The following is a 45,554-nucleotide window of genomic DNA, read 5'->3' as shown; positions in this document are numbered from 1 at the left end:
GGGTTACCACCTGACTAATCCATTATAAAGGACTTTTTCTTTGCACAAAATAATAATATTGAACATTTTGAGTATTTTTAATAGTGAATTTAAATTAATGCAACACTAGTGAGATATTATATAAATAATTAAAACACCACTCAAAAATTTTTGAGTGGTGTTTCGTATATTTTTCTAAATGAAATGGTCCACTATTATCTCATGGCGTTTATCAAAAACATAAGGGCAGATAAGCACATTTTTTTAAGTCGAAAGATAAAGTAAGTTACATAACAGTGAAGACATGTAGTCAAAGCAAAGGAAGCAATTTCAATGTAAATTCTACACTTTACTATTGATAAAAGGCAACACCGAGTCGTGAAGATATTGATGTAACGAAGCGATTAGTAGAATGCGGAAAAATAATCGGAATTGAAGTATTAGATCATATTATCATAGGTGAACATAAATATATTAGCTTAAAAGAAAAAGGGTATGTATAACCCCTATTTTTTTTCAGATGGTTACGATATAATAATGGTTATGAGTTTTTGAGATCAAGACATGTATGAAAAATCACTTTTAGGATTTTCGTATCAGAAAGGAAGATACATTTATGTTTGGAATTGGTACAAGAGACCTTGGAATAGATTTAGGAACAGCAAATACGTTAGTTTTTGTTAAAGGAAGAGGTATTGTTGTAAGAGAGCCTTCAGTTGTTGCTCTACAAACAGATACAAAAAATATTGTTGCTGTTGGAAATGATGCAAAAAATATGATCGGGCGTACTCCAGGAAACGTGGTTGCACTTCGTCCTATGAAGGATGGCGTTATTGCTGATTATGAAACAACGGCAACAATGATGAAATATTACATAAGACAAGCTGTGAAAAAAGGGTACTTTGCTCGTAAGCCATATGTCATGGTGTGTGTTCCATCTGGAATTACCGCTGTTGAAGAAAGAGCAGTAATTGATGCAACAAGACAAGCCGGTGCAAGAGATGCTTATACGATTGAAGAACCATTTGCTGCAGCGATTGGTGCCAATCTACCAGTATGGGAGCCAACAGGAAGCATGGTTGTTGATATAGGTGGAGGGACGACTGAAGTTGCCATTATTTCTCTTGGAGGAATCGTTACAAGTCAATCGATCCGTGTGGCTGGTGATGAAATGGACGATGCGATCGTTCAGTACATTCGTAAGACATATAATTTAATGATTGGAGACCGTACTTCAGAGGCAATCAAGGTTGAAATTGGTTCTGCTGGTTCTCCTGAAGGTGTCGACAATATGGAGATTCGTGGACGTGATCTTCTGACAGGACTTCCGAAAACAATTGAAATTACTGCAGAAGAGATTTCTGGTGCATTACATGATACAGTCTACGCGATTGTTGATTCAGTGAAGAACACACTAGAAAAAACGCCTCCTGAGCTTGCTGCTGACATTATGGACCGCGGGATTGTGTTAACAGGTGGTGGAGCATTGTTACGTAATCTTGATAAAGTAATAAGTGAAGAAACTAGCATGCCTGTATTAATTGCTGAGGATCCGCTTGATTGTGTAGCAATTGGAACAGGTAAAGCACTGGATCATATTCATTTATTTAAAAATAAATCTAAGGATCATCGTTAATAAAGGTATTAAGGAAATAAGGGAATAAGAGGTGTAGGTCGCGTGCCACAATTTTTTCTAAATAAAAGACTTATCTTGTTGCTTGTTAGTATAATTATTTTAGTGGCATTGATTGGCTTTTCATTACAAGACCGAGACAAATTAACATGGCCAGAACAATTTGTTAAGGATTCAGTTGGGTGGGTTCAATCAGTGTTCCATAAGCCCGCCCAATCCTTAGCAGGTTTTTTTAACAATATAAATGACATTCAACATACATATGAAGAAAACAAGCTATTGAAAGAAAAGCTTGATCGTCATGTGTTACTTGAAAAAGAAGCTCAAATTCTAAAAAAAGAAAATCAAGAGTTAAAAGACGTATTGGATAAAACCGAAAGCTTAGACGAGTACGATAGTATTCAAGCGACTGTTATAAACAGAGATCCTACTCTTTGGTACGATCTCCTTACAGTTAATCGAGGTAGCCAGCATGGGGTTGAAGCGAATATGGCAGTCATTACTGCTCAAGGGTTAATTGGTAAGGTGAAAAATGTATCTGCTTATCATTCGACAGTCCAGCTGCTAAGTTCACCTGATCGAAAAAATAGAATTTCAGCCAAAGTCCAAGGTGAAAAAGATCGTTATTTTGTGATTGAAGGTTATGACGAAGAGAAAGCTTCTCTTTTATTAAAGGAAATTCCTTTTGAAGTAGAGGTTGAGGAAGGACAAGCGGTGCTTACCTCAGGACTTGGTGGAGTTTTTCCAAGCGATTTATTAGTTGGAGAAGTAACCGAGGTTGTTGCGGATAATTATGGTCTAACGAAGACTGCTTATGTCAAACCCGCAGCTGATTTTTATGAGATCAAAAACGTTATTATTGTTGAACGAAAGATGGATTCTGGAGTGAGTGAAGAAGGAGAGGAAGAGTAATGAGACGATTAATTCTTCCTAGTATCCTATTATTTCTATTTATCTTAGAAAGTATCTTCGTTGATGTGTTGCCAGCTTCGTTTATTATGAATAACTATTTGCTCGTCCCTCATTTTCTGTTCGTAACGATTGTATTTGTTGCCATGATCGGCAATCGAAATGAAGTGATGCTGCAAGGGGCCATCTTTGGATTATTGTTTGATATTGTTTACACAGGAATCCTCGGGATTTACTTATTTAGTTTTCCACTGATTGCCTACATAATTTCGAAGCTAGCAGGCATTCTTCAAAACCATATTGTGATCGTTTCACTGTTATCAATCATTAGTGTTGTTTTACTAGAGTTGTTTACCTATGGTGTTAATCTATTAATTGGTATTACAACAATGTCAATGGATATTTTTATCGAGCAAAGACTGATTTCTACAACCATTTTAAATGGTTTATTTATCGTAATAATGGCTTATCCGTTATTAAAGTTAGTAGATAAGCTATCAGTTGTAGAATAACATGTGTCAAAACCAAAAAGTTTTCCTTGAATAGAGGAAATTCTAGGTCTTTTGTTGAAATATAAAGCATTGAGGTGAACATCGTGAAGGGACAAAAACAACAATTTGTTACAATTAAAGGTACAAAAGATGGCTTAACATTACATCTCGATGATCAATGTTCATTTCGAGAGCTTGTAGCAGAATTAACGGATAAGTTAGCATTAAATCATAGCCAAGGTGAAGATAGTCCATTATTAGCAGTACGATTGAAAATAGGAAATCGTTATTTAACCAAAGTACAAGAAGAAGAGCTACGAACAATCATTAGAAGTAAGAAGCATTTAATCGTTGATTCGATTGAAGGTAATGTCATTACAAAAGCGGAAGCACTTGCATTAAAACAAAAAAATGAAATTGTTTCTGTAGCTAAGATTATTCGTTCAGGTCAAGTACTTAAGGTAGAAGGGGATCTCTTATTAATTGGGGATGTGAACCCTGGTGGTACCGTGATTGCTGAAGGGAATATCTTTGTTCTTGGGGCACTTCGGGGCATCGCTCATGCCGGATATGATGGAAATAATGAAGCCGTGATTGCTGCATCTATGATGAAGCCTTCACAATTAAGAATAAGTAATATAATGAATAGAGCTCCTGACTCCAGCCAAAAGGAAGTCGAGCAAAATGAAATGGAATGTGCTTATATTGATGAGAATGAAACGATTGTAATTGAGAGATTACAACAGTTAATTCATTTAAGGCCGAATTTGACGAGGTTAGAAGGGGGAATCTAGCTGTGGGAGAGGCAATTGTTATAACATCAGGAAAAGGTGGCGTTGGAAAAACGACCACATCTGCCAATGTAGGAACTGCTCTTGCGCTAGCAGGTAAACGAGTCTGCTTAGTAGATACTGATATTGGATTACGAAATCTAGATGTTGTGATGGGTCTTGAGAACCGCATTATCTATGATTTAGTAGATGTCGTTCAAAAACGCTGTAAGCTACATCAAGCACTTGTAAAGGACAAGCGCTTTGATGATCATTTATATTTATTGCCTGCCGCTCAAACGAGTGATAAAACGGCTGTTAAGCCAGACGAAATGAAGAAGCTTATTGAAGAGTTAAAGCAAGACTTTGATTATATTGTCATCGACTGCCCTGCTGGAATTGAGCAAGGCTTTCAAAATGCGGTTGCAGGTGCAGATCGCGCATTAGTCGTTACGACACCCGAAATTTCTGCAGTTCGTGACGCAGATCGAATTATTGGTTTACTAGAAAAAGAGGATATTGAGCCTCCTCGATTAATCATCAATCGTATTCGAAATCATATGGTGAAAACCGGTGATATGTTAGATGTTGATGAAATTGTATCACACTTGTCGATCGATCTAATTGGAATTGTTGCTGATGATGATCATGTCATTAAGGCATCAAACAATGGTGAGCCAATTGCCTTAGATGGTAATAGTAAATCAGGAATTGCATACCGAAATATTGCAAGAAGAATCTTAGGTGAAAGCATCCCACTTCAATCTTTAGAAGACGATAACAAAGGCGTCTTTACAAAATTGAAAAAATTCTTCGGAGTTCGTTAACAAAAGTTTTTTAAAGTTTGTTCTGTTCAAATAAAAAACTATAGTTTAATAAGGTTCTAGCAGATTGATTATACGGAGACTCCAGCGGGATTAGTGGCCAAAGTGAGACCCCACAGGAGGAGCATCGCGACGAGGTGGCTCACCAGTCACCCCGCAGGACGCGGAGTATATTCAGGCTGCGGGAATATAAGCAACAATATATACGGAAACAGTAACAAAAAAAGAGTTGATCTTTGTCAAAACAAAGATCAACTCTTTTTTTGTTCGTTAATTCTGAACCAATCTACTAATAGTAGTCATAACCTGCGCGGACAAGTCATAAAATTGTACAAACTTCGTTAAAGGGAATGGTGTAGCTATGAGTCATCGAGCTGATGAAATAAGAAGAAGAATTGCTAAAAGAAAACGTGAACGACTCCCTAGTAATCTACCTGAAAAGAAACGAGAACCATCCTCCTTTCTCGTAAAAGATGAAGAAAAATTTGGACATGATCATTTTCCTAGCTTTGAAGGAGGATCTGGCAATGACGCTCATCCACTGTTTAGCAAGGAAGTCTTTATGTTTAAGATTCTTGCATCGGTTTGTATCGTCTTAATTGTTGCGATTTTATTCAAAAATGGCTCAGCAAATTTAGATCCTGCTAGAAATTTTGTCTCAAAGACAATGGAGAATGATTTTCAGTTTGCAGCGATTTCAACCTGGTATCAGGAACAGTTCGGAAATCCACTAGCATTTTTCCCAACACCAGAGGAAAAGGATGCTGAAACGGAGACTGCTGAAGGAGAGAAGACTCCACAATTTGCGGTTCCCGCAACCGGGAGGGTAACCGAGAGCTTTCAAGATAATGGCCAAGGTGTCATGGTCGAAACGGGCAGTAATTCAGCTGTCGAAGCTATGAATAGTGGTACTGTTACATTTGCAGGTACAAAAGATAATCTTGGGAAGACGATCATTATTCAGCATGCTGACGGCAGTCAATCCTGGTATGGAAACCTAGAATCAATCAAGGTTCCTCTCTATACGTATGTGAAAGCAGGGGATGAGGTTGGGAAGGTGACTGATACGGAAAACGAGAAAGGGATGTTTTATTTTGCTATCAAGCAAGGTGAAACATTTATTGATCCAATACAGGTGATTAAGTTTGATTAAGATATTATCAAAAATTCATATACATCCATTATTATGGGTATTAATTGGACTAGCAATTATTACTGCTCATTTTAGAGAACTACTCATGTTATTTTTGATTGTTTTTGTCCATGAAATGGGTCACGCCTTATGTGCCCATTTTTTTTCATGGAGAATAAGGAGAATTCTTCTTCTCCCCTTTGGTGGTGTAGCAGAAATGGAGGAGCATGGTAATCGCCCATTAAAGGAAGAAGTGCTTGTCATAATGGCAGGTCCTCTGCAACATGTATGGCTGATTGCTGCTGGATACGGGCTCTTTCATTTATCAATTATTTCTCAAGAAACGCTAGAGCTATTTATCTTTCAAAATATCATGATTTGTTGCTTTAATTTATTGCCTATTTGGCCATTAGATGGTGGTAAGCTCTTATTTGCTCTCATTTCGTGGCGATATTCATTCTTTAAATCACATCAAATCATGTTACTCGTTTCTATAATGTCACTCCTGCTATTTATCGGGGGTATTATCTTAATTAATCCAACCCAATTAAATCTATGGATTATAGTGATTTTCCTAGTTTATTCTATAGGAATGGAATTTAAAAATCGTCATTTTGTCCTCATGCGCTTTCTATTAGAACGTTATTATGGTAAGCATCGAACTATTTCCATGCTTAAGCCATTACATGTAGATGAGAAGGAGCCTATCCAAAAGGTGCTATGGATGTTTCAAAGGGGATATAAGCACCCGATTATCATTCAACGGAATGGGCAATTACAACCTCAAATTGATGAGAATGAGCTATTGCACGCTTATTTCTCTGAAAAAAAGACGACCCAGTCAATTGGAGAAGTGTTTTACTCTATTCCATAGGGTATAATTGTTAGCAAATGAAGCAAAGTGGGGCTGTAATCAATTGAGGAAATTGGTATTAAATGTACAAACTAGTGAAAAAAGAATGGCATTGATTGAGGATGGAAGAGTAGTTGAATTTAGAATTGAACAGCCATCTACAAGGGAGAGCGTGGGGGATATTTTCGTAGGACGGATTACTGATGTGTTACCGGGGATTCAAGCAGCTTTTGTAGATATCGGTACTGGAAAAAGTGGTTATCTTCATCGTGACCAGCTCTTATCATATAAACGTAATCATCAAAATCAGAAACAATCTAAAAGTATCTCAAGCTTCGCTCATCAAGGGCAGGAGGTATTGGTCCAGGTTGTGAAAGAAGGGGTCGGTGACAAAGGCCCGAAGCTAACAGAAGTGATCGAAATACCTGGGGCAATGCTTGTCTATTTGCCACTTGATCGATCAATTTCTGTTAGTCGGAAACTGAAGGATGAGGCTGAAAGAGAGAAGTGGAAGCAATTTGGAGAGCAAGAATGTCAGCAAGAAGATGGGGTAATCTTTCGAACCGCATGTGAGGGCAAAACGCAAGAGATAGTACTTGCAGAACTGAATAAGCAAAGAGATATCTACAAAACGATATTGAAGCAACAAAAATTAACAAATAAACCAGCTCTTCTATATCAGGCTGAGACCTTTGTTCAAAAGCTTCTTCAAGAAATTTCAGTGGATTCAATAGATGAAATCATCGTAGATGACTTTGAGATGTATCAGTATTTGCGTAAGACAATAGGTGGGAAAGTGGAACGATACTCTGGTAAAGAAAATGTATTTCAAAGTCATCAGCTGGAAATTGAACTGGAAAAGGCGCTAAATAAGGTCGTAACTCTTGCAAATGGAGCATATATTGTCATTGAGAAAACAGAAGCATGTACGATCATTGATGTTAATTCAGGGAAATTCCAAGGGAAGGCTAGTCAAAAAGAAACAGCCTTTATCACAAATATCGAAGCTGCAAAGGAAATTGCAAGACAATTGAGGCTTCGGGATATCGGCGGAATGATCCTGATTGATTTTATTGACATGAAGAATCCAAGTGAGCGAGAAAAGGTGATTAGTGCTTTTAAAACAATCGCAAAATTGGATCAGAACCAGACAACGGTGTATGGATTTACAAGACTGGGAATTGTAGAAGTTACACGAAAAAGAACAAGGCATAGTCTACAAGAAATCTTGCTTTCTGACTGTTCACCCTGTGAATCGACTGGGCGGGTTCTGAGTGCCAGTAGCTATTTCTATCGATTAGAAAGAGAACTAATTGAATTTCTGAGATCAGATGCTGAGGCTGTATGGGTTGAAGTGAGTTCTGAATTGAAGAAGTTTATTGATGAAGAGAATAAACATGTATTGCTTGAAGAAATTAGTCAGCTATCAGTTCATGTAACTGAAGGAATTAATCTTGAACAAGGATATCTAATTCGACACATTGGTTCAAAGGCTGAAGTGAAGAGTCGTTTATTATAGTTGTCTAACATAATTTTATATTGACACTCTAGTAGTCGTATGATAATATTTGTAATGTTATTGTTTGTAGCACCCATGCTACAACCGCACAGACCAGGTATTAAGTTTTTAGAGGACTATTGTAATCTGAAGCACCTGACGATGGCGAGTCTTAGAAATATAGGAGGTGCAATTATGTACGCAATTATTGAAACTGGTGGTAAGCAAATCAAAGTTGAAGAAGGCCAAGCAATCTACGTTGAGAAATTAAACGGAGAGCAAGGTGAAACAGTTACTTTTGACAAAGTATTATTCGTTGGTGGCGAAAACGTTAAAGTTGGAAGCCCTGTTGTTGAAGGTGCAACTGTAACAGCTAAAGTTGAAAAACAAGGTCGCGCTAAGAAGATCGTTGTTTTCAAATATAAAGCGAAAAAGAACTACCGTAAAAAGCAAGGTCACCGTCAACCTTACACTAAAGTTGTGATCGAAAAGATCAACGCTTAAGGGTTAATGGATGATTAAAGTAACGATTACACGATCACCAAATGGATTGATTGAGTCGTTTACGATGAGTGGACATGCCAACTTTGCAAAGCGTGGACAGGATATTGTTTGTGCAGGTGCATCAGCTGTTTCATTTGGAACAGTCAATGCTATTGAAGCTCTAACAGGTGTTGTTCCAGGCATTGAGCAAGGTGGTAAAGGCGGCTTTCTCCGCTGCGAAATTCCTGCTGATTTAAAGCAAGAAATCGCAGAGAAGGTACAATTGCTTCTTGAAGGTATGCTCATATCATTAGAGACAATTGAAAGAGATTATGGACAATATATAAAAATTACAAACTAACAGGAGGTGCATATCATGTTAAGATTAGATCTTCAGTTCTTCGCTTCTAAAAAAGGGGTAGGTAGTACTAAAAACGGTCGTGATTCAATCTCGAAACGTCTTGGTGCAAAACGTGCTGATGGTCAATTCGTTACAGGTGGATCAATTCTTTACCGTCAACGCGGTACAAAGATTTATCCAGGTGAGAACGTTGGCCGTGGTGGTGACGATACTCTATTCGCTAAAGTTGACGGTGTTGTTAAGTTTGAGCGTCTAGGTCGTGACCGTAAGCAAGTGAGTGTATATCCAGTAGCTCAAGAAGCTTAATTCATTGAAAACTCTAACCGCTAGGTTAGAGTTTTCTTTTTGCCTAAATGTATACAGACATCCAATTGTTCTTCCTTGAGGTATCCTAATGCTTTCTTTAATAGTAATTTCACATAAGGTCTGTTATAATTTTAGAGAAAAACGTGGGCTAACTTACTGTGTTTTGCTTGGCCACTGGTGTGTTAATACATAAAAAGATTATGGATTATTAGGGGAATCGTGATGAAGGATTGGAGTATTGTAGAAGTTCTTAAGCATTCTAGGCATGATTGGTTGAATAAAATACAATTAATTAAAGGGAATCTAGCTCTTTCTAAATATGATCGTGTTAAAGAAATTATTGATGAAATTGTGATTGAAACTCAAAATGAGGCTAGACTTACGAACCTTCAGCTTGAAACCTTAGCCGCTTTTTTGATGACGTATAATTGGGAAACTCACAAATTTCCAATCGAATTTGAAGTGATTGGAGATGCACGTGATTTATCAAGCTATGATGTAAGCATGACAGCTTGGTGTGAGCAATTCTTTCAATTAATTGAAGGCTGTACGGAGGTAAATGGAGAAAATCAATTATTGATTACGATTGAATTGTTCGAAGAAGAAGTTCGTTTTCTTTTTGATTTTAGTGGAATAATAAACAATATAGAAGTGATTACTGATTCACTCGAAAAAACGAAAGAGTTAGATCAAATTCAATTAATGGAATATGAGGTGCATCCTCATGAATTACTAGTAACGATTGCTTTAATTTAATGTGGATGCTGATTAGACCGGAGGGAAATTATGTTTGTCGATCAAGTCAAAGTGTATGTAAAAGGTGGCGATGGAGGGAACGGAATTGTTGCCTATCGTCGTGAGAAATATGTGCCAATGGGTGGACCCGCTGGTGGAGACGGAGGAAAAGGTGCCGACGTCATTTTTGAAGTAGAAGAAGGACTCCGTACATTAATGGATTTCCGCTATCAACGCCATTTCAAGGCAAAGCGCGGAGAGCATGGAATGTCAAAAAATCAACACGGTAAAAATGCTGAACCTATGGTTGTTAAGGTTCCACCTGGTACCGTTGTTACAGATATAAATACTGGGGAAGTTATTGCTGATTTAACTCAGCATGGGCAACGCAAAGTTATTGCTCGAGGTGGACGTGGTGGTAGAGGAAACTCACGTTTTGCTACTCCTGCAAATCCAGCTCCAGAAATATCAGAGAATGGTGAACCAGGCCAAGAACGTGAAATTCAACTTGAGCTTAAGGTGTTAGCAGATGTTGGACTTGTAGGATTTCCGAGCGTAGGTAAATCAACGCTTCTTTCAGTTGTATCGGCAGCTAAGCCTAAAATAGGGGAGTATCACTTCACAACGATTGTTCCTAACCTTGGAGTTGTTGAAACTGAGGATGGCCGAAGCTTTGTCATGGCCGATCTTCCAGGATTAATCGAAGGTGCACATGAAGGGATAGGGTTAGGACATCAGTTTCTACGCCATATTGAAAGAACGCGTGTTATTGTTCACGTAATTGATATGTCTGCATTAGAAGGTCGTGATCCATATGAGGATTACTTAACAATCAATGCAGAATTGAAGGAATATAATCTTCGTTTAACGGAAAGACCGCAGATTATTGTTGCAAATAAGATGGATATTCCTGAAGCAGAGGACAACCTTAAAGCATTCAAAGAGAAATTAGGGGATGAAGAGGTTCAGATTTTCCCAATCTCTGCAATCACTCGCCAAGGGTTAAGAGATCTATTATTTACAATTGCTAACTTGATTGAAACAACACCAGAGTTTCCACTTGAAATTGTTGAGGAAGATGAAGCTTCTAAACGTGTTATGTATCGTCATGAAAAAGAAGAAAGTGATTTCAAAATTACAAGAGATGATGAAGGTGCTTTTGTTATTTCTGGTGATAAGATTGAGAAGCTATTCAAGATGACGAATTTAGAACGTGATGAATCGATTAAACGTTTTTCAAGACAGATGCGTGGGATGGGTATTGATGATGCACTTCGTGAGCTAGGTGCAAAGCATGGCGATACGGTTAAGTTATTAGAATTTGAATTTGAATTTGTAGAATAAAGCGTCAGAGGGGAACTGACGTGTTATCAATTGTTACGTGTGGTTTGGTTATTGTCGTCCTAAAGGGGTGGGGAGAAGCATGACAACTAAAAATAATTTAGATGAGAAGTTTTATCTTGTTAGAGAAGATGTATTGCCAGAAGCGATTAGAAAAACACTTGAAGCCAAAGAGCTGTTAGAACGTGGCAAAGCAGATTCAATCGCGATTGCCGCGCAGCAGGTAGATTTAAGCCGAAGTGCATTTTATAAATATCGTGATACCGTCTTTCCTTTTCATGCGATGGTAAAGGAGCAAATTATCTCGTTATTCTTCCATTTAGAGGATCGCTCTGGCACCTTATCAGAATTGTTATCTATTGTGGCGCAGGCGGGATGTAATGTGCTCACCATCCACCAAACCATACCACTAAGAGGGAAAGCAAATGTTACATTATCACTAAATACTTCGGGAATGTCTATGGAAATTACAGATTTGATTTCCAAACTGAAACGTCTAGAATTTGTGGACAAGGTAGACATCCTTGGTACAGGCGCATAGGGGAGGAAGGGTTGGTTTGAAAGAATTAGAATTAATCGGATATCTTGGTCCAAGTGCAACATTTACTGAGCAAGCGGTAAAAACATTTTTTCCAAATAGTCTTCGTAAATCGTATGATACGATTCCATCATGTATAGATGCAACTGAATTGGGTGAGGTAGATGCAACGGTTGTACCTTTAGAGAATACGATTGAAGGCTCAGTTAATTTAACATTAGATTACTTAATTCATGAACAACCACTTAGAATTGTCGGGGAAATTGTCATACCGATTCGTCAGCACTTGATGGTGCACCCTACATATCATAACAACCTAGAAGCGATTGAGCGTGTATATTCACATCCACATGCGATTGCTCAATGTCATAAATTCCTACATAAGACATGTCCTCAAGCAAAAATTGAGTATATGACTAGTACTGGAGCAGCGGCTGAATACGTGAGTAAACATCCAGATCAACCGATTGCAGCCATTGCTAATGAGCTTGCAGCACCTGAATATGGGCTAAATATTGCGCGACATAATATTCATGACTTTGATAACAATCACACTCGATTTGTTGTTCTACATAAATCAACATTAGCTCTTGAGGTTGAAGGTCTCCATACATTGGGATATAAGACAACCTTAATGATTACTTTGCCTTCTGATCAAGCGGGGGCTCTACATCAAGTATTATCGGCATTTGCTTGGCGTAAGTTAAATCTATCAAAAATTGAGTCAAGACCGATGAAAACAGGGCTAGGTAATTATTTCTTCATTATTGATATAGAACAACAAATAGATGATGTATTAATTCCAGGAGCCATAGCAGAATTAGAGGCACTAGGCTGCTCTGTGAAGGTGCTAGGTAGTTATCCATATTTCTGAAGTAACCAAAAAGAAGCTGTTCCCATTTAACAAGGGAATCGCTTCTTTTTTTGTTTTAGGCTGCCTTGTTTTATGATTCGATGAGGTAGCCTGCTTTACTAAGGGCTTTGCATGCCGCTTCTAGCTTACCTTGTGAATCAGCTTCTAAAGTATGTAAATGAGTCCCATCCGTTAGCTGCGATAGATAAGATGCATTTGTTTTGTTGATTTTTTCGAGAAATTGTTCAACTTCCTTCCGGTTGCTTACCATAATCGAAGCAGTTAAATCACCGTACACAGGATGTTCAATAATTACGTCTTTGACGGTTACCCCATTATCAACAATCAGGTTCAGCTCCTCGGCAGTTTGATCTGGCTGATGAAAGCAAGCTACTACTCGTTGATGTAGCTGCTCTTGACCTTGTGAGAGGTAAAGGTAACCTTGACTCGTTGCAATAATTGGCTCATTTCGAGCCTTTAACAATGAAATATCTTGGACAATGATTTGCCGACTTACATTTGTTTTGGAAGAAAGCTCACCACCAGTAATTGGTTCTCTTCGTTCTTTTAATAGATTTAACAGGAAATCTCTACGTTCCTCACCTAATATTTTTTTATCCTTCATAGATTGTCACCTACTTTCATTTCACTATTACACTGTTTTTGAAGATTGTAATCACTTGATCAATGATTTCAAATGTCGTTGATTTTCCAAAGGATAATCGGATAAATTGTTTTGCTTCCTCTCTTGTTTTGCCCATGGCTAGCATCGTTTTGGAAGGGGATTGTTGTCCTACCGCGCATGCACTACCAGTAGAAATCGCAAGGCCATATCGGTTACATTCTAACATCATATATTGACCTTCTATGCCTTTGATACACAATCCAACAATATGTGGCAGTTGATGAGTAGAATTTTCAATGATATCGATATTGTCTTCTAAAGAGGTTAGGCCTTGTTTTAGATGCTCACGTAATTCTTTATAGTTGTTCTGAGTAAATTCCATCTGTTCACATATCTGCTGGGCTGCAGTAACGAAAGCTGCAATTCCAGGTAAATTGATTGTACCAGGTCGAAAGCCATTCTCGTGAGTCGTATTTGGATAAATCGGTTTCCAATGAACAGCAGGATGTAGAAAAGCTGCACCTACTCCTTTGGGACCATAGATTTTATGACTTGAGATAGAAATAGCATCTAGATTCAGTTGTACCACATCAATTGGATGTTTACCAAATGTTTGCACACAATCACTATGAAAGATAATCGAATGTTCTTTTAGAAGCTTACCGATAGCTTCGAGATCCTGGATTACTCCGATTTCTGAATTACCATGGTGAATCGAAGCTAGAATCGTTGTTGGTTTAATTGCTTGTTCAAGGTCTGCTATATTTACTTTTCCATTGGTATCAACGGGAAGATAAGTAATCTCATATCCAACTTGTTCTAGCTTGTTAAAGAAATTAATGATAGAGGAATGTTCGATCTTAGTTGTAATAATATGGTTTCCTTTCCCTTGATAGGATCTGATAATGGTTTCAAGAATTAAATGATTCGATTCCGTTCCTCCACTGGTGAAATAAACCCCATCCTTCATTCCATTTATACATGAAGCTAACTCAGCTCTTGCATGTTCTAACAGTGAATTAGCCTTTGTGCCTATGTCATGTAAACTACTTGTATTTCCGAAAACATTTTTTGCGACTTCACTATACACTTCAATAGCTTGCTCACTCATAGGAGTTGTAGCTGCATAATCTAAATAAATCATCATAGACCTCCATTCGACAAAAAACGGGTGGTGACAGGCACCAATACATAAATTCTAGCAGATTATTGAAATAAAAAAAGTCTTGTCATTTAGGTTGATATGTGTAAATATAGGTGTCAAGACACTTAATGAGTATAGGGGGCTTACATGATGCCTTTTACTGATGTAGTAATTATCGGAAGTGGGATTGCTGCCTTATCAGCTGCAAAGCAGCTTTGTAAACATAAGAATGTGATGATTATCACAAAATCAAGGCTAGAAGATAGTAATTCAATGCTCGCTCAAGGTGGAGTAGCTGCAGTCATTGATCAACATGACGATTGGCAGGATCATTATCACGATACGATTGTGGCAGGTTGTTTCCATAACAAAGACAGTGCTGTTAAGCAACTTGTGAAGGATGGAACAATCAGAATTCAGAACCTAATTGAAGAGGGAATGATCTTTGATCAAAAAGAAGACGGTACGATTGATTTAGGCAAAGAGGGTGCTCATAATCGCAATCGCATCTTACATGCAGGAGGAGATGCCACTGGTAAATTACTTGTGGAATTTATGCTTCATCAGCTTAAAGAAAAGGTTACATTTGTTGAACAAGAAATGGCCATTGACCTCATTCTAGAGAATGGACAATGTTCAGGTATTACCACAATAGACTTACACGGTATAGTTAAGAACTATATTGCAAGACATGTCATATTAGCAACAGGCGGTTGTGGTGGATTATATGAGGTGACTTCTAATGCAGAAGGAATGACAGGTGACGGATTAAGTATTGCTTTTAGAGCTGGGGCTGAGCTTTCTGATCTTGAATTCATTCAATTCCATCCAACACTGCTATATACAGCTAATGGAAATAAAGGTCTCATTTCAGAAGCAGTAAGAGGCGAAGGGGCCACTTTAATAAATGATCAAGGATACAGATTTATGGAAGGCGTTCATCAACAATTTGAACTGGCACCAAGGGATGTTGTCGCACGTGCGATTCAATACGAACGAAGTCAAGGGAGAAATGTATACCTAGATATATCTATGATCCCTCACTTTGATAAACGATTTCCGACGATTACCTCAATATGTGAAGAGGCGGGGATTGATTTAAGTAAAGGGCTAATTCCAGTTGCACCTGGTGCTCATTTCATGATGGGTGGAATTAAGACCAATACAAAAGGTGAGACCTCAATTCCTGGTTTATATGCGGTTGGTGAAGTTGCGTGTACTGGTGTTCATGGTGCTAACCGTTTAGCTAGTAATTCATTACTTGAGGGAATAGTCTTTGGTCATAACCTCGCACAAGTAATTCTTGAACAACACAATCAAACGATCTCATCCCATTTAAATACCGTGAGGGACATTAAACCTTTTAAAGCAGATTTACCAGAAAAAAATGAAATCCAAAAGATGATGACAACTTATGTTGGAATTGAACGTGATTTGAACGGCCTCACTTTTGTGAAAAATTGGGTAGAGCAATATCTTTCACCTCATTGGTTGAAGGGACCGTTGATTAAAGGGACAAAAGAAGAAGTGGCGGTCATTAATATGTTAACTACAAGCTGGTTAATCATTACATCAGCCATAGTAAGAACAGAAAGTAGAGGAGGTCATTTTCGAAGTGACTATCCAATGTCATTAGACAAATGGCAAAACAATGAAATTATTAGACATAACAACCAAGTTATGTTCACGGTTGATCAATCCTTAGTTAGGAGTGAAATAAATGAATCGAATCAAATTAACTCAAATGCTGCAACAGTTTTTTATTGAAGATATAGGGGAAGGTGATTTAACAAGTGAAGCTATCTTTCCACGGACCATGATAGGCGAAGGAAAAATGATTGTAAAAGAAAACGGAATTCTAGCAGGGATTGAGCTTATTCCAGCTGGTTATGCTCTCTTAGATTCTTCAATTGATGTTCAATTATTCAAAAAAGATGGGGAATTTGTTGAAAAAGGCGAGGTCATTGCAATTGTAAAAGGACCAATGGGGCAGCTATTGACAGGAGAACGTGTGATTTTAAATTTGCTACAGCGAATGAGTGGAATTGCAACACTCACTCACCGTGCAGTAAATTCACTAAATAGTACTCATACAAGGATATGTGATACGCGAAAAACGACACCTGGCTTACGGATGCTAGAAAAATATGCTGTAACCTGTGGTGGTGGGTATAACCATCGGTTTGGCCTCTATGATGGTGTCATGATTAAAGACAATCATATCGCGTTTGCTGGGTCAATCATGAACGCAGTAAACGCTACGAAAGAGAAACTAGGTCATATGGTCAAAATCGAAGTTGAAACAGAAACGAAAGAACAAGTCCTTGAAGCAATTGAAGCAAAGGTTGACGTCATTATGTTTGATAATCGTACACCAGACGAAGTGAAGGAATTTGTTCAGCTCGTTCCAGAAGGAATTAAGACAGAAGCATCAGGCGGAATCACAATCGATATGCTATCTGCTTATCAAAACACTGGGGTAGATTATATCTCTTTAGGGGCATTAACACATTCAGTTAAATCATTAGATATAAGCTTCAATGTAGGGAACAAGGGGGAGTAATAATGAATTTATTAGATGTATTGAAAAATGAACAGAATCAAATGATGCCTGAGTCTTATAAGTATTTGTCGATGGAAGAAATGGAGGCACGTGTAGTAGAAATTAAAGAAAAGATGGGGAAATCTTTGTTTATTCCAGGGCATCATTATCAAAAGGATGAAGTAATAAAATTTGCTGATTCAACAGGGGATTCCTTACAATTAGCCCAAGTATCAGCTAAGAATAAGGAAGCAAAATATATTGTTTTTTGTGGTGTTCATTTTATGGCTGAGACTGCAGACATTTTGACAACAGAAGACCAAATTGTCATTTTACCTGATATGCGTGCAGGCTGTTCGATGGCAGATATGGCAAACATGGAGCAAACAGAAAAGTGCTGGGACGTGTTAATGGAGAGGTTTGGAGACACCATTCTACCATTAACATATGTAAATTCTACTGCTGCAATTAAAGCGTTTGTTGGCAAAAATGGTGGTGCTACTGTGACATCATCTAATGCGAAAGAAATGGTAGAATGGGCATTTACACAGAAGAAAAGAATCCTCTTCTTACCTGATCAGCACTTAGGAAGAAATACGGCGTTTGACCTTGGGGTTCCACTAGATCAAATGGCTGTATGGAATCCGATTACAAACCAATTTGAGTTTGAAGGAAATCTTGATGATGTGAAAGTGATCCTATGGAAAGGTCATTGTTCAGTACATGAGAATTTCACTGTAAATAATATTAAAGAAGTAAGAGCAGCAAAACCAGATATGAGAATTATAGTTCATCCTGAATGTTCGAGAGAGGTTGTTGCCCTTTCAGATGATGCTGGATCTACAAAATATATTATTGATACAATCAATAATGCACCAACAGGCAGCAAATGGGCAATTGGCACAGAAATGAATCTTGTAAAACGGATTATTGATCAACATCCTGACAAGGAAATCATCTCTCTTAATCAAAATATGTGTCCTTGTCTAACAATGAATCGAATTGACCTCCCACATCTACTATGGACATTAGAGAATGTAGAAAAAGGATTAACTACAAACCAAATAAAAGTTGATGAGCAAACCTCTAAGGATGCTATCCTTGCATTAGAACGAATGCTTCAACATTAAAGGTAAAGGCTGAATGATTTCTTAATGGACTCATTTAGCCTTTTTTATTTGTCACTGTTTCATTCGAAGTTAATCATAATCTTTCCCGTTTTAGCATAAGTTTTGTTGAAGATTAGTGGCATTTTGCCTAACGTCACATAGTATGTATAGACTTATGTACAGGAGGGGAAAATCACGTGAAAATCCATATAGTGCAAAAAGGAGATACTCTTTGGAAAATATCTCAAAAATATGGCGTAGATTTCGAAGAATTAAAAAAGCTGAATTCCCAACTGAGCAATCCTGATATGATTATGCCTGGGATGAAAATAAAAATCCCGAGTGGGAATGTTCATGTGAAGAAGGAAGCAAAGGCCAATGCAAATGCGAATATTAGCCCTATTAAAGAAACAGTGATTAAAGAAGCTCAAGTAAAGAAAGAGGAAGTAAAAGCGGAGCATCCGTACAAGGATCTCTCCCCACAGCCTTTACCAGTAATGGATGTAGAAGAAACTCTACCTAAAAAAGATCTCGATAATAATCTACCACCTAAAGCACCTTATGTTCCAAAGATGCCAACACAGGTTGATGTTGATATCCATAATTGGAATTTCGCTCCAGAAATTAATATGCCACCAGCTCCAGCAAACATTTTACCAGGAATGATGAAACCAGAAGTAGACGAGGTCGAATCCGTTGAGGATGTTGCACCTCCAAAAATGCCTGAAATGCCAAAATTCCCAGAAGCAGCACCTCAGATGCCTGTTGCACCAGCAACTGATGTGAACGATCCTTATTGTCAGCCAATTACACCTGTCATGCCTGGAGCAGGATTTGACTGCTATCCACCACAAGGAGCACCATTCCCAGCACCACCAGTAGGGGAAGGATATGCGCCAGTAGCACCAGCTCAAGGTTTCCAACCAAATATTCCTGTTGAGTATGATGAAGATGATATTGATTTACCACCAGCACCACCGTGGAATCCGGGGATGCCAGCTAATGGAGCACCATTTATTCCAGCACCATATGGTGGATATGCACCTTCACAAGTTGCGGGAGCGCAATACCAAGGTTACCCAGAACCTAGTCCTGCTGATGAAATGGGCTTTGATGGTGACGATTATCCATATGCACCACAAGGAGCATCTGTAGGGTATCAACCTGCTCCGTTTCCACAAGGAGCACCGATAGGTTATCAACCATTACCAGCTCCAGCACCTTACCCAATTCAAGGGATGGGACCCGGAATTCCAACAACAGCAGGTGGCAAAGATTGCGGTTGTGGTGGTCCAAAACCAGTAAGTACTCCGCAAACATTGCCTGCTCAAGTTCCTGGTTTCGGTGCACCAGTTCATGGTTATCCAGGAGCAATGCCAGGAATGGGAATGCCACAAGCACCAGGTTATCCAGGAGCAATGCCAGGAATGGGAATGCCACAAGCACCAGGTTATCCAGGAGCAATGCCGGGAATGGGAATGCCACAAGCACCAGGTTATCCAGGAGCAATGCCGGGAATGGGAATGCCACAAGCACCAGGTTATCAAGGGGCAATGCCAGGAATGGGAACGCCACAAGCACCAGGTTACCCAGGAGCAATGCCGGGAATGGGAATGCCACAAGCACCAGGCTATCCAGGAGCAATGCCAGGATATGGAATGCCTGCAAACGGAGTAAATCCTTTTGATCCAACACGAGGAATGTTTGAATACCCTGATTTTGACGATGAAGATGATGATTAAATCGTTCATCCAAAGCTAAGCTGAGCACTCAGTTTAGCTTTTTTCTGTTTGTGGCTTCAAATAACTAACAGCTATAAATAATGGTTTTTCAAGACACTCTATATATGAGCGTCAAAAAAGGGATTTGTTTCTTGCTTCTTTTTTTGATGCGAAGCCTATAGAGGGGGTATTTGCGCTTGAGAAAAACATTAGTTACTTTGTCTGCAACAGCAATGATGATGGGTGGTTTAGTAGGTTGTGCTGGCAATAACAACAGTGCAATGGATACTAATTACAAAACAGAGGCGACAAGACCTATTGGTTATTACTCAAACGAAAACACGAACCGAAATGGCAATGCGAGGACAATGACAGACAATGATGGTCCTATTACTGAACTGTTAGATCGTGCGGGTGATGATAATAATCGTGGTGGTGCACGCACAAACAGAAATAACACAACTAACAGAAACGGTAACTTTGGCACGTTAGGAAACAATCGTGATTCACAAGCACGAATCAATAACAATGATGAAGGGCGTTTAAATAATAATTTTTTTAGTGGATTACGATATAACCCTAATCGTAACCAAAATACTGGGAATACAGTAGAGCGAGACCGTCATTCAACATTTGGGACACGTAATGTTGATCCATATCCAACACCAGGGAATCCTTATTCACAGCAAGGAAACCGTACATTAACTCACAATGGTCACGGATATGCTGATACGAATTATCATGGTCACATTAATAATACAACGGACCGTCCGAGATCGTCTGCATACTACAACACTTATAACGGCAATCTAACAGATCGAATTGTTGAACGTGTAGAAAAAATTAATCATGTTGAAGATGCTCATGCGGTTATTATGGGCAATAATGTGTTAGTTGCAATTGACACAAATGATGATAATGATAAGAATGTAACGAATGAGGTCGAGAAGACAGTTAAGTCATTAGCTAAAGGAAAAGATATCCATGTTGTAACTGATGAAGCGACATATACTCGTGTTCGTGACATCAATAACGATATGAGAAATGGTGAAACAACAAGAGACACAATTGATAATGATCTTGGCGATTTATTTGAAAATATTGGACAAACTGTACGTCGTCCATTTGAAACAACAAACAATCGCTAAATGTAGGCCAAAGTAGTCAGCCTAGTGCTGACTGCTTTTTATTATGATCTAAAAATGAAATTGATAAATTTTGGATAAAACGAATAGAAGTGGTCAAACTAGTCATATCAGATGATTTAGTAAGATTTATCCAAGTGTGAGGTGATAGTATGTTACGTATGCTTATATATTCAATAATGGTCGGAGTTCTTTTCTTATTATCTGCATTTACTGGTCAACCAGAGATGGATGTGCCTAATGATATCAACGATCCATTAACGTTAACTGTTATTTTGGAACGCGTGTATTTAGATGGTGAGGTCAGCGAGGAAATCCTTGAGGAAACCATATGGGCGATGGAGGATTTTTGGGCACAATATGAAGATTGGCAGTTGATTCATCACGATGAAGAGCAGGTCGTGTTTCAACAGCATGTTGATGATATTTCTCCTCTTCTGAAATCGAATGGATATTTTGGAATTAGTGATGAAGGTGTATTAACCATTTTTGATGGAAAACCAAACTCATCTAATAAAGTCATTCAATCCTTCTTCCAGATTGATGTGGAAAAACTGGAGAGCAGACAGCATAATTTATTGAAAAAAGGAATTAAGGTCGGAAATAAAGCAGAATACATTAATGTGCTCGAAACATATCGTACATACACCTCATCTCCATGAAATTTAAGTACTTAGTAGACTAGTGAGTCCATCTCCTAGTCTTTTTTATTGTTGATTGCTGTGTCTTTTTCTAATGAATATGATAAAATGGGGTACAGCAAAGAAGAGGAGAGATTATTGTAAGTGATAGAGTTTATTAAAGGATACATTGATTATGTAAATCCAGAATATATTGTTATTGAGAGTAATCAAATTGGTTATTTAGTCTACACGCCTAATCCATTTGTGTTCCGTAAAAATGCGAAGGAGCTTGTGACTGTTTATACATATCAACATGTACGAGAAGATGTACTCGCATTATACGGATTCAAGACTCGTGAAGAGAGAGCTTTATTTGTTAAGCTGTTAAATGTATCGGGAATTGGTCCAAAGGGTGGTTTAGCAATATTAGCTTCAGGACAAGTTCAACAGGTTGTTTCTGCGATTGAGAATGAAGATGAGAAATATCTTGTGAAGTTTCCGGGTGTAGGAAAGAAAACCGCACGTCAGATGATTTTAGACTTAAAAGGGAAGCTAACAGACTTAATTTCACATCCAGAGATTGATTTGTTTGCTGAAGATTATGAAGCAGAAGTGAATCCACAGACTCCATCAACTGCACTAGAAGAAGCAGTTGAGGCTCTGAAGGTTCTAGGCTTTGCCGAACGTGAAATTAATAAAGTCGTACCACAGCTGATTTCTGAAGTGATGACAACCGATCAATATATTAAAAAGGCATTACAAAAGCTTTTAAAGTAGGGGGAGAACAGGATGGAGGATCGTCTAGTTTCTGGTGAAACCGACTACGAAGAATCGTCATTTGAACAAAGTCTAAGACCCCAGACACTTGATCAATATATTGGTCAAACAAAGGTGAAGGAAAACCTTGCAATCTTTATTAAAGCGGCAAAAATGCGGCAAGAAACCTTAGATCATGTCTTATTATATGGTCCACCAGGTCTTGGAAAGACGACGCTTGCTACGATTATCGCTGGTGAGATGGGTGTTAATATTCGAACCACTTCAGGTCCAGCGATTGAGAGGCCTGGAGATCTTGCTGCGATTTTAACTGCTCTTGAACCAGGAGATGTGCTATTTATTGATGAAATTCATCGCCTGCAACGTTCAGTTGAGGAAGTCCTGTACCCAGCGATGGAGGATTTCTGTTTGGATATCGTGATTGGGAAGGGGCCAAGTGCTCGTTCAGTCCGACTGGATCTACCGCCCTTCACATTAGTAGGAGCAACTACGCGAGCAGGGATGTTGTCAGCACCACTTCGAGATCGATTTGGAGTGTTAAGCAGACTTGAGTACTATAATGAGGAACAGCTTGCAGATATAGTTGAGCGAACCGCATTGATCCTTGATGTTGAAATTGATCCAATAGCGGCAATCGAAGTAGCAAGGCGTTCAAGAGGGACACCGCGTATTGCGAATCGCTTACTAAGGCGAGTGCGAGATTATGCGCAAGTAAGTGGGAATGGTATTATTACTGAAGAATTAGCCCATTCCTCGTTAGAATTACTCCAGGTAGACCGTTTAGGATTAGATCATATTGACCATAAATTACTTAAAGGAATCATTGAGAAATTTCGTGGGGGGCCAGTTGGCTTAGATACGATTGCAGCGACGATTGGCGAAGAATCACATACAATTGAAGATGTATATGAGCCATACTTATTGCAAATTGGTTTTCTACAGCGAACTCCACGCGGACGAATTGTGACTGATCAGGTATACAAGCATTTTCAAATGGACTTCCCAAAGGAGTGAGAAGATGGGGAAAATGTTTATTATTATCGGGATTGTTTTTGTCATCATCGGATTGATATGGCAATTTATTGGTAAACTACCAGGTGATATCGTCTTCAAAAAAGGGAACACGACTGTGTATTTTCCAATTGTGACTTCGATTGTTGTAAGCATCATCTTATCGCTCGTCTTTTATGTCATTGGACGTTTTCGATAAAATTAAAGGTGGGACTGATTGTGTCCTACTAGGATAACTTGTGAAATAGGTGAACATGATGAAAGTAGATTTGTTTGATTTTGATTTGCCAGAGGAGTTAATTGCACAGACACCTTTAGAGGATCGTGAAGCTTCTCGATTAATGATATTAAATAAGGAGAATGGTGATATCAATCATTCTCATTTTAGAAGTGTATTACAGTATTTAAATGAGGGAGATTGCCTTGTATTAAATGATACACGTGTACTACCTGCTAGACTTTTTGGGGTGAAAGAAGAAACCGGGGCGAAAGTAGAAGTCTTACTGCTTAAGCAAACTGAAGGCGAAACGTGGGAAACGTTAGTCAAACCAGCGAAGCGGGTTAAAGTAGGTACGGTTCTTTCATTTGGTGATGGTTTGTTAAAAGCAGTATGTACTGGTGAGAGTGATCATGGTGGAAGATTATTAACCTTCCAATACGAAGGAATCTTTTATGAAGTGCTGGATCAATTAGGTGAAATGCCATTGCCACCTTATATTAAGGAGCAGTTGGACGATCGGGAAAGGTATCAGACAGTATTTGCGCGTGAGCGTGGTTCTGCCGCGGCACCAACAGCAGGATTGCATTTTACCGAACAATTACTTGAAGATATAAAAGTGAAGGGTGTTCATATTGCGTTTATTACATTGCATGTAGGTCTTGGAACCTTTAGACCAATGAGTGTGGATGACATTGATGAGCATGAAATGCATGCCGAATTCTATCAAATGACGGATGGAACGGCGAGATTATTAAATCAAGTAAAGCAAAGTGGTGGGAAAATCATTTCTGTAGGGACAACCTCTACACGAACACTTGAAACTATTGCTTCAGCAAATAATGGACAATTTGTAGAATCTAGTGGCTGGACAGATATTTTTATTTTTCCAGGGTACACATTTAAAGCGATTGATGGATTAATAACGAATTTTCACTTACCGAAATCAACCTTGATTATGTTAGTAAGTGCACTCGCTGGAAGAGAGCATGTACTTCATGCCTACGAAGAAGCTGTGAGACAACGGTATAGATTCTTTAGCTTTGGAGATGCGATGCTCATTATATAAACCATTTGTAAGAACAAAATCTGCCACATCACAAATTCGGCAACTAGAGCTTGAAGGGAGTAATAATAAATTGACAGCAGCAGTTACATACGAGCTTATTAAGACATGTAAGCAAACAGGAGCAAGATTAGGAAGGGTACATACCCCACACGGTTCATTTGATACACCTGCATTTATGCCAGTAGGGACAATGGCAACAGTGAAAACAATGGCGCCTGAAGAGCTTAAGGAAATGGGTTCAAATATCATCTTAAGTAATACTTATCATCTTTGGTTAAGACCAGGCCACGAAATTATCAAAAAAGCAGGTGGCTTACACAAATTTATGAACTGGGATCGTGCTATTCTTACTGATTCAGGTGGCTTCCAAGTATTCTCTTTAAGTGAATTTAGAAAGATTGAAGAAGAAGGCGTTCATTTCAGAAATCATTTAAATGGGGATAAGCTATTTTTATCACCTGAAAAAGCGATGGAAATACAAAATGCACTAGGTTCAGATATTATGATGGCATTTGATGAATGTCCACCATATCCAGCTGAATACGATTATATGAAGAAATCTGTTGAGCGTACAAGTAGATGGGCAGAGCGTTGTCTACAGGCGCATCAACGACCACATGATCAAGGGTTATTCGGAATTATTCAAGGTGGAGAATATGAAGAGCTTCGTAAGCAGAGTGCAAGAGACTTAGTAGCGATGGATTTCCCTGGTTATGCTGTTGGTGGCTTATCTGTAGGAGAGCCAAAGGATGTTATGAACCGAGTGCTTGAATTTACGACACCGCTTATGCCATCGAATAAACCAAGATATTTAATGGGTGTAGGTTCACCAGACTCATTAATTGATGGAGCGATTCGTGGAATAGATATGTTTGACTGTGTGCTACCAACTCGAATTGCACGAAATGGTACACTTATGACAAGCGAGGGTCGCCTTGTTGTGAAAAATGCCAAGTACGCAGAAGATTATGGTCCAATTGATCCGAATTGTGATTGCTATACGTGTAAAAATTATAGCAGAGCCTATATCCGTCACTTAATAAAATGTGAAGAAACATTTGGAATAAGACTTACTACTTATCATAATCTTCATTTTCTGTTAAAATTAATGGAACAGGTTAGACAAGCAATTATGGAGGACCGTCTTGGTGACTTCCGTGAAGAGTTTTTTGAGCAATATGGTTTTAATAAACCAAATGCGAAAAACTTCTAACTTGTGACGGTAGTGGAGCTAACGTTAGTCAAATTCAGTTATACGTAAATTCCGTTATCATTCGTTTTTGACTATTCATTTTGTATAGGGTGAAAGTTGAAAGTCAAATTCAACATGAAAGGAGTGAAACATAAATGGAAGGTATCTTAGGAACAGTTGGTCCATTAATCTTAATGTTTGCGATTTTTTACTTCCTATTAATTCGTCCACAACAAAAACGTCAAAAGGCTGTTGCACAAATGCAATCAGATCTTAAAAAAGGCGATAAGGTCGTGACGATTGGTGGTATGCATGGAATCGTTGATGGTATTGATGAAGATAAGGTTATCATTAAAGCTGGTGATAGTACTCGTCTTACATACGATCGTCAAGCAATTCGTGATGTGAAAAACGACTAACATAATCAAAGAAAAAGGGTAGTTTCCTAAATGGAACTACCCTTTATCCTAATTACATCGTGCGGGAAGGAGTTGTCATGTTAACTCCAAAGATCCCACCAATCATTGCCGTTGCTAGGAATCCGATATGGTAGACGCTTTGCTCTGTTGAGAAAACCGCATCATGTCCCAAATACTGAAAAAGAAAAACGATTAAGCTAAATAAAAGTCCAGTAGCTCCTCCCATTAACCAACCCTTTTCCTTTCCTTTTCCACCAGAAACAAATCCACCAATAAATAACGCTAAAAATGAGATTGCAAGTATTAACCAAGTCAATGAGCCTTCTTGAAGCGAAGTGAATCTTAGTAAGAGTGAAAAAATGACACTTGCTACTAATATAATGATAAAAACCGCTGCAACCCCGTACACTGTAGCTAATCCAATTTTCTTCATTTTTTATCCTCCTCCCGGAAAAATGAGTCTATAGACAACAGAACTGTCCTAGTACGAGCATATTCATGTCCAAAAATAAATAGAACTGGAAAATCCTTCTGATTATGTTTTCACAACTTATGTGGAAACTAAAGTAGGAATGGTTTGTGATTATAACGTAAGGGGTGCATTCGATTGGAAGATTATCTCGCGATTGTCGCTCGAACACTATTCTTGTATGTATTAATTGTTATTATCTTTCGGTTAATGGGTAAACGAGAAATCGGTGAACTTAGCATCCTTGATTTGGTGGTATTTATTATGATTGCTGAAATGGCAGTTCAAGCTATTGAATCAACAGATTCACCTCTCCTCCATACTGTTCTTCCAATGGTATTATTAATGACGATCCAAATCACCCTTGCCTTTGTCTCTCTAAAGAGCCAAAAATTTAGAGAGTTAATGGATGGAAAGCCCTCACTCATTATCAATAAGGGGAAAATTGATGAAGAAGCCATGAGGAAACAGAGATATAATTTTGATGACTTATTAATTCAATTACGTGATAAAAATGTAAAGAGTGTATCAGATGTTGAATTTGCCATCTTAGAACCTTCTGGGAAGCTGTCGGTATTAGAAAAAAATAATAAATCAACCGAATGGCCACTTATTTTAGATGGGAAAATTCAAGAGGATAGTCTCAAGAAGATTGATAAAACAAATCTTTGGCTAAGGCAACAGCTTCGTAAGCTAGGATATCAGGATTTAAAACAAATCTCTTTTTGCAGTTATGCAAATGGAACTTTTTTTATTGATTTAAAGGATGAAAAATAAAACAAGTAACCATTTCAACAGGTTACTTGTTTTTATTTTGAGGAAGAAACACAGCTAATGGACGACCGATGAATGGGATTCTGATCATTTCTTCCTTTTTTATTAAGTTAAAAACAATTAATAACAGACAATAAACGATTGTACATGCAGCTAGAGCAATAATTGTTCTTGAAGCTAGAGTCATTTCATTAGTAAGTGAGAAATACGTGTAATGCCCGACAATGCCTGAACCGACCATCGTTATGAAGCTTTTTATATAATCTCTTACATAGAAGCTATAAGAAATTACTTTAACAATCGTAGAGAAATGGAGTAATGTAACTAGCACCATTCCAATCATAATTGCTAAGGCAGCACCCATAATTCCAAGAGCGGGTTGAGAAGCTAGAATGAAGATAAGTGCTGTTTTAACAACAGCGCCAATGATGCTATTAATCATTGCTGCTCTAGCTAAATCAAGGGCTTGAAGAGTTGCTTGTAATGGTCCTTGGAAGTAATGAAAAATAAAAAATGGTGCCATCACCTTTACGAATATAGCTGCGTTACTAGATCCATACATCAATTCCATAATTGGATCTGCAAAAACATATAATACAACAACTGCTAGTCCTCCAGAAACAAGTGATAAGCGGAGAGCCTGCTTCAGTCGATATTCAATTAACAATGATTGCTTCTTAGCCGCTGCTTCACTTATTGCTGGAACAAGTGAGGTCGATAATGCAGCTGTGATAAAAGAAGGTAAGAATAATAATGGCATGGCAAATCCAGTAAGCTCTCCATATTGTCTTGTTGCTAGATGAGTAACCACGCCAGCAAGTGCCAAGCTTTGGGCAACAACAATTGGCTCAAAGAACCAAGAAAGTGAACCAACAAGACGACTACCTGTGGTTGGTATGGCAATTCTCATTAAATCGTTGAATGTAGATTTGCCAGATTTAACTGCTTTGAAAAAGTTTGACCGAACTTTGATTCGTTTTTTTGTTTTAAACATCCAAACCATGTAGAAGAGGGAAACAAGCTCTCCTATCACGGCTGATATCATTGCTCCAGCAGCCGCATATTCAATTCCATATGGTAGAAATGCTTTCGTACATACAGCAACTAGTGTTATTCTAACGGCTTGTTCAATTACTTGAGAAATGGCAGCTGGTCGCATATTTTGCCGACCTTGGAAGTATCCACGTAAAACCGATGATAACGCAATAATGGGTACAACCGGAGAAATCGCTAATAACGGATAATACACCCTAGCATCTGTAAACACAGTTTCAGATAAAATCGGTGCTAAAAGAATCATTCCAGGTGTGAAAATTAAACTAAGTGTTCCTGTAATTGATAATGAAACAACGAGGATTTTTTTGATTTTGGCACGATCACCTTTGGCCTCCGCTTCTGCAATTAATTTCGAAATGGCAACTGGTAGACCAATTTGAGTCAAGGTAATAGTAAGTACAAAGGTGGGAACTGCCATCATATAAAGTCCTACACCCTCTTCACCGATTAGCCTCGCAACAACAATTCGATTAATAAAACCCAAGACTCTTGTAATAAGTCCCGCTATAATTAAAATCAGTGTCCCTTGTAAAAATGATTGTTTCGACATTCAATTCCCTACCTTCTCAAAAAAGGTGTTATCATTTACAATTAACTATATGCATTATAGGGGGCCAAGCATGACAAGTATTATCCTGAAACCATAAAAATGCGAATAAAATTGGGAAAGGTTCAAAAGAGGTGAAGTAGTGAAGGAAAGCTTAAGAGATTTTTTAGTAAAGAATTTGGATTTTCTACCGCCAGAGCTTGTAGTGATGGTTATTTCTGCTATGCCTATTCTTGAGCTGCGTGGAGGGCTACCGTTAGCCTATTTATACTATGAATTTGATTTAGTCTATTCGGCTGTTATTAGTGTGATAGGCAACATTCTACCTGTAATCCCCTTGTTGTTACTTTTTAGACCAATTAGCTCTCTATTAATGAGATTTCAATGGTATAAGAAGATGTATGATTGGTTATACAATCGAACAATGAATAAAAGTGGCAATGTCCAAAAATACGGTGCGCTAGGCCTAATCTTATTTACTGCTGTCCCATTACCAACAACAGGGGCGTGGTCAGCTTGCGTAGCCGCGTCTATTTTTGCTATTCCATTTCGATATGCTTTCTTATCAATTTCAATCGGGATCATTGTTGCAGCTATTCTAGTAAGCTTAGGTCTATTATCTATATCAATATTTTAATTAAAGAATACGGGGGCTAGTTCCATGGAAAATGGATTTGATCAATATAGAAATGATGTGAAACCTGCGTTAAAAAGTAAATTAGAAGAGTTCATCCTTTATGGATATGATTCTGTAACAGAAGAGGAGCTATGGCAGTACCTATGTAAGAAGAAATGGAAAAGAGAACGCGAAACAAAGCTCTTGTATCAAATTGTAAATGATATCTTATCAGTTAAGATTGGTGAATACATGAACTATGCAACTGTCGAGGCCTTTAAATCACCAGACTGGTTCAGTAATCAGGGACAAGAAGAGCTTAGCAAACTATTATAATTGATTCTTACCCTGTCATTGATTGACACGGTAAAACGGTTGTTTCATAATGGTAGTATTGACGAAAACTGGAATCATTTGTTTCTTACATATTTAAAGGAGGCACTACATCGTAATGGTTAAAAGAGGACGCATCATTGCGTTTTTCCTTGTTGTGTTACTACTAGCAGCAACAATGGGATTGACGACGAATAATATCTTAAACAATATCAAGCTAGGTCTAGATCTACAAGGTGGCTTTGAAATACTATATGAGGTCAAACCTGCAAATAAGGGAGATGTCATTGATAGAAAGGCACTAGTTAGTACTGTCAATGCACTAGAAAAACGTGTGAATGTACTAGGCGTAAGTGAACCAAATATTCAAATTGAAGGCGATGATCGGATTCGCGTTCAATTAGCTGGTGTAACTGATCAAAATAAAGCAAGAGAAATACTATCAACTGAAGCGAAATTAACTTTTCGTGATGTGAATGATCAGGTTCTATTAGATGGAACAGATCTTGTAGAAGGTGGATCATCTCAAAGCTTTGATGGAGAAAATCGACCAGCCGTTGGAATTAAGTTAAAAAGTGCAGACAAATTCAGATCTGTAACAGAGCAAGTGTTGAATATGGGTGCAGGTGAAAACCTACTTGTTGTTTGGTTGGATTTTGAGGAAGGGGTTGACTCCTTCCAAGCAGAAGCAGCAAAACCAAATCCAAAATATTTATCAGCACCAGCTGTAAGTAATATTCTTAATGAAACAGATGTACAAATTCAAGGGAACTTCACAATTAAGGAAGCGCAAGAGCTAGCTGCACTTCTAAATGCAGGCTCACTCCCAGTGGAGCTTGAAGAGATGTATTCAACATCTGTTGGAGCAAAATTCGGTGAACAAGCACTTGATAAAACGGTGTTTGCTGGTATCATTGGGATCCTAATCGTATTTTTGTTTATGCTTTTCTCATATCGATTACCAGGAGCAATAGCTGTTGTTACACTAAGTGTCTATATTTACTTAATATTACTCGTCTTTGATTGGATGAATGGTGTATTAACGTTACCAGGGATTGCCGCATTGATCCTCGGGGTCGGAATGGCAGTAGATGCCAACATCATTACTTATGAACGAATAAAAGAAGAACTGAAGCTAGGAAAGACAGCGATGTCAGCATTCAGATCAGGAAATAGACGTTCTTTATCGACTATTTTGGATGCAAATATAACAACTTTGTTAGCAGCTGCTGTATTATTTATGTTTGGGACAAGCTCTGTAAAAGGGTTTGCGACGATGCTAATTATTAGTATCCTTGTGAGTTTTATCACTGCAGTATACGGTACTCGCTTATTGCTTGGTCTTATTGTTAATAGCCGCTTCACAGACAAGCGCTTAGGCTTATTTGGAGTGAAGAAATCAGAAGTAGCCAATATTGCAGATGTTGATGATGACACAGAAGTCCCAACAAGATTTGATAAGGTCGACTTTGTTAAACATCGTAAGAAATTCTTCCTGTTTTCTGCCATTCTAGGTGTAGTTGGTGTAGGGTTATTATTAACTTTAAAGCTCAACCTTGGCATTGATTTTGATAGCGGGACTAGAATTGAAGTGCTTGCTAATCAGCCTTTAACAAGCAGTGAAGTTAGAGATGAGCTTGAGAAGCTAGACATAGAACCAAGTGAAGTAATCCTTTCTGGAAACAATAAGGAAATTGGTGTAGCCAGATTAGTGGGTGTACTTTCACAACAACAAATTGCAGAAGTGAAAGAGCATTTTACTGAGTTGTATGGTACTGAGCCGAGTATAAGTACCGTATCACCGACAGTTGGAAAAGAACTTGCGCGAAATGCCTTTATTTCAGTGCTCATTGCAGCTGTAGGAATTATCATTTATGTAACGATTAGATTTGAAATGGCAATGGCTGTTTCAGCAATTGTTGCATTATTACATGATGCATTCTTTATTATTATTATGTTTAGCATCTTCCGATTTGAGGTCGATATCACCTTTATTGCTGCTGTATTAACGATAGTGGGGTATTCGATTAATGATACAATTGTCACCTTTGACCGTATTCGTGAATTATACAAAAAGAAGAAAGTCAAAACATTTGATGACCTTGCTGAAATCGTCAATAAAGGACTAAGACAAACATTTACACGATCCATTTATACTGTGTTAACCGTTGTAATTACGGTTGTAGCATTGTTGATTTTTGGAAGTGAATCTATTCGTAACTTCTCCTTTGCATTATTGATGGGTCTTATTTCTGGAACTTACTCGTCATTATTCATTGCTTCGCAAATATGGCTAGTATGGAAAAGTAAGCAGCTAGGAAAAGGTCAACTAAGAAAATCAGATGAGACAGAAGTAGAGCCAGAAGTGTAAGATTATCTCCTAACCGTGGTATTAACCACGGTTTTTTCCATGGAAGAAGATTTTATCGATCGTTGTTTCTGCATGCTATTTTTGGTTACAATAATCAGATGGGATGAAAAGAGATGAAAAAGCGTGCTATAAAAGTGTTCTAAAAAGGGAACTCTTTTTAACAGGGAAGGAAGGTTGTAAGTGGAAAAAGATCGTTTTAAACAAGCGGAATTTGCCGCCATGCTTGGCGTAGTAGGTAATATTGTGTTAGCCATTATTAAGTATGTAGTCGGAGTGATGTCAGGAAGTAAAGCGCTAGTGGCAGACGCGGTTCACTCTGCTTCTGATGTTGCAGGTTCATTTGCAGTCTACATCGGGGTCCGTGCTGCGAAGCAGCCACCAGATCGTGACCATCCATATGGTCATGGAAAAGCAGAATCGATTGCTGCAATTATTGTCGCTGTTTTGCTCTTTTTAGTTGGAATCGAAATTGGAAAGTCATCAATTGAATCCTTTTTTCAACCGATAGAAGCACCGAAAGCTTTTGCCATTTACGCAGTTGTGTTATCAATTGTTGTAAAAGAAGCGATGTTTAGATATAAATTTAAGCTAGGAAAAAGGATTAATAGTGATGCAGTTATTGTCAATGCCTACGAGCATCGCTCAGACGTCTATTCGTCTATCGCCGCCCTCATTGGGATTGTAGGAGCTATTTTTGGAGAACAAATAGGGGCACCATGGCTTGTTTATGGGGATCCAGTGGCAGGACTTTTTGTATCCATTCTCATCTTAAGAACAGCTTATAAGCTCGGGAAAGAGTCGATACATACGACATTAGATCATGTGTTACATGAGGAAGATACAGAGGAAATGAGAAAAGCAGTGTTAACATTTCCAGAAGTGAAAAAAATAAATGCATTACATGCAAGAGAACACGGTCATTATGTAATCGTTGATTTAAAGATCTCTGTTGATCCTTATATCACTGTTGAACAAGGGCATAAGATCGGAAAAAGGGTCAAGGAAAAGCTATTACAGGTTGATAACGTACATGACGTATTTATTCATATTAATCCCTACTCGGAAGAAGATGATGATAGTAGTCAAGGAGTTGATTAACTGTGAAGGGACAATGGAGTTTGATATTAGCGTTCTTATTCGCTCTTATCGTTGCGGTATTTGCAGTCATTAATGTGGATTCTGTGGAAGTGAATTATTTATTTGGAACAGCCAATTGGCCATTGATCTTAGTGATTTTAACCTCAGTCCTAATGGGAGGTATGATTGTTGCCTCAGTGGGATTATTTCGCTATTATCGGTTGTTAAGAAGGGTTAAACAACTAGAAAAAGAAAATCAGCTACTTAAAGATGAGGGTATAAATAGTATACAAGAATCTGAGGAAATCGAAAAAAACGATCAAGCTGATCACTAGAGTAATGCTGGAAATAAACTGATTCAATTGAAACCCCTCCCGACCTTTTGTATAATAGGATGGTTGAGGGGTGAGCGAATGTTAAAGTCGAAAACACGTTGGGACGTAAATCGTGTTGAAGAAGAAATTGTGAAGGAACTATCATCTGAATTAAATATTGCACCTCTTGTTGCATCGTTGCTCGTAAACCGTGGCATAAAAACGGTTGATGATGCACGAGATTTTTTATTTATTGAGAACTCCGATTTTCATGATCCATTTTTATTAGATGAAATGGATATAACAATAGAAAGAATCCAAAATGCAATTAAAAAACAAGAAAAAATCCTTATTTTTGGGGATTATGACGCTGATGGTGTAAGTAGTACAACAGTCTTATTAACGGCATTGAGAGAGTGTGGAGCTGATGTTGATTTTTATATTCCAAATCGCTTCACAGAAGGATACGGACCGAATGAGGCGGCCTTCCGCTGGGCCTATAACAGTGGATATGGATTAATTATTACGGTTGATACTGGGATATCTGCTCTTCATGAAGCACAGGTAGCTAAGGATCTAGGGATGGATCTGATCATTACAGATCATCATGAACCAGGACCAGAATTACCGAATGCATTCTCTATTATTCATCCAAAGAAACCTACATGCTCTTATCCATTTAAAGAACTTGCTGGAGTGGGTGTTGCTTTTAAAGTAGCACATGCGTTGCTAGGGAGAGTTCCAGAAGAATTGCTAGAAATAGCAGCTATCGGAACAATAGCAGATCTTGTACCGTTACATGGGGAAAATAGATTATTAGCTAAGAAGGGTATCATCGCATTAGGTAAATCGAATCGACCAGGTATTAAGGCTCTTCTTAAAGTATGTGGAACGGAACAAAGTGATGTGAATGAAGAGACGATTGGCTTTGCCATTGGCCCGAGAATTAATGCAGTAGGTCGATTGGACTCAGCAGACCCTGCTGTACATTTATTGATGACAACGGATCTTGAAGAAGCTAGAGAATTGGCTGAAGAAGTGGATGCATATAATAAACAACGTCAGCAGCTTGTCAATGAGATGACAAAGGCAGCCATTGAGGAAGTGGAAACGCATTTTCCACCGGCTGAAAATGGTGTTTTAGTGATTGCTAAAGAAGGCTGGAATGCAGGTGTTGTTGGGATTGTTGCATCAAGACTTGTAGATCGCTTTTATCGTCCAACGATTGTCCTTAGCATTGACACGGAAAAAGGAACAGCTAAAGGCTCTGCTAGAAGTATAGAGGGCTTTAATCTTTATGAAAATCTATCTTTATGTAGGGACATCCTTCCTCATTTTGGGGGACATCCTATGGCTGCAGGTATGACACTCGCGCTTGAGAATGTTGATGAATTACGAGATCGATTAAATGAACTTGCTAACGAGCAATTAACAGAGCAGGATTTTATCCCTGTGACAAAAATTGATGTCGATTGTCAGCTTTCAGATATTTCAATTGAAACAATTGCAGAGATGAATCTACTAGCTCCATTTGGAATGAATAATCCAAAACCAAGAGTAAGGATAAAGGATGTTTCCATTCAGGGAATTAGAAAGATAGGTTCTGACCAAAATCATTTGAAAATGACGTTTGAAGAGAATGGATTTGCTCTTGATAGTATTGGTTTTGGCCTTGGTGAAGCATATGATCATGTATCTCCTGGGGCCCAAATATCAGTCATTGGTGAGCTCTCTATTAATGAATGGAATAATTTCCGAAAACCACAAATCATGTTACATGATTTAGCTATTTCACATTGGCAGCTATTTGATATGCGTGGGAATAATAAAGTGAAGGATACGATACTTAAAGTATCTAAGGAAAAACGAAGGTTAATTGCATTTAGTGAGGAAATCTTCTCAAGTTCTGTGTATCATGACTATAAAGATGAAATAATAGTGATAAATGATCTTGAACAGGCTCGCGATTTTACTTGTGAAGATTTATTTATCTGTCTATTAGATTTACCACGGGATGAGACAGTGTTAAGGACATTGTTAGAGCCTGTCTTACCAAGTAGAATTTATACACTTTTTAGTAGCAATGGGAATCATTTCTTTAGTACGATCCCAACAAGAGAGCACTTCAAATGGTTGTATGGATTTTTAGCTAAACGTGGAACATTTGATATGAATCGATATGGTTTAGACCTCGCCAAACATAAAGGTTGGTCGAAAGAAACGATTGATTTCATCTTAGAGGTGTTTTTTGAATTAGAATTTGTTAAGATAGACAAGGGAATCATCACATTATCAAATCAAGGCAAGAAACGAGATTTGACTGAATCGAAAACATACCAATTAAAACAACAACAAATTGAAATAGAAAATAAATTTTTGTATTCATCTTATCAGCAATTAAAGCAATGGTTTGATTCTATTAATAATGGTTCGCTTAAATTTGAGGAGGCAATGAAGTAAATGGATCTAAAGAATTATGTCACAATTGTACCAGATTACCCAAAGGAAGGGATTCTATTTAAGGATATTACTCCTTTAATGAATGATGGAGAAGCATATAAATATGCGACAGACCAAATTGTTAAATATGCAAGAGAAAGAGACATCGACCTTGTGGTAGGACCAGAAGCTAGAGGCTTTATCATTGGATGTCCAGTTGCGTATTCTCACGGTGTTGGATTTGCTCCTGTACGTAAGGAAGGGAAATTACCACGTGAGGTAATCAAACAACAATATGGTCTTGAGTATGGAAAAGATATTTTAACTCTTCATAAGGATGCGATTAAGCCTGGTCAACGTGTATTAATTACAGATGATTTATTGGCTACTGGTGGTACAATTGAAGCGACGATCAAATTAGTAGAGGAACTAGGCGGAATTGTTGCAGGAATTGCATTTATCATTGAACTTACTTACCTTGATGGTAGAAGTAAATTAGATGGATATGATGTATTAACATTAATGCAATATTAAAAAATAGAGATAATGGGCGCTCGAAATGAGTGCTCTTTTTCGAATTTATCACTTTTAAATGACGTCTATTTATCATCAATCTTCGAAATAATAGAGAAGGAAGAATTTTTCAGTCAATTTCCCTTTACATATTCGGGTATTTTCATGATAATAGAAACAATAATTATTTTAATTTTATACTAAGTTTTATACAAAAAGGTGATTTCATGGCAAATGAACAGGTATTGACTGCTGAGCAGGTCATTGAGAAGGCAAAGACGTATTTGCCTGATAAGGATATAGAGTTTGTTGAAAAAGCGTATAAGTTTGCAGAAGACGCTCACCGTGAACAATACCGAAAATCAGGTGAGCCTTATATTATTCACCCAATCCAGGTCGCAGGAATACTTGTGGATTTGGAAATGGATCCATCTACGATTGCGGCAGGTTTTTTGCATGACGTAGTAGAGGATACAGATGTAACGCTCATTCAAATGAAGGAAGCGTTTAACGAAGAAGTTGCAATGCTTGTTGATGGTGTAACAAAGCTTGGGAAGATTAAATATAAATCTCAAGAGGAACAACAAGCAGAAAATCACCGAAAAATGTTTGTTGCCATGGCCCAGGATATCCGAGTGATTTTGATTAAGCTAGCCGATCGCTTGCATAATATGAGAACTCTTAAGCATTTACCTCAAGAAAAGCAACGTAGAATTTCAAATGAAACTCTTGAAATATTTGCTCCACTGGCTCATCGATTAGGGATTTCTACCATCAAATGGGAGCTTGAAGATACGGCTCTACGTTATTTAAATCCTCAACAATATTATCGTATAGTGAATTTAATGAAGAAAAAACGTGCTGAACGCGAACAATATTTGGCTGATGTCATTAATGAAGTGAAATCGCGCGTAGGCGAGGTCTCTATTAGGGCTGAAATTAATGGTCGTCCGAAGCATATTTACAGTATCTATCGTAAAATGGTCCTACAAAATAAACAATTTAATGAAATCTATGATTTATTAGCTGTTCGTATTATTGTAGGAAGCATTAAAGATTGTTATGCGGTATTAGGAATTATCCACACATGCTGGAAGCCGATGCCAGGACGTTTCAAAGATTATATTGCTATGCCAAAGCCAAATATGTATCAATCACTTCATACGACAGTAATTGGTCCAACTGGTGACCCACTTGAAGTTCAAATTAGAACAACAGAAATGCATCAAATTGCTGAGTTTGGAATCGCTGCACATTGGGCTTACAAAGAAGGAAAAACAGTTGACGAATCATCTTCATTTGAAGATAAGCTTTCATGGTTCCGTGAAATTCTAGAATGGCAAAATGATGCAAGTGATGCCGAAGAATTTATGGAATCTTTGAAAATTGATTTATTTTCTGATATGGTGTTTATTTTCACACCAAAGGGTGATGTCATAGAATTGCCTTCAGGCTCTGTCCCAATTGATTTTGCATATCGCATTCATTCCGAAATTGGGAATAAGACGATTGGTGCAAAGATTAATGGTAAAATGGTCACCTTAGACTATCAATTAAAAACAGGTGACATTATTGAGATTTTAACTTCAAAGCACTCTTATGGACCTAGTCAGGATTGGTTAAAGCTCGCACAAACATCTCAAGCGAAAAATAAGATTCGACAGTTCTTTAAGAAGCAGCGTCGTGAAGAGAACCTTGAAAAAGGGAAAGAGCTTGTTGAAAAAGAGGTTAAGAATCTTGAATTTGATGTAAAAGAGGTTCTAACACCTGAAAATCTAAAACGAGTCGCTGAAAAATTCAATTTTTCCAATGAAGAAGATATGTATGCTGCAGTTGGCTATAATGGAATCACAGCTGCCCAAATTGCTACTCGCTTAACTGAGAAGTGGCGTAAAAAGCGCGATCAAGAACAGGATAAGAATGTGACAGAAGCTGTTTCTGAACTTAAACAATTTGGGACAAGCAAGAAGCGTGAATCTGGTGTTCAAGTACAAGGAATTGATAACCTATTAATCAGATTATCGAAATGCTGTAATCCAGTACCTGGTGATGATATCGTAGGATTTATCACAAAGGGTAGAGGAGTCTCAGTTCATCGTAGTGATTGTCCGAATGTCCATACATCGGATGCTAAGCAACGTCTAATCCCTGTTGAGTGGGAGAGTAGCGCGAATGACCGTAGAGAGTACAATGTTGAGATAGAAATCAATGGATATGATCGCAGAGGCCTTCTAAATGAAGTATTACAAGCAGTAAACGAAGCGAAGACGAACATTTCTTCTGTATCTGGAAAGTCAGATCGTAACAAAATGGCAACGATCAATATGGCCATTTCAATTCAAAATATTAGTCATTTACAAAAAGTAGTTGAACGAATTAAACAAATACCAGATATCTATTCCGTTCGACGTGTGATGAGTTAAAGGGGAATGAGAGTATGAGGGTTGTTGTTCAACGAGCAAGAAAAGCAAGCGTCACAGTAGGTGATCGAACAATCGGTCAAATCTCAAATGGCTTAATGCTATTAGTAGGGATTACACATACGGATACCATTGATGATGTGAAGTATGTAGCTGATAAGATTGTCAATCTTCGAATTTTTGAAGATGAGACTGGAAAAATGAATCTATCTCTCCTGGATATTGGTGGGGAGATACTTTCTGTTTCACAATTTACGTTATATGGTGATTGTCGTAAGGGGAGACGCCCAAACTTTATGGAGGCAGCCCCACCTGAGTATGCCAATGAGCTATACGAAGGCTTTAATCAAGAGCTTAGATCAAAAGGCGTAACTGTTGAAACTGGGGAATTTGGTAGTATGATGGATGTGCAATTCACAAATGTTGGACCTGTCACGTTAATAATTGAAAGCAAATAAAGAGAGGCTGAAAATCAGCCTCTCTTTATTTTGACTTGAAATATTGTGCTAGTCCGTAATAGATTCCATTTGAAACATTCTCTTGATAGCTACTAGAATTTACGGTCAGTTCTTCAGAAACATTACTTAAAAATCCTAGTTCTAGCAATACGCTTGGTTGTCGATTAGATCTGAGCACTTGATAATTTCCGCTTCGATGTCCACGATCCTTCAGACCTGTATATTTAATCAATTCTGTTTGAAGGGCAGTAGCTACTGGCAGATCAATATTCTTGTAATAGTAGGAGGTAATTCCTCTGACACTACTATCATTGATACTGTCAAAATGAATACTTACAAATGCATCTGCATTGCGGTAATGAGAAATACTAACCCTTGATGCTAAGCTTACATATGTATCACTGCTTCTAGATAAAATCACATTAGCGCCAGCTGCTGAGAGCTTATCATGGACTAATTTTGCTGTTCGTAATGTTAGATTCTTTTCCAGTGTGCCTCTTGAGCCAACAGCTCCACTATCTCTACCCCCATGTCCTGGGTCTAAGATGATGGTTTTGTTTTTTAAATATTGATTTACTCCAGGCTTTTGAATAGCTTGTACATTTCCTCCTAATACTTGAACAATCCATCCAGCGATATAGCCTGTTTTTCCGTTTGAGATTTCGATTTTGTACCAGTCGCCTTCGGTACTAACGATTTTATATGTATCTCCTTCATTTGCCCTTGCAATTACATTCGTAGTTGTAGAAGCACCAGATCTAATGTTTGTCCCATTTGAAAGGATCTTAACTGAATTTCCTTGTTCAGTCGAACTTCCTGTAGAAGGAGTTGTTGGGCTTACTTTGCGTTCTATATACCAGCTCGCAACCCATCCTTTATTTCCGTTAGAAAGCTGTATCTCTAACCAATCGTTTGATTCTGAAACGATTGTTACAGAATTACCTTTTTTTAGACTCGCAACAATAGATCCGCTTAATGAATTACTATTCCTTACATTAAGGGAAGATGCAGTAACAACCCCAGTCCCTTTTTGTGAAGTTGTTGTTTGATTCGAAGAATTGTTGGTTTGGATCGTAATATAATCCTTATGAACAAATGCTTTTTTGTTCTTGTATTCAATTCCTACCCAATTGCCAGTTGTATTTGTAACTGGAACGGTATCTCCAGTGTTTAATTTTCCAAGGACGCTAGCTGTTTGACTAGCTTGACTTCTCACATTTAAACTATTTGCTGTGATCTTTCCAGTTTTGGTTGATGTACTAGTATTTCCCGAGGGTGAAGACGAACTAGTAGCTCCTCCTGTTATGTACTGAGATGAAACCCACCCTTGGGTATTTTTATAGTTGATTTTGGTCCAGTTTTCATTTTTTTCAATGAGTGCTGCCTGTTGTCCTTTATCGATTGAACCTACAACTTGAAAGCTTGTTCCAGGTCCTGTTCTAATTCGGAGTCCATTAGCAGTTGAAGTAACTGATGAACTTGTTGCTTGTTTACTTACAGTATTTGCTTTAACAAGCCAGGATGCAACCCATCCGTCTTGGCTGTTAGATAATTTAACCTTGTACCAATCACCTTTTGTTTCAATAATCGAAAATTTTTCACCCATTTTCACCTGTTTAATAACCTTATATGATAAACCAGGGCCTCCCCTGACATTTAAGATTTGGGTATTTATTGTGGCAGTTGATTCTGCGGCACTTGCTACATTATTGGAATCATAAAGTGGTGTGATAGCAATTAGTAGTGTGAAGCAGAGTACGATTTTTACTAAATGTTGTAGCAATTAGAATCCTCCTTTGGTGTATAGTCTGTTCCTTTACATTAGTTCGTTAGCAATGTGAAAAATCCTTGTTAAAATTGAAAATAAATCTAAGAAAAGGGGCAAGCTAATTAATAAGTTAATCATTTAAATGCTGTTTTCTCATTGTTAGTAGCCAAGAATTACTTGAGATGAGCTTCCCTAGCAGTCTGAATACAACGTAGACTCCCATGGGATGCGGGAGCAAAGTGAGACCCCGCAGGAGTGTGCGACGAGGAGGCTCAGTGCTCACCCCACAGGACGCGGAGTGGATTCAGGTTGCGATAATATATAAGAAAACAGTCAATATTAAAAAGGAGCGGGTCAATTCTATGAGATTTAGTGAAAAAGGACAGCATTCACATCAAGCAACTAATGGGTTATTTGGAGTCGATCTCCATCATTTTGTAAAGAAAGAACAAGAAGCTACTTATGTCGAGTTAGCATCAGAATTTGGCATCTCAGTGAATGATGTTAGGAAATTAAAAAAACAATTAGATCGTTCATAAATGGAATGTTTAATTAAATTGGGTGAGTTGCTCTTGACAAGTAGTTCGTTCATACGTATGATAATATAAAATTATACATATGAAAATAGAAATATTAATATTTGAACCAATGATGAGGAATAGTAGTTAGGATGACACATGGTTAGAGAGGAAATGCCGCAGGCTGAGAGCATTTCTACATGATGACTTAATGAAAGAACACCTCTTAGGTTTCACTCTGAAAAAGAGCTGTTCTTTAGTAGGAGATGAACGTATCAGGCGTTAACTGATTGAGTGGAGATATTTATTTTTGATATCTCAACTAGGGTGGCACCACGGGAATTCAAACTCTCGTCCCTACATGTAAATGTAGGGATGGGAGTTTTTTTATTTTTGGCTGTTTTCAAATGAAGTTTCTAGCAGTCTTAATAGACCCCGCCGGACGTGGAGTATATTAAGGCTACTGCGTTGAAAACAACAATATATACGAAAACAGTCTTATCTTTACATACTTTTATAAGTTTAATGCAAGCAATTAGGAGGAAACACGGATGTCAATTAATATACCGAGAGGAACACAAGATATTCTGCCAGGTGAAGTGGAAAAATGGCAATACATTGAGAAAGTCGCTAGAGACGTGTGTAGACGTTTTAATTATAAAGAAATACGAACACCGATCTTCGAACATACGGATTTATTTTTACGAAGTGTAGGGGATACAACAGATATCGTTCAAAAAGAAATGTACACATTTACTGACCGTGGAGATAGAAGCCTGACATTACGACCAGAAGGAACGGCTGCAGTAGTCCGTTCATTTGTTGAACAAAAGTTATTTGGAAATCCATCACAACCAACCAAGCTTTATTATATTGGACCAATGTTTCGTTATGAACGCCCACAAGCTGGTCGTTTTCGTCAATTTGTTCAATTTGGGGTAGAGGCACTTGGAAGCATGGATCCAGCCATAGATGCAGAAGTAATTGCTCTAGCGATGGAAGTATATCAATCACTTGGCTTAAAGAAATTAAAGCTTGTCATCAATAGTTTAGGTGATAAGGATAGTAGAACTGCTCACCGTGACGCACTAATTAAGCACTTTGAACCTAGAATTGATGAGTTTTGTGGAGATTGTAAATCAAGGCTAGACAAGAATCCAATGAGGATTCTTGATTGCAAAAAGGATCGCGACCATGAATTAATGAAATCTGCTCCTTCCATTCTGGAATATTTAAATGAAGAGTCGAAGGTCTACTTTGAAAAAGTCCAAAGCTATTTAACTGAATTTGGTATCGACTTTGAAATCGATTCTGGACTTGTTAGAGGATTAGATTATTACAATCACACAGCATTTGAGATTATGAGTAATGCTGAGGGCTTTGGCGCAATTACAACACTTTGTGGTGGTGGTAGATATAATGGCCTTGTAGAGGACATCGGTGGTCCAGATACTCCTGGGATTGGTTTTGCATTAAGTATTGAGAGACTTTTATCAGCACTTAAAGCAGAAGAAATCGAATTGCCACTAGAAGAAACAATTGACTGTTATGTTGTTGGACTAGGTGATAATGCATCTGCAAAAGCAGCAACTCTTGTTCACCAGTTAAGAAAAAATGAGGTTAGTGCTGAAAAAGATTATTTAAATCGAAAAGTCAAAGCACAGTTTAAAGCAGCAGATCGCTTAGGAGCTAAGCTTGTAGGTGTAATTGGTGATGATGAATTAGAACGAAATGTGATTAACGTAAAGGATATGGATTCTGGAAACCAGGAAGAAGTATTACTTACTGAATTTATCGCATATATCAAAGAAAAATTAAGGTAGAGGTGGATATCATGTACGGTCGAACATATTATTGTGGTGAGGTACCTGTTGAAGCAACAGGTACGAAAGTGAAATTAAAAGGCTGGGTTCAAAAACGACGTGACCTTGGCGGACTTATTTTCATTGATTTACGTGATAGAACAGGAATTGTACAGGTTGTTTTTAACCCTGAGGTTTCTAGTGAAGCATTGGCGATTGCTGAAGAGATTCGAAATGAGTATGTTGTCGATATAGAAGGTACAGTTGTTGCACGTGAAGAAGGAACAATTAATGAGAACATTGCAACTGGAAAAATTGAGGTCAAAGCAGAGCAGATTGTCATTTTAAATGCTGCAAAAACACCGCCTTTTAGCATTAATGATAAAACAGAGGTTTCTGAAGATGTTCGATTAAAGTATCGTTATTTAGATTTGAGACGTCAATCGATGTATGACACATTTAAAATGCGTCATGATGTTACGAAAACAATTCGTAACTTCTTGGATACTGAAGGATTCTTAGATATAGAAACACCAATTCTAACAAAGAGTACACCTGAAGGTGCACGTGACTATTTAGTACCAAGTCGTGTGCATCCAGGTGAGTTCTATGCATTACCACAATCTCCACAGTTGTTTAAACAATTATTGATGGTCGGTGGATTTGATAAGTATTATCAAATTGCTCGTTGCTTCAGAGATGAGGATTTACGTGCAGACCGTCAACCAGAATTTACTCAAATTGATATTGAGACATCATTTATGAGTCAAGAGGATATCATTTCGATGATGGAAGCAATGATGTCTAAGGTAATGAATGAGGTCAAGGGCATAGCAGTTGAAACTCCTTTCCCAAGATTGACTTATACAGATGCGATGAATCGTTATGGTTCTGATAAGCCAGATACTCGCTTTGAGATGGAGCTTGTTGATTTGTCTGAATTAGTGAAGGATAGTGGCTTTAAAGTATTTAGTGGGGCTGTTCAAAGCGATGGCCAAGTGAAGGCGATTAATGTCAAAGGGGCTGCTGATCAGTATTCTCGAAAAGACATCGACGCATTAACTGAATTTGTCAAGGTGTATGGAGCAAAAGGCTTGGCGTGGTTAAAGGCAGAGGAGCAAGAATTAAAAGGTCCTATTGCTAAATTCTTTAGTGAAGAAGAGCAACAATCACTGTTACAGCTTCTTGACGGGACAGCGGGAGATTTATTCCTGTTTGTTGCAGATAAGAAATCAGTTGTGGCTGATGCATTAGGTGCACTTCGATTGAAATTAGGGAAAGAGTTAAAATTAATAGATGAGAGTAAATTTAACTTCTTATGGGTAACTGATTGGCCATTACTAGAGTATGACGAAGGCGAAGGGCGTTATTTCGCTGCACATCATCCGTTCACAATGCCTGCAAGAGAAGATCTTGAATTACTAGATTCTGAACCTGGCAAAGTAAGAGCACAAGCCTATGACCTTGTATTAAATGGGTATGAGCTTGGTGGAGGTTCATTACGTATATTCGAACGTGACATTCAAGAAAAGATGTTTAAGATATTAGGCTTTAGTGAAGAAGAAGCAAGAGAACAATTTGGCTTCCTACTTGAAGCATTTGAATATGGTACTCCTCCACATGGCGGTATTGCTCTTGGACTAGACCGAATGGTCATGTTACTAGCTGGTAGAACGAATCTTCGTGACACGATTGCCTTTCCGAAAACAGCAAGTGCAAGTGACTTACTAACAGAGGCTCCAGGTGAGGTAAGTGATGCTCAATTAAATGATCTGTATT

At 38.1% G+C, this 45,554-nt stretch carries 45 protein-coding genes, 1 pseudogene and 2 other annotated features (1 of these 48 running past the window's edge); of the genes and pseudogenes, 41 read left to right on the top strand and 5 right to left on the bottom strand.

Going from position 1 to position 45,554, the window contains the following annotated elements; all coding sequences use genetic code 11:
* Positions 1–347: 347 nt before the first annotated feature.
* The 16 genes and pseudogenes from F7888_RS10200 to pheA form a co-directional block, all read left to right on the top strand.
* A pseudogene (locus F7888_RS10200) lies at positions 348–482 on the top strand (JAB domain-containing protein); the annotation flags it as partial.
* Between the two features lie 113 nt (positions 483–595).
* Complete coding sequence (locus F7888_RS10195) at positions 596–1,615, top strand: rod shape-determining protein (protein ID WP_191779072.1); 1,020 nt, start codon at positions 596–598, stop codon at positions 1,613–1,615.
* Between the two features lie 42 nt (positions 1,616–1,657).
* Positions 1,658–2,524 (top strand): rod shape-determining protein MreC, encoded by an 867-nt coding sequence (gene mreC / locus F7888_RS10190; RefSeq protein WP_191779071.1) that lies wholly within the window; start codon positions 1,658–1,660, stop codon positions 2,522–2,524.
* Positions 2,524–3,033, top strand: coding sequence for a rod shape-determining protein MreD (gene mreD / locus F7888_RS10185; RefSeq protein ID WP_191779070.1), 510 nt, complete (start codon positions 2,524–2,526; stop codon positions 3,031–3,033). The genes mreC and mreD overlap by 1 nt, the downstream gene beginning before the upstream one ends.
* A gap of 83 nt (positions 3,034–3,116) precedes the next feature.
* Positions 3,117–3,806: a septum site-determining protein MinC gene (minC, locus tag F7888_RS10180; RefSeq protein ID WP_191779069.1), complete on the top strand. Its 690-nt coding sequence runs from the start codon at positions 3,117–3,119 to the stop codon at positions 3,804–3,806.
* A gap of 2 nt (positions 3,807–3,808) precedes the next feature.
* Complete coding sequence (minD, locus tag F7888_RS10175) at positions 3,809–4,609, top strand: septum site-determining protein MinD (protein WP_191779068.1); 801 nt, start codon at positions 3,809–3,811, stop codon at positions 4,607–4,609.
* 358 nt (positions 4,610–4,967) lie between these two features.
* Positions 4,968–5,759, top strand: coding sequence for a M23 family metallopeptidase (locus F7888_RS10170; protein ID WP_191779067.1), 792 nt, complete (start codon positions 4,968–4,970; stop codon positions 5,757–5,759).
* Positions 5,752–6,612 carry a M50 family metallopeptidase gene (locus F7888_RS10165; protein ID WP_225228713.1) on the top strand — a complete coding sequence of 287 codons (861 nt, stop codon included), beginning with the start codon at positions 5,752–5,754 and terminating at the stop codon, positions 6,610–6,612. The genes F7888_RS10170 and F7888_RS10165 overlap by 8 nt, the downstream gene beginning before the upstream one ends.
* Before the next feature lie 43 nt (positions 6,613–6,655).
* The gene (locus F7888_RS10160; protein WP_191779066.1) at positions 6,656–8,110 is read left to right on the top strand and encodes an Rne/Rng family ribonuclease; all 1,455 of its coding nucleotides are present in this window, start codon (positions 6,656–6,658) and stop codon (positions 8,108–8,110) included.
* 72 nt (positions 8,111–8,182) lie between these two features.
* Positions 8,183–8,272: a sequence feature (ribosomal protein L21 leader region), on the top strand.
* 12 nt (positions 8,273–8,284) lie between these two features.
* Positions 8,285–8,593, top strand: a complete 309-nt coding sequence (rplU, locus tag F7888_RS10155) for a 50S ribosomal protein L21 (protein ID WP_191779065.1) — start codon at positions 8,285–8,287, stop codon at positions 8,591–8,593.
* A 10-nt stretch (positions 8,594–8,603) separates the two neighbouring features.
* Complete coding sequence (locus F7888_RS10150; RefSeq protein ID WP_191779064.1) at positions 8,604–8,933, top strand: ribosomal-processing cysteine protease Prp; 330 nt, start codon at positions 8,604–8,606, stop codon at positions 8,931–8,933.
* Between the two features lie 15 nt (positions 8,934–8,948).
* A complete protein-coding gene (gene rpmA, locus F7888_RS10145; protein WP_191779063.1) occupies positions 8,949–9,239 on the top strand; it encodes a 50S ribosomal protein L27 in 291 nt (96 codons plus the stop codon).
* 222 nt (positions 9,240–9,461) lie between these two features.
* The gene (locus F7888_RS10140; RefSeq protein WP_225228712.1) at positions 9,462–9,995 is read left to right on the top strand and encodes a sporulation initiation phosphotransferase B; all 534 of its coding nucleotides are present in this window, start codon (positions 9,462–9,464) and stop codon (positions 9,993–9,995) included.
* Between the two features lie 30 nt (positions 9,996–10,025).
* Positions 10,026–11,318, top strand: coding sequence for a GTPase ObgE (gene obgE / locus F7888_RS10135; RefSeq protein ID WP_191779061.1), 1,293 nt, complete (start codon positions 10,026–10,028; stop codon positions 11,316–11,318).
* A 79-nt stretch (positions 11,319–11,397) separates the two neighbouring features.
* Positions 11,398–11,856 (top strand): ACT domain-containing protein, encoded by a 459-nt coding sequence (locus tag F7888_RS10130; RefSeq protein WP_191779060.1) that lies wholly within the window; start codon positions 11,398–11,400, stop codon positions 11,854–11,856.
* Between the two features lie 16 nt (positions 11,857–11,872).
* Positions 11,873–12,727, top strand: coding sequence for a prephenate dehydratase (gene pheA / locus F7888_RS10125; protein ID WP_225228711.1), 855 nt, complete (start codon positions 11,873–11,875; stop codon positions 12,725–12,727).
* Positions 12,728–12,797: 70 nt separating this feature from the next.
* On the opposite strand, the gene F7888_RS10120 is transcribed toward pheA, so the two are convergent.
* Positions 12,798–13,331, bottom strand: coding sequence for a transcription repressor NadR (locus F7888_RS10120; protein ID WP_191779059.1), 534 nt, complete (start codon positions 13,329–13,331; stop codon positions 12,798–12,800).
* Between the two features lie 16 nt (positions 13,332–13,347).
* Complete coding sequence (locus F7888_RS10115; protein WP_191779058.1) at positions 13,348–14,478, bottom strand: IscS subfamily cysteine desulfurase; 1,131 nt, start codon at positions 14,476–14,478, stop codon at positions 13,348–13,350.
* A gap of 147 nt (positions 14,479–14,625) precedes the next feature.
* On the opposite strand from F7888_RS10115, the gene nadB reads away from it, so the two are divergent.
* The 12 genes from nadB to yajC all read left to right on the top strand — a co-directional run bounded on the left by nadB (position 14,626) and on the right by yajC (position 26,300).
* Positions 14,626–16,242, top strand: a complete 1,617-nt coding sequence (gene nadB, locus F7888_RS10110) for an L-aspartate oxidase (RefSeq protein ID WP_191779090.1) — start codon at positions 14,626–14,628, stop codon at positions 16,240–16,242.
* Positions 16,196–17,038, top strand: coding sequence for a carboxylating nicotinate-nucleotide diphosphorylase (nadC, locus tag F7888_RS10105; RefSeq protein WP_191779057.1), 843 nt, complete (start codon positions 16,196–16,198; stop codon positions 17,036–17,038). Before nadB ends, nadC begins: the two co-directional genes overlap by 47 nt.
* Before the next feature lie 2 nt (positions 17,039–17,040).
* Entirely contained in the window at positions 17,041–18,147 is a 1,107-nt protein-coding gene (gene nadA / locus F7888_RS10100) for a quinolinate synthase NadA (RefSeq protein WP_191779056.1), read from the top strand.
* A 176-nt stretch (positions 18,148–18,323) separates the two neighbouring features.
* The gene (safA, locus tag F7888_RS22920; protein WP_191779055.1) at positions 18,324–19,868 is read left to right on the top strand and encodes a SafA/ExsA family spore coat assembly protein; all 1,545 of its coding nucleotides are present in this window, start codon (positions 18,324–18,326) and stop codon (positions 19,866–19,868) included.
* A 176-nt stretch (positions 19,869–20,044) separates the two neighbouring features.
* Positions 20,045–20,995, top strand: coding sequence for a YhcN/YlaJ family sporulation lipoprotein (locus tag F7888_RS10090; protein ID WP_191779054.1), 951 nt, complete (start codon positions 20,045–20,047; stop codon positions 20,993–20,995).
* Positions 20,996–21,219: 224 nt separating this feature from the next.
* Positions 21,220–21,654 carry an intercompartmental signaling factor BofC gene (locus F7888_RS10085; RefSeq protein ID WP_225228724.1) on the top strand — a complete coding sequence of 145 codons (435 nt, stop codon included), beginning with the start codon at positions 21,220–21,222 and terminating at the stop codon, positions 21,652–21,654.
* Positions 21,655–21,777: 123 nt separating this feature from the next.
* Entirely contained in the window at positions 21,778–22,392 is a 615-nt protein-coding gene (ruvA, locus tag F7888_RS10080) for a Holliday junction branch migration protein RuvA (RefSeq protein ID WP_191779052.1), read from the top strand.
* Positions 22,393–22,404: 12 nt separating this feature from the next.
* Positions 22,405–23,406, top strand: a complete 1,002-nt coding sequence (ruvB, locus tag F7888_RS10075) for a Holliday junction branch migration DNA helicase RuvB (RefSeq protein ID WP_191779051.1) — start codon at positions 22,405–22,407, stop codon at positions 23,404–23,406.
* Between the two features lie 4 nt (positions 23,407–23,410).
* On the top strand, positions 23,411–23,602 hold the full coding sequence (locus F7888_RS10070; RefSeq protein WP_191779050.1) for a DUF2905 domain-containing protein: 192 nt from the start codon (positions 23,411–23,413) through the stop codon (positions 23,600–23,602).
* A gap of 58 nt (positions 23,603–23,660) precedes the next feature.
* Positions 23,661–24,689, top strand: a complete 1,029-nt coding sequence (gene queA, locus F7888_RS10065) for a tRNA preQ1(34) S-adenosylmethionine ribosyltransferase-isomerase QueA (RefSeq protein WP_191779049.1) — start codon at positions 23,661–23,663, stop codon at positions 24,687–24,689.
* A 70-nt stretch (positions 24,690–24,759) separates the two neighbouring features.
* The gene (gene tgt / locus F7888_RS10060; protein WP_191779048.1) at positions 24,760–25,902 is read left to right on the top strand and encodes a tRNA guanosine(34) transglycosylase Tgt; all 1,143 of its coding nucleotides are present in this window, start codon (positions 24,760–24,762) and stop codon (positions 25,900–25,902) included.
* A 134-nt stretch (positions 25,903–26,036) separates the two neighbouring features.
* Positions 26,037–26,300, top strand: a complete 264-nt coding sequence (gene yajC / locus F7888_RS10055; protein WP_191779047.1) for a preprotein translocase subunit YajC — start codon at positions 26,037–26,039, stop codon at positions 26,298–26,300.
* A 52-nt stretch (positions 26,301–26,352) separates the two neighbouring features.
* Here the strand turns inward: yajC and F7888_RS10050 are convergent, their stop codons facing one another.
* Positions 26,353–26,733 carry a TIGR04086 family membrane protein gene (locus F7888_RS10050; RefSeq protein ID WP_191779046.1) on the bottom strand — a complete coding sequence of 127 codons (381 nt, stop codon included), beginning with the start codon at positions 26,731–26,733 and terminating at the stop codon, positions 26,353–26,355.
* Between the two features lie 174 nt (positions 26,734–26,907).
* Here F7888_RS10050 and F7888_RS10045 point away from each other — a divergent pair, with 174 nt between their 5' ends.
* Positions 26,908–27,546: a DUF421 domain-containing protein gene (locus tag F7888_RS10045; protein WP_191779045.1), complete on the top strand. Its 639-nt coding sequence runs from the start codon at positions 26,908–26,910 to the stop codon at positions 27,544–27,546.
* 22 nt (positions 27,547–27,568) lie between these two features.
* On the opposite strand, the gene spoVB is transcribed toward F7888_RS10045, so the two are convergent.
* Positions 27,569–29,149: a stage V sporulation protein B gene (gene spoVB, locus F7888_RS10040; protein WP_191779044.1), complete on the bottom strand. Its 1,581-nt coding sequence runs from the start codon at positions 29,147–29,149 to the stop codon at positions 27,569–27,571.
* Positions 29,150–29,288: 139 nt separating this feature from the next.
* Between spoVB and F7888_RS10035 the strand changes: the two genes are divergently transcribed.
* The 9 genes from F7888_RS10035 (at position 29,289) to dtd (ending at position 39,687) form a co-directional block, all read left to right on the top strand.
* The gene (locus tag F7888_RS10035) at positions 29,289–29,783 is read left to right on the top strand and encodes a COG2426 family protein (protein ID WP_318246258.1); all 495 of its coding nucleotides are present in this window, start codon (positions 29,289–29,291) and stop codon (positions 29,781–29,783) included.
* A 24-nt stretch (positions 29,784–29,807) separates the two neighbouring features.
* Positions 29,808–30,098 (top strand): post-transcriptional regulator, encoded by a 291-nt coding sequence (locus F7888_RS10030; protein ID WP_191779043.1) that lies wholly within the window; start codon positions 29,808–29,810, stop codon positions 30,096–30,098.
* Positions 30,099–30,213: 115 nt separating this feature from the next.
* Complete coding sequence (secDF, locus tag F7888_RS10025; protein WP_191779042.1) at positions 30,214–32,466, top strand: protein translocase subunit SecDF; 2,253 nt, start codon at positions 30,214–30,216, stop codon at positions 32,464–32,466.
* A 219-nt stretch (positions 32,467–32,685) separates the two neighbouring features.
* Entirely contained in the window at positions 32,686–33,564 is an 879-nt protein-coding gene (locus F7888_RS10020; protein WP_191779088.1) for a cation diffusion facilitator family transporter, read from the top strand.
* A gap of 2 nt (positions 33,565–33,566) precedes the next feature.
* Entirely contained in the window at positions 33,567–33,878 is a 312-nt protein-coding gene (locus F7888_RS10015; RefSeq protein ID WP_191779041.1) for a LapA family protein, read from the top strand.
* A 78-nt stretch (positions 33,879–33,956) separates the two neighbouring features.
* Positions 33,957–36,317, top strand: a complete 2,361-nt coding sequence (gene recJ / locus F7888_RS10010) for a single-stranded-DNA-specific exonuclease RecJ (RefSeq protein ID WP_191779040.1) — start codon at positions 33,957–33,959, stop codon at positions 36,315–36,317.
* On the top strand, positions 36,318–36,830 hold the full coding sequence (locus tag F7888_RS10005; protein ID WP_191779039.1) for an adenine phosphoribosyltransferase: 513 nt from the start codon (positions 36,318–36,320) through the stop codon (positions 36,828–36,830).
* Positions 36,831–37,036: 206 nt separating this feature from the next.
* Complete coding sequence (locus F7888_RS10000; protein ID WP_191779038.1) at positions 37,037–39,232, top strand: RelA/SpoT family protein; 2,196 nt, start codon at positions 37,037–37,039, stop codon at positions 39,230–39,232.
* Positions 39,233–39,246: 14 nt separating this feature from the next.
* Positions 39,247–39,687 (top strand): D-aminoacyl-tRNA deacylase, encoded by a 441-nt coding sequence (gene dtd / locus F7888_RS09995; RefSeq protein WP_191779037.1) that lies wholly within the window; start codon positions 39,247–39,249, stop codon positions 39,685–39,687.
* Positions 39,688–39,712: 25 nt separating this feature from the next.
* Here the strand turns inward: dtd and F7888_RS09990 are convergent, their stop codons facing one another.
* Positions 39,713–41,470 carry an SH3 domain-containing protein gene (locus F7888_RS09990; protein WP_191779036.1) on the bottom strand — a complete coding sequence of 586 codons (1,758 nt, stop codon included), beginning with the start codon at positions 41,468–41,470 and terminating at the stop codon, positions 39,713–39,715.
* A gap of 260 nt (positions 41,471–41,730) precedes the next feature.
* Here F7888_RS09990 and F7888_RS09985 point away from each other — a divergent pair, with 260 nt between their 5' ends.
* The 3 genes from F7888_RS09985 to aspS all read left to right on the top strand — a co-directional run.
* Entirely contained in the window at positions 41,731–41,994 is a 264-nt protein-coding gene (locus tag F7888_RS09985; protein WP_191779094.1) for a hypothetical protein, read from the top strand.
* A gap of 100 nt (positions 41,995–42,094) precedes the next feature.
* Positions 42,095–42,335: a binding site (T-box leader), on the top strand.
* A 189-nt stretch (positions 42,336–42,524) separates the two neighbouring features.
* Positions 42,525–43,796: a histidine--tRNA ligase gene (gene hisS, locus F7888_RS09980; protein ID WP_191779035.1), complete on the top strand. Its 1,272-nt coding sequence runs from the start codon at positions 42,525–42,527 to the stop codon at positions 43,794–43,796.
* Positions 43,797–43,807: 11 nt separating this feature from the next.
* On the top strand, positions 43,808–45,554 hold the 5' portion of the coding sequence (aspS, locus tag F7888_RS09975) for an aspartate--tRNA ligase (protein ID WP_191779034.1). Its footprint extends 23 nt past the window's final position; only the first 1,747 of its 1,770 coding nucleotides appear in the window; the start codon lies at positions 43,808–43,810; its stop codon lies off the right edge, out of view.

It is taken from the genome of Litchfieldia stipae, assembly GCF_014837155.1.
GTDB lineage: Bacteria > Bacillota > Bacilli > Bacillales > Bacillaceae_L > Litchfieldia.
The sequence above is the reverse complement of the archived record's forward strand: the minus strand, read 5'-3'. Positions and strand labels throughout refer to the sequence as shown.

Excerpts from the sequence above, each read along its gene's own strand:
- F7888_RS10195 (WP_191779072.1), top strand. The coding sequence starts at position 596 with ATGTTTGGAATTGGTACAAGAGACCTTGGAATAGATTTAGGAACAGCA.
- mreD (WP_191779070.1), top strand. The coding sequence starts at position 2,524 with ATGAGACGATTAATTCTTCCTAGTATCCTATTATTTCTATTTATCTTA.
- F7888_RS10170 (WP_191779067.1), top strand. The coding sequence starts at position 4,968 with ATGAGTCATCGAGCTGATGAAATAAGAAGAAGAATTGCTAAAAGAAAA.
- rplU (WP_191779065.1), top strand. The coding sequence starts at position 8,285 with ATGTACGCAATTATTGAAACTGGTGGTAAGCAAATCAAAGTTGAAGAA.
- F7888_RS10150 (WP_191779064.1), top strand. The coding sequence starts at position 8,604 with ATGATTAAAGTAACGATTACACGATCACCAAATGGATTGATTGAGTCG.
- rpmA (WP_191779063.1), top strand. The coding sequence starts at position 8,949 with ATGTTAAGATTAGATCTTCAGTTCTTCGCTTCTAAAAAAGGGGTAGGT.
- F7888_RS10140 (WP_225228712.1), top strand. The coding sequence starts at position 9,462 with ATGAAGGATTGGAGTATTGTAGAAGTTCTTAAGCATTCTAGGCATGAT.
- obgE (WP_191779061.1), top strand. The coding sequence starts at position 10,026 with ATGTTTGTCGATCAAGTCAAAGTGTATGTAAAAGGTGGCGATGGAGGG.
- F7888_RS10130 (WP_191779060.1), top strand. The coding sequence starts at position 11,398 with ATGACAACTAAAAATAATTTAGATGAGAAGTTTTATCTTGTTAGAGAA.
- F7888_RS10120 (WP_191779059.1), bottom strand. The coding sequence starts at position 13,331 with ATGAAGGATAAAAAAATATTAGGTGAGGAACGTAGAGATTTCCTGTTA.
- F7888_RS10115 (WP_191779058.1), bottom strand. The coding sequence starts at position 14,478 with ATGATGATTTATTTAGATTATGCAGCTACAACTCCTATGAGTGAGCAA.
- nadB (WP_191779090.1), top strand. The coding sequence starts at position 14,626 with ATGCCTTTTACTGATGTAGTAATTATCGGAAGTGGGATTGCTGCCTTA.
- nadC (WP_191779057.1), top strand. The coding sequence starts at position 16,196 with ATGAATCGAATCAAATTAACTCAAATGCTGCAACAGTTTTTTATTGAA.
- nadA (WP_191779056.1), top strand. The coding sequence starts at position 17,041 with ATGAATTTATTAGATGTATTGAAAAATGAACAGAATCAAATGATGCCT.
- F7888_RS10085 (WP_225228724.1), top strand. The coding sequence starts at position 21,220 with ATGGATGTGCCTAATGATATCAACGATCCATTAACGTTAACTGTTATT.
- ruvB (WP_191779051.1), top strand. The coding sequence starts at position 22,405 with ATGGAGGATCGTCTAGTTTCTGGTGAAACCGACTACGAAGAATCGTCA.
- F7888_RS10070 (WP_191779050.1), top strand. The coding sequence starts at position 23,411 with ATGGGGAAAATGTTTATTATTATCGGGATTGTTTTTGTCATCATCGGA.
- queA (WP_191779049.1), top strand. The coding sequence starts at position 23,661 with ATGAAAGTAGATTTGTTTGATTTTGATTTGCCAGAGGAGTTAATTGCA.
- yajC (WP_191779047.1), top strand. The coding sequence starts at position 26,037 with ATGGAAGGTATCTTAGGAACAGTTGGTCCATTAATCTTAATGTTTGCG.
- F7888_RS10050 (WP_191779046.1), bottom strand. The coding sequence starts at position 26,733 with ATGAAGAAAATTGGATTAGCTACAGTGTACGGGGTTGCAGCGGTTTTT.
- spoVB (WP_191779044.1), bottom strand. The coding sequence starts at position 29,149 with ATGTCGAAACAATCATTTTTACAAGGGACACTGATTTTAATTATAGCG.
- F7888_RS10030 (WP_191779043.1), top strand. The coding sequence starts at position 29,808 with ATGGAAAATGGATTTGATCAATATAGAAATGATGTGAAACCTGCGTTA.
- secDF (WP_191779042.1), top strand. The coding sequence starts at position 30,214 with ATGGTTAAAAGAGGACGCATCATTGCGTTTTTCCTTGTTGTGTTACTA.
- F7888_RS10020 (WP_191779088.1), top strand. The coding sequence starts at position 32,686 with ATGCTTGGCGTAGTAGGTAATATTGTGTTAGCCATTATTAAGTATGTA.
- recJ (WP_191779040.1), top strand. The coding sequence starts at position 33,957 with ATGTTAAAGTCGAAAACACGTTGGGACGTAAATCGTGTTGAAGAAGAA.
- F7888_RS10005 (WP_191779039.1), top strand. The coding sequence starts at position 36,318 with ATGGATCTAAAGAATTATGTCACAATTGTACCAGATTACCCAAAGGAA.
- F7888_RS10000 (WP_191779038.1), top strand. The coding sequence starts at position 37,037 with ATGGCAAATGAACAGGTATTGACTGCTGAGCAGGTCATTGAGAAGGCA.
- dtd (WP_191779037.1), top strand. The coding sequence starts at position 39,247 with ATGAGGGTTGTTGTTCAACGAGCAAGAAAAGCAAGCGTCACAGTAGGT.
- hisS (WP_191779035.1), top strand. The coding sequence starts at position 42,525 with ATGTCAATTAATATACCGAGAGGAACACAAGATATTCTGCCAGGTGAA.